Source organism: Bradyrhizobium sp. CCBAU 45394 (assembly GCF_028128655.1).
In the GTDB taxonomy this organism is placed as follows: domain Bacteria; phylum Pseudomonadota; class Alphaproteobacteria; order Rhizobiales; family Xanthobacteraceae; genus Bradyrhizobium; species Bradyrhizobium diazoefficiens.
The window spans coordinates 57672-114104 of sequence record NZ_LBIX01000162.1 but is presented as its reverse complement, the minus strand read 5'-3'; the positions used below and the strand labels follow the sequence as shown (position 1 = coordinate 114104).

Annotated in this window: 51 protein-coding genes (1 of these 51 cut by a window edge); 27 read left to right on the top strand and 24 right to left on the bottom strand. The window is 65.5% G+C overall.

The window, feature by feature from the left end; all coding sequences use genetic code 11:
- Positions 1-164: 164 nt before the first annotated feature.
- Entirely contained in the window at positions 165-707 is a 543-nt protein-coding gene (locus tag WN73_RS20580; protein WP_028174891.1) for a hypothetical protein, read from the top strand.
- Between the two features lie 128 nt (positions 708-835).
- Here WN73_RS20580 and WN73_RS20575 read toward each other — a convergent pair whose 3' ends face one another.
- The 5 genes from WN73_RS20575 to WN73_RS20555 form a co-directional block, all read right to left on the bottom strand.
- Entirely contained in the window at positions 836-1045 is a 210-nt protein-coding gene (locus WN73_RS20575; protein ID WP_028174890.1) for a hypothetical protein, read from the bottom strand.
- Between the two features lie 94 nt (positions 1046-1139).
- Complete coding sequence (leuC, locus tag WN73_RS20570) at positions 1140-2546, bottom strand: 3-isopropylmalate dehydratase large subunit (protein ID WP_011083319.1); 1407 nt, start codon at positions 2544-2546, stop codon at positions 1140-1142.
- A 327-nt stretch (positions 2547-2873) separates the two neighbouring features.
- Positions 2874-3254 carry a 50S ribosomal protein L19 gene (gene rplS / locus WN73_RS20565; RefSeq protein ID WP_011083318.1) on the bottom strand — a complete coding sequence of 127 codons (381 nt, stop codon included), beginning with the start codon at positions 3252-3254 and terminating at the stop codon, positions 2874-2876.
- Positions 3255-3364: 110 nt separating this feature from the next.
- On the bottom strand, positions 3365-4132 hold the full coding sequence (gene trmD, locus WN73_RS20560) for a tRNA (guanosine(37)-N1)-methyltransferase TrmD (protein WP_271554594.1): 768 nt from the start codon (positions 4130-4132) through the stop codon (positions 3365-3367).
- A gap of 48 nt (positions 4133-4180) precedes the next feature.
- Positions 4181-5404, bottom strand: a complete 1224-nt coding sequence (locus tag WN73_RS20555) for an MFS transporter (protein ID WP_271554593.1) — start codon at positions 5402-5404, stop codon at positions 4181-4183.
- A gap of 128 nt (positions 5405-5532) precedes the next feature.
- Between WN73_RS20555 and WN73_RS20550 the strand changes: the two genes are divergently transcribed.
- On the top strand, positions 5533-6444 hold the full coding sequence (locus WN73_RS20550) for a LysR substrate-binding domain-containing protein (protein ID WP_161536925.1): 912 nt from the start codon (positions 5533-5535) through the stop codon (positions 6442-6444).
- A 6-nt stretch (positions 6445-6450) separates the two neighbouring features.
- On the opposite strand, the gene rimM is transcribed toward WN73_RS20550, so the two are convergent.
- From rimM to ffh, 3 genes are all read right to left on the bottom strand, one after another.
- Positions 6451-6972, bottom strand: a complete 522-nt coding sequence (rimM, locus tag WN73_RS20545) for a ribosome maturation factor RimM (RefSeq protein ID WP_271554592.1) — start codon at positions 6970-6972, stop codon at positions 6451-6453.
- A gap of 9 nt (positions 6973-6981) precedes the next feature.
- Positions 6982-7314, bottom strand: coding sequence for a 30S ribosomal protein S16 (gene rpsP, locus WN73_RS20540; RefSeq protein WP_011083313.1), 333 nt, complete (start codon positions 7312-7314; stop codon positions 6982-6984).
- 85 nt (positions 7315-7399) lie between these two features.
- Positions 7400-8947 carry a signal recognition particle protein gene (gene ffh / locus WN73_RS20535; RefSeq protein ID WP_271554591.1) on the bottom strand — a complete coding sequence of 516 codons (1548 nt, stop codon included), beginning with the start codon at positions 8945-8947 and terminating at the stop codon, positions 7400-7402.
- 392 nt (positions 8948-9339) lie between these two features.
- Here ffh and WN73_RS20530 point away from each other — a divergent pair, with 392 nt between their 5' ends.
- Entirely contained in the window at positions 9340-10404 is a 1065-nt protein-coding gene (locus WN73_RS20530; protein ID WP_271554590.1) for an MBL fold metallo-hydrolase, read from the top strand.
- Positions 10405-10627: 223 nt separating this feature from the next.
- Here WN73_RS20530 and WN73_RS20525 read toward each other — a convergent pair whose 3' ends face one another.
- Together WN73_RS20525 and WN73_RS20520 are read right to left on the bottom strand one after the other, a co-directional pair.
- Positions 10628-11329: an SIMPL domain-containing protein gene (locus WN73_RS20525; protein ID WP_038965070.1), complete on the bottom strand. Its 702-nt coding sequence runs from the start codon at positions 11327-11329 to the stop codon at positions 10628-10630.
- Positions 11330-11334: 5 nt separating this feature from the next.
- Complete coding sequence (locus WN73_RS20520; protein ID WP_271554589.1) at positions 11335-12096, bottom strand: GyrI-like domain-containing protein; 762 nt, start codon at positions 12094-12096, stop codon at positions 11335-11337.
- A gap of 235 nt (positions 12097-12331) precedes the next feature.
- On the opposite strand from WN73_RS20520, the gene dapF reads away from it, so the two are divergent.
- Complete coding sequence (dapF, locus tag WN73_RS20515; protein ID WP_271554588.1) at positions 12332-13207, top strand: diaminopimelate epimerase; 876 nt, start codon at positions 12332-12334, stop codon at positions 13205-13207.
- Positions 13207-14460: a tRNA (N(6)-L-threonylcarbamoyladenosine(37)-C(2))-methylthiotransferase MtaB gene (gene mtaB, locus WN73_RS20510; protein WP_271554587.1), complete on the top strand. Its 1254-nt coding sequence runs from the start codon at positions 13207-13209 to the stop codon at positions 14458-14460. Before dapF ends, mtaB begins: the two co-directional genes overlap by 1 nt.
- A gap of 172 nt (positions 14461-14632) precedes the next feature.
- On the opposite strand, the gene WN73_RS20505 is transcribed toward mtaB, so the two are convergent.
- The gene (locus tag WN73_RS20505) at positions 14633-15742 is read right to left on the bottom strand and encodes a DUF2336 domain-containing protein (protein ID WP_271554586.1); all 1110 of its coding nucleotides are present in this window, start codon (positions 15740-15742) and stop codon (positions 14633-14635) included.
- A gap of 163 nt (positions 15743-15905) precedes the next feature.
- Positions 15906-16607, bottom strand: a complete 702-nt coding sequence (locus tag WN73_RS20500) for an RluA family pseudouridine synthase (RefSeq protein WP_028174878.1) — start codon at positions 16605-16607, stop codon at positions 15906-15908.
- Positions 16608-16829: 222 nt separating this feature from the next.
- Here WN73_RS20500 and ftsY point away from each other — a divergent pair, with 222 nt between their 5' ends.
- Both ftsY and WN73_RS20490 read left to right on the top strand, forming a co-directional pair.
- Complete coding sequence (ftsY, locus tag WN73_RS20495) at positions 16830-17777, top strand: signal recognition particle-docking protein FtsY (protein WP_271554585.1); 948 nt, start codon at positions 16830-16832, stop codon at positions 17775-17777.
- 127 nt (positions 17778-17904) lie between these two features.
- A complete protein-coding gene (locus tag WN73_RS20490) occupies positions 17905-18507 on the top strand; it encodes a septation protein A (protein ID WP_011083303.1) in 603 nt (200 codons plus the stop codon).
- A gap of 113 nt (positions 18508-18620) precedes the next feature.
- On the opposite strand, the gene WN73_RS20485 is transcribed toward WN73_RS20490, so the two are convergent.
- From WN73_RS20485 to ccmA, 5 genes are all read right to left on the bottom strand, one after another.
- The gene (locus WN73_RS20485; protein WP_271554584.1) at positions 18621-19205 is read right to left on the bottom strand and encodes a DsbE family thiol:disulfide interchange protein; all 585 of its coding nucleotides are present in this window, start codon (positions 19203-19205) and stop codon (positions 18621-18623) included.
- A complete protein-coding gene (ccmD, locus tag WN73_RS20480; RefSeq protein ID WP_028174876.1) occupies positions 19202-19387 on the bottom strand; it encodes a heme exporter protein CcmD in 186 nt (61 codons plus the stop codon). The genes WN73_RS20485 and ccmD overlap by 4 nt, the downstream gene beginning before the upstream one ends.
- Positions 19384-20175, bottom strand: a complete 792-nt coding sequence (locus WN73_RS20475) for a heme ABC transporter permease (protein ID WP_028174875.1) — start codon at positions 20173-20175, stop codon at positions 19384-19386. The genes ccmD and WN73_RS20475 overlap by 4 nt, the downstream gene beginning before the upstream one ends.
- Before the next feature lie 91 nt (positions 20176-20266).
- A complete protein-coding gene (ccmB, locus tag WN73_RS20470) occupies positions 20267-20935 on the bottom strand; it encodes a heme exporter protein CcmB (protein ID WP_011083299.1) in 669 nt (222 codons plus the stop codon).
- A gap of 310 nt (positions 20936-21245) precedes the next feature.
- Positions 21246-21848, bottom strand: a complete 603-nt coding sequence (gene ccmA, locus WN73_RS20465) for a heme ABC exporter ATP-binding protein CcmA (protein ID WP_028174874.1) — start codon at positions 21846-21848, stop codon at positions 21246-21248.
- 242 nt (positions 21849-22090) lie between these two features.
- Here ccmA and acnA point away from each other — a divergent pair, with 242 nt between their 5' ends.
- The 3 genes from acnA (at position 22091) to WN73_RS20450 (ending at position 26924) form a co-directional block, all read left to right on the top strand.
- Complete coding sequence (gene acnA / locus WN73_RS20460; RefSeq protein WP_028174873.1) at positions 22091-24811, top strand: aconitate hydratase AcnA; 2721 nt, start codon at positions 22091-22093, stop codon at positions 24809-24811.
- A 220-nt stretch (positions 24812-25031) separates the two neighbouring features.
- Positions 25032-25808, top strand: a complete 777-nt coding sequence (locus tag WN73_RS20455; protein WP_011083296.1) for a DUF1223 domain-containing protein — start codon at positions 25032-25034, stop codon at positions 25806-25808.
- Between the two features lie 744 nt (positions 25809-26552).
- Positions 26553-26924 (top strand): DUF2794 domain-containing protein, encoded by a 372-nt coding sequence (locus WN73_RS20450; RefSeq protein WP_011083295.1) that lies wholly within the window; start codon positions 26553-26555, stop codon positions 26922-26924.
- Positions 26925-27070: 146 nt separating this feature from the next.
- Here WN73_RS20450 and WN73_RS20445 read toward each other — a convergent pair whose 3' ends face one another.
- The 4 genes from WN73_RS20445 to WN73_RS20430 all read right to left on the bottom strand — a co-directional run bounded on the left by WN73_RS20445 (position 27071) and on the right by WN73_RS20430 (position 32179).
- Complete coding sequence (locus WN73_RS20445; RefSeq protein WP_028174872.1) at positions 27071-27601, bottom strand: GNAT family N-acetyltransferase; 531 nt, start codon at positions 27599-27601, stop codon at positions 27071-27073.
- A 227-nt stretch (positions 27602-27828) separates the two neighbouring features.
- The gene (locus tag WN73_RS20440) at positions 27829-28620 is read right to left on the bottom strand and encodes a Bax inhibitor-1/YccA family protein (RefSeq protein ID WP_028174871.1); all 792 of its coding nucleotides are present in this window, start codon (positions 28618-28620) and stop codon (positions 27829-27831) included.
- A 269-nt stretch (positions 28621-28889) separates the two neighbouring features.
- Positions 28890-31460 carry an ABC transporter permease gene (locus WN73_RS20435; RefSeq protein ID WP_028174870.1) on the bottom strand — a complete coding sequence of 857 codons (2571 nt, stop codon included), beginning with the start codon at positions 31458-31460 and terminating at the stop codon, positions 28890-28892.
- Positions 31457-32179 (bottom strand): ABC transporter ATP-binding protein, encoded by a 723-nt coding sequence (locus WN73_RS20430; RefSeq protein WP_028174869.1) that lies wholly within the window; start codon positions 32177-32179, stop codon positions 31457-31459. Before WN73_RS20430 ends, WN73_RS20435 begins: the two co-directional genes overlap by 4 nt.
- A 55-nt stretch (positions 32180-32234) precedes the next feature.
- Here WN73_RS20430 and WN73_RS20425 point away from each other — a divergent pair, with 55 nt between their 5' ends.
- The 12 genes from WN73_RS20425 (at position 32235) to WN73_RS20370 (ending at position 46268) form a co-directional block, all read left to right on the top strand.
- Positions 32235-32879, top strand: a complete 645-nt coding sequence (locus WN73_RS20425; RefSeq protein ID WP_028174868.1) for an arylesterase — start codon at positions 32235-32237, stop codon at positions 32877-32879.
- Positions 32880-33053: 174 nt separating this feature from the next.
- Positions 33054-33590: an RNA 2',3'-cyclic phosphodiesterase gene (gene thpR / locus WN73_RS20420; RefSeq protein ID WP_011083289.1), complete on the top strand. Its 537-nt coding sequence runs from the start codon at positions 33054-33056 to the stop codon at positions 33588-33590.
- A gap of 102 nt (positions 33591-33692) precedes the next feature.
- The gene (gene zapE / locus WN73_RS20415) at positions 33693-34877 is read left to right on the top strand and encodes a cell division protein ZapE (protein WP_028174867.1); all 1185 of its coding nucleotides are present in this window, start codon (positions 33693-33695) and stop codon (positions 34875-34877) included.
- A gap of 262 nt (positions 34878-35139) precedes the next feature.
- A complete protein-coding gene (gene mdh / locus WN73_RS20410; protein ID WP_008145224.1) occupies positions 35140-36108 on the top strand; it encodes a malate dehydrogenase in 969 nt (322 codons plus the stop codon).
- 224 nt (positions 36109-36332) lie between these two features.
- On the top strand, positions 36333-37529 hold the full coding sequence (gene sucC, locus WN73_RS20405; RefSeq protein WP_011083287.1) for an ADP-forming succinate--CoA ligase subunit beta: 1197 nt from the start codon (positions 36333-36335) through the stop codon (positions 37527-37529).
- A gap of 4 nt (positions 37530-37533) precedes the next feature.
- On the top strand, positions 37534-38013 hold the full coding sequence (locus WN73_RS20400) for a DUF1579 domain-containing protein (protein ID WP_011083286.1): 480 nt from the start codon (positions 37534-37536) through the stop codon (positions 38011-38013).
- A gap of 34 nt (positions 38014-38047) precedes the next feature.
- Complete coding sequence (gene sucD, locus WN73_RS20395; RefSeq protein WP_011083285.1) at positions 38048-38932, top strand: succinate--CoA ligase subunit alpha; 885 nt, start codon at positions 38048-38050, stop codon at positions 38930-38932.
- Positions 38933-39069: 137 nt separating this feature from the next.
- A complete protein-coding gene (locus WN73_RS20390; RefSeq protein ID WP_011083284.1) occupies positions 39070-42027 on the top strand; it encodes a 2-oxoglutarate dehydrogenase E1 component in 2958 nt (985 codons plus the stop codon).
- 159 nt (positions 42028-42186) lie between these two features.
- Positions 42187-43431 (top strand): 2-oxoglutarate dehydrogenase complex dihydrolipoyllysine-residue succinyltransferase, encoded by a 1245-nt coding sequence (gene odhB / locus WN73_RS20385; protein ID WP_060909716.1) that lies wholly within the window; start codon positions 42187-42189, stop codon positions 43429-43431.
- A 65-nt stretch (positions 43432-43496) separates the two neighbouring features.
- Entirely contained in the window at positions 43497-44246 is a 750-nt protein-coding gene (locus tag WN73_RS20380) for an SDR family oxidoreductase (protein WP_028174864.1), read from the top strand.
- Between the two features lie 56 nt (positions 44247-44302).
- Positions 44303-45703 carry a dihydrolipoyl dehydrogenase gene (lpdA, locus tag WN73_RS20375; RefSeq protein WP_028174863.1) on the top strand — a complete coding sequence of 467 codons (1401 nt, stop codon included), beginning with the start codon at positions 44303-44305 and terminating at the stop codon, positions 45701-45703.
- Positions 45704-45737: 34 nt separating this feature from the next.
- Positions 45738-46268, top strand: coding sequence for a hypothetical protein (locus WN73_RS20370; RefSeq protein WP_011083280.1), 531 nt, complete (start codon positions 45738-45740; stop codon positions 46266-46268).
- A 196-nt stretch (positions 46269-46464) separates the two neighbouring features.
- Here the strand turns inward: WN73_RS20370 and WN73_RS20365 are convergent, their stop codons facing one another.
- Positions 46465-47055 carry a DUF4337 domain-containing protein gene (locus WN73_RS20365; RefSeq protein WP_011083279.1) on the bottom strand — a complete coding sequence of 197 codons (591 nt, stop codon included), beginning with the start codon at positions 47053-47055 and terminating at the stop codon, positions 46465-46467.
- 100 nt (positions 47056-47155) lie between these two features.
- Positions 47156-48121 (bottom strand): tyrosine recombinase XerC, encoded by a 966-nt coding sequence (locus WN73_RS20360; RefSeq protein WP_011083278.1) that lies wholly within the window; start codon positions 48119-48121, stop codon positions 47156-47158.
- 112 nt (positions 48122-48233) lie between these two features.
- Here WN73_RS20360 and WN73_RS20355 point away from each other — a divergent pair, with 112 nt between their 5' ends.
- Positions 48234-50444, top strand: coding sequence for a primosomal protein N' (locus WN73_RS20355; RefSeq protein ID WP_271554581.1), 2211 nt, complete (start codon positions 48234-48236; stop codon positions 50442-50444).
- Between the two features lie 230 nt (positions 50445-50674).
- Here the strand turns inward: WN73_RS20355 and WN73_RS20350 are convergent, their stop codons facing one another.
- Positions 50675-51172 carry a septal ring lytic transglycosylase RlpA family protein gene (locus tag WN73_RS20350; protein WP_011083276.1) on the bottom strand — a complete coding sequence of 166 codons (498 nt, stop codon included), beginning with the start codon at positions 51170-51172 and terminating at the stop codon, positions 50675-50677.
- Between the two features lie 658 nt (positions 51173-51830).
- Between WN73_RS20350 and WN73_RS20345 the strand changes: the two genes are divergently transcribed.
- The 4 genes from WN73_RS20345 to atpD all read left to right on the top strand — a co-directional run.
- On the top strand, positions 51831-52391 hold the full coding sequence (locus WN73_RS20345) for a F0F1 ATP synthase subunit delta (RefSeq protein WP_011083275.1): 561 nt from the start codon (positions 51831-51833) through the stop codon (positions 52389-52391).
- On the top strand, positions 52391-53920 hold the full coding sequence (gene atpA / locus WN73_RS20340) for a F0F1 ATP synthase subunit alpha (RefSeq protein WP_011083274.1): 1530 nt from the start codon (positions 52391-52393) through the stop codon (positions 53918-53920). The genes WN73_RS20345 and atpA overlap by 1 nt, the downstream gene beginning before the upstream one ends.
- Positions 53921-54094: 174 nt before the next feature.
- Complete coding sequence (locus WN73_RS20335; RefSeq protein ID WP_011083273.1) at positions 54095-54967, top strand: F0F1 ATP synthase subunit gamma; 873 nt, start codon at positions 54095-54097, stop codon at positions 54965-54967.
- Positions 54968-55049: 82 nt separating this feature from the next.
- Positions 55050-56433 carry the 5' portion of a F0F1 ATP synthase subunit beta gene (atpD, locus tag WN73_RS20330; protein ID WP_011083272.1) on the top strand. 50 nt of this gene lie beyond the right edge of the window, so the window shows 1384 of its 1434 coding nt (coding positions 1-1384); it begins with the start codon at positions 55050-55052; the stop codon falls past the right edge of the window.

Sequence of the window (56433 nt, the reverse complement as noted above, 5' to 3'; positions counted from 1 at the left end):
GCACTGCGCCGCGGCGCGTTGCCCGCAACATCGTTCATTCATGACGCGTTCACGTCGCTGTCCCTAATTTAATCTTGGGAGCGACCGCGAATGAACAGCCAAATGAGCAGCGGTGGCGCGAGGCGCTGCGCCGCAATGCCGCTGTCCAGGTTCAGGAGAATTCGATGCTGAGGATTCTGGGTGTTGGGACAGGTCCGATACGCTTGCTCGGGCTGGCGGCCGTTGCCACGCTGATGCTGTCGGCCGGGACGGCGCGCCGCGCCGAGGCGATGACTCCAATCAATCCGACGGCGTTGCCGGCAGCGAAGGCCGCAAGCGACGACCTCGTTACGCAGGTTCGCCACGGCGGCGGGGGACATGGTGGTGGCGGACATTTTCACGGCGGCGGCGGCGGTGGCTTCCGCGGTGGCGGAGGACATTTTGGCGGCTTCCATGGCGGCGGCTTCCGCGCCGCGCCGGCCTTTCACGGCGGCGGCATTCGCTACGGCGGAGTTCACCACTATGGCGGCGGCGGATTCCATCGCTACGGAGCCTATCGCCCGCATTACGGCTATCGCCACTTCCACCGGCGCTATTATTACGGCGGCTACTATCCCTACTACCACTATCCGCGCCGCTGCCGGATCATCTGGACCTATTACGGCCCGCGCCGCATCTGCCGCTGGCACCATTGGCATCGCTGGCACTATCCGTACCGCTATTGGTGATGTGAGTTACGCCTGAAATCAGCGCAGTCATTCCGGGATGGCGGGTTAGCGCCAGACCCGGAATCTCGAGATTCCGGGTTCGCCCTATGGGCGCCCCGGAATGACTGCGGATAGTGGTGCTCTTTGATTCAGAGCCAATCCTTCAGCTTCCACGACGAAGCTTTCCACCGCATCAGGTTCTCGAGCTTCCACTGCTTGAACATCGCCGGCGGCCAGCGGCTGAGCTTTGAGGTCTCCTCGACCTCCGGCTTGGCGACGATGCGCAAGGGTGTCGCGCGCCGCCGGTGCTGGCGGGTCGCCTCGCTGATCAGATCGACATATTCAGGCTTGTTGGCCATCAGGCGTGTCCTCGCGAAGTCGTCGCGAAGACGCAGTGTCGGCGCTGGCGATTAACGGCGGTTTGCCGCTTTAGCTCAAATTGCGGGGAGCGGCTTAGCGCCACTCCCTGACGTCGACGAAGTGACCCGCGATCGCAGCTGCCGCCGCCATCGCCGGCGACACCAGATGCGTGCGGCCCTTGAAGCCCTGGCGGCCCTCGAAATTGCGGTTCGAGGTCGAGGCGCAGCGCTCTTCCGGCTTCAGCTTGTCCGGGTTCATGGCAAGGCACATCGAGCAGCCCGGCTCGCGCCATTCGAAGCCGGCCTTGATGAAGATCTTGTCCAGACCCTCGGCCTCGGCCTGCTCCTTCACGATGCCGGAGCCCGGCACCACCATGGCGTTGACGCTGGCGGAGACCTGCTTGCCTTCCGCGATCTTGGCGGCGGCGCGCAGATCCTCGATGCGGCCGTTGGTGCAGGAGCCGATGAAGACGCGATCGAGCTTGATGTCGGTGATCTTGGTCCCCGCCGTCAGGCCCATGTACTTCAAGGCGCGGTGCTTGGAGAGACGCTTGGCCTCGTCCGCGATCTTGTCGGGGTCCGGGACGATGCCGGTCACCGAGATGACGTCTTCGGGCGAGGTGCCCCAGGTCACGATCGGCGGCAGCTTGGCCGCGTCGAGCCGCAGCTCGTGATCGAAATGCGCGCCGTCGTCGGAGCGCAGTTTCTCCCAATAGCGCATCGCCGCGTCCCAGGCCGCGCCCTTCGGCGCCTTGGGGCGGTCGCGCAGGAAGTCGTAGGCTTTCTGGTCGGGCGCGACGAGGCCGGCGCGGGCGCCGCCTTCGATCGACATGTTGCAGACCGTCATGCGGCCTTCCATGCTGAGCGCGCGGATCGCCTCGCCGGCGTATTCCAGCACGTAGCCGGTGCCGCCCGCGGTGCCGATCTCGCCGATGATGGCGAGGATGATGTCCTTGCCGGTCACGCCGTCAGGCAATTTGCCGTCGACGGTGACGCGCATGTTCTTGGCCTTCTTCTGGATCAGCGTCTGCGTCGCCAGTACGTGCTCGACCTCGGAGGTGCCGATGCCGTGCGCGAGCGCGCCGAACGCGCCATGCGTCGAGGTGTGGCTGTCACCGCAGACGATGGTGGTGCCGGGCAGGGTGAAGCCCTGCTCGGGGCCGATGACGTGGACGATGCCCTGGCGCTTGTCGAACTCGTTGTAATATTCGATGCCGAATTCCCTGGCATTGTCGGCCAGCGCCTTGATCTGCTCGATGCTCTCCGGATCCGGATTCGGCTTGGTGCGGTCGGTGGTCGGCACGTTGTGGTCGACGACGGCGAGCGTCTTCTCGGGCGCGTGGACCTTGCGCCCGGTCGCGCGCAGACCTTCGAACGCCTGCGGCGAGGTCACCTCGTGCACCAGATGGCGGTCGATATAGAGCAGGCAGGTGCCATCGTCGGCTTCGTGCACCAGATGGTCGTTCCAGATCTTGTCGTACAGGGTGGTCGGCTTGGACATGAGCTTGAGCTCCGGGAATGTTGTGTCAGCGGATATGCGCGGATGGCGCGCGGGCAACAAAATCGTCGGCGCAGCTTTTAGGCTGCGCGCGTAAGCTCTGACGTTGCCGAGGTCGCGAAGCGTCCGAAGAACCGGCCAGGCAGCCGCGAGCGATCGTCTATGACGATGCGCTTGACGGGGGCGAGGCTGGTCAGATCTGGAAACATTCCAAGAATATATAGCAGGGAGATTTGGAAGCGCGAGGGCTTTGACGCGCACGGCTGACGCAACAAAAAAGCGCGGGGCGTTCGGCCCCGCGCTCTTCGAAACTTGCCTGGTGGGCGGAGCTTACTCGCCGACGGCAGCCTGGCGGTCCTGCTTCTCGACGATGCGGGCCGACTTGCCGCGAAGGTTGCGGAGGTAATAGAGCTTGGCACGACGCACCTTGCCGCGGCGCACGACCTTGATCGAGTCGATCATCGGCGACATCACCGGGAACACGCGCTCGACGCCCTCGCCGTACGAAATCTTGCGCACGGTGAAGCTCTCGTTGAGGCCACCGCCGGAACGGCCGATGCAGACGCCTTCATAGGCCTGCACGCGGGTGCGGTCGCCTTCGACGACCTTCACGTTGACGATCACGGTGTCGCCGGGACCGAATTCCGGAATGTCCTTGCCGGCGGACAGCTTGTCGAATTGCTCTTGTTCGAGCTGCTTGATCAGGTTCATGGGTAAATCTCCATCGGCGCGCCCAGCCTTTTCAAACGGGGGCTGCGCAAAATTCGTCTATCCAGCCATTGCGGATTTGGCCGCTGCTATAAGGCAAGCCGGAGCGTTTGTCACCCGTCTGTCTTGTTTTTTGGCGTTTTTTGGCGACCGGCCCGATTCGGAGCCTTGACCGGGATCTGGGCCCATAAATCGGGCCGCCGGGCCGCCGTCAGGGCCTCGGCCTCGGCCCGCCGCCAGGCCGCGACCTTGGCGTGGTCGCCGGAGGTCAGGATCTCGGGGATCGGAACCCCTTCGAACAGCTGCGGGCGGGTATATTGGGGGTATTCGAGCAGGCCGTCGGAGAAGCTTTCCTCGGTTCCCGAGGCTTCCTTGCCCATCACGCCCGGCAGCAGCCGGACGCAGGCGTCAATCAGCGCCAGGGCCGCGATTTCGCCCCCGGAGAGCACGTAATCGCCGATCGAGACCTCCTCCAGGCCCCGCCCGTCGATCACCCGCTGGTCGATCCCCTCGAACCGCCCGCAGACGATCAGGGGGCCGGGGCCCCGGGCGAGCTCCACGACGCGAGCCTGGGTCAATGGCCGACCCCGCGGGCTCATCAGCACGCGGGGGCGTTCCTTTGAAGAACCTTGGCCGATCTCCGCCGCGTCGATGGCGGCCGCCAGAACATCCGCCCGCAGCACCATGCCCGGACCGCCGCCGGCCGGGGTGTCGTCCACGCTGCGGTGGCGGTCGGTTGCCGAAGCGCGAATATCCCGCGCCTCGAGCTGCCAGAGCCCGGAGGCCAGCGCGCGGCCGGCCAGGCTCACGCCGAGCGGCCCCGGAAACATCTCCGGAAACAGCGTCAGCACCGTCGCGCGCCAGGGTGAGGAAGTCGTCATCGCCGCTGGTTAGGGCATTGCGGCCGACAGGTCGAGGCCTCGGATTCCTCAGGCTCGCCGGTCATTCGGCAGATGCGATGCCAGCACCAGCGCGAGCGGGCAGATCGCAAGCGCCGTGACGGCCGTCGCCGCGGTTGCCAGCGTCGGACCGACGGCGTCGCCGAGCAGGCCGTAGAGCACCGGCGCGATGGCGCCCGATCCGATCGTGCCGGTGTAGAACAGCGCGAAGGCGCGCTCGGTGCGATGGGGCGATGTGAGCTCGGGGACCGTGCCGTAGAGAACCGAGGACGTGCCGTTGAGCATCACGCCGAGCAGCGGCAGCACGATGATCGCCGGGATCAGCGGCAATGCGAGCACCGCGAGGATCAGCGCGGCGGTGCCGCCCTCGGTGAGAAGCACGGTGCGGATCGTGCCGACGCGTTCGCCGAGCCAGCCGCAGGTGAATTTGCCGGCGGCGCCGCCGATGAAGACCATCGCCAGCGCAAAGCCGCTCGTCGGCAGCGAGGCGCCCTTGTCGCGCAGCAGGAACGGCAGGAAGGTGAGGAAGCCCATCCGCACCGCACTGTCGAGAATCCCGATCGCGAGCAGCCAGGAGAAGCCGCCGCGGCCGGCATGCGTGCCTTGCGTCGTGACCGCTGATTTGTGCGCAAACCCCTTGCCGACAGCCGGCATCAGCAGCGCGAGGCAGAGCGCAACGACTAGGCCCATCAGTGCGACCAGAAGCAGCGCGTGCCGCCACGACATGATCACCAGCAGCACCGCGGTCAGGGCCGGGAGTGCCGCCTTGCCGAGATCGCCGCTGAAATTATAGATGCCGAGCGGTCCGCGCGCCGCCTTGCCATAGGCGCGCGACACTGCGGCCGAGGCGAGCGGATGCTGCGTGCTCGAACCCGCGCCGGATATGAGGAGCGCAAGGCCCAGTCCCATGACGCCGCCGGACAGTCCGGCCAGGACATAGCCGAGCGCGGCGAGCAGCGTGCCGAGCGCGAGCAGGATCTTGCCGTCGATCCGCTCGGCGAGGCGGCCGACCGGGATTTGCAGCCCGGCCATGGCGCCGGAATAGAGCCCGCGCATCACCGCCAGTAGCCCGTAGCTGAGCGCGAATTCGGCCTGCCAGACCGGCAGCAGCACATAGATCAGGTCGGTGTAGCCATCGTGCAGGGCGTGGTTGATGCCGGTCGCCGCCAGGGTGCGGCGCGGCTTGCTCAGCGTCTCCTCGCCGGGAGGGGCCGTTTGCGATTGCGATAGAAAACCTGAGGGGAGAATTGCCACGATCTCAAACCAAAAGCAGTCGAAAGACGAAGCTATGTAAGTGCTTTGGCCTCCACTATGCGGCCTTCAACAATCCGTCACAAACCAGTAATAATCGGATCATGCGCTAGAAATTCTATTGTATGGCCATGTTCGTTCCTCGCCGCAGCCTGCCGCCCCTGAACGCTGTCCGTGCCTTCGAGGCGGCGGCCCGGCTTGGCAGCTTCAAGGAGGCGGCCGGCGAGCTTGGCGTGACCCATGGCGCGGTCAGCCAGCAGATCCGCCTGCTCGAGACCTGGCTCGGGCCGCCGGCGCTGTTCCGGCGATCGGTGCGGCGGGTGGTGCTGACGCCGGCTGGCGCCGCGCTGCTCGCGGAGTTCGCGCCCGCGCTCGATCGGGTCTCGGCCGCCGTGCAGCAGCATCGCAAGCGTCGCGGCGAGGCGCCGGCCGCGGTGCTGCGCGTCAACGCGCTAGCGACATTCAGCCTGCGCTGGCTGTTGCCGCGCATGACAAGGTTTCGTGCCGAGCATCCCGATATCGAGGTGCGGCTGTCGACGTCGAACGATCCCGTGGATGCCTTGCCCGAGCTGTTCGACGTGGTGATCCGCGGCGGCCCCGACACCTTTCACGGCTTTGCGTCGCGCTTCCTGTTGTCGGAGCAGCGGCTGCCGGTGTGCAGTCCCGCTCTGCTCGCGAAGCTGCCGCTGACCGAGGTTGCGGATCTCAGCCGGCATACGCTGCTGCACGTCACCTCGATGCCGCGGCTGTGGCGCGACTGGCTGACCGATGCAGGCGAGTCCGCGCTGGAGGGCGCGGCGTCGCTGACCTTCGATCATTTCTATCTGACGCTTCAGGCGGCGCTCGACGGCCTCGGCGTCGCCATGGGACCGACGGCACTGATCGCCGACGATCTCGCCGCCGGGCGCCTGCTGACGCCGTTCCCGGACATCAGCCTGCCGGCCCGCAGCTATTTTGCTTACTTTCCCGAAGGGCGCGACGACGATCCGCATCGCGCGGTGTTCTGCGACTGGCTCGAGCAGCAGGGCCGCCAGACGGGCTGAGCGCGGTTAGCGCTCTTCGGCCTCCTCGCCCGCGATCTCCTGCGGCAGGGCGATCACGACGCGGCCGCCGGCTATATCGACCTCCGGCACCACCGCGTTGGAGAACGGCAGCAGCAGGGACGTGCCCTTCGGCGGCGCGATCTCGATGATGTCGCCGGCGCCGAAATTATGGATCGCGAGCACGCGGCCGAGCGGCTCGCCGTCCGTGGTGACGGCGGCGAGCCCGATCAGATCGGTGTGGTAATATTCGTCCTCGTCGGTCGCGGGCAGCTTTTCGCGCGCGACGTAGAGCTCGATGCCGTTGAGGCGCTCGGCCTCATCGCGGGTCGTGACGCCCTTGAACGTCGCGACCAGATGATCCTTCGCCTCGCGCGCTTGCGCGACCTCGAACTGGCGCTTGCCGTCCTTGGACAGAAGCGGACCGTAGCGCTTGATGGCGAAGGGATCTTCGGTGAAGGTCCACAATTTGACCGCACCGCGCACACCATGCGCGGCGCCGATCCGCGCGACGCAGACCAGCGCCGACATGGTCTGGCCTTAACCCTTCGCGGCAGCTTCGGCCTGCGCCTTGCGCTCCTTGCGCGGCACGGCCTTCTGCGGGTTGTTGCGCGCTTCGCGCTTCTTGACGCCGGCGGCGTCGAGGAAACGCGACACGCGGTCCGACGGCTGCGCGCCCTTGGCGACCCAGGCCTTCACCTTCTCCATGTCGAGCTTGAGGCGCGCCTCGTTGTCCTTCGGCAGCAGCGGGTTGAAGTAGCCGAGACGCTCGATGAAGCGGCCATCGCGCGGAAAGCGCGAGTCGGCGACGACGACGTGATAGACGGGACGCTTCTTGGTGCCTGCGCGGGCGAGGCGGATAACGACGGACATTCAGTTCTCCTTCAAAGTACAGTTTGTTCGGTTGATTGGTATTCCGCGTTGCGCGAGACCGATGCGATCCCGTGCGACGAATTCCTCATTTCTTCTTGCCCGGGAAACCGCCGAGGCCCGGCAGCGTCGGCTTGCCGCTCAGCCCGGTCAGTCCAGGAAGGTTCGGCAGGCCGGTGCGAAGACCGGGCGGCAAATCCTTCGGCAAATTCGGCAGGCCTTGTCCGCCGCCGCTTCGCATCTTCTCCTGCATCGCCTTCATCTCTTCGGGCGAAGGCATCTTCATGCCGCCGCCAAAGCCCATCGCCTGGGCGATGCCAGCGAGCGGGCCGCGCTTGCCCGAGCCCATGGCCTTCATCACGTCGGCCATGTTCCGGTGCATCTTGAGCAGCTTGTTGACGTGCTCGACGCTCTGGCCGCTGCCTGCGGCGATGCGCTTCTTGCGGCTGGCCTTGAGCAGGTCGGGATGACGGCGCTCGTCGCGCGTCATGGAATCGATGATCGCGACCTGGCGCTTCAAGATCTTGTCATCGATCCCCGCGGCAGCGATCTGGTTCTTCATCTTGGAGATGCCGGGCATCATGCCCATCAGGCCGCTGATGCCGCCCATATTGGCCATCTGCGACAGCTGCTCGCGCATGTCGTTGAGGTCGAACTGACCCTTGCGCATGCGCTCGGCGGTGCGCGCGGCCTTTTCGGCGTCGATGTTGGCGGCGGCACGTTCGACCAGCGACACCACGTCGCCCATGCCGAGGATGCGGCCGGCGATACGGTCGGGATGGAAGTCCTCCAGCGCGTCGGTCTTTTCACCGGTGCCGATCAGCTTGATCGGCTTGCCGGTGACGGCACGCATCGACAGCGCGGCGCCGCCGCGGCCGTCGCCGTCCACGCGGGTCAGCACGATGCCGGTGAGGCCGACGCGCTCGTCGAAGGCGCGGGCAAGATTGACGGCGTCCTGGCCGGTGAGCGAGTCCGCGACCAGCAGCACTTCATGCGGATTCGCGGCAGCCTTGATGGCTGCGGCTTCCGCCATCATGTCTTCGTCGAGCGTGGTGCGGCCGGCGGTGTCGAGCAGCACGACGTCGTAGCCGCCGAGCTTGCCGGCTTCCAGCGCGCGCTTTGCGATCTGCGCCGGCTGCTGTCCCGCCACGATCGGCAGGGTCGGAATGTCGAGATCGCGGCCGAGCACGGCCAGCTGCTCCATCGCCGCCGGGCGATAGACGTCGAGCGAGGCCATCAGCACCTTGCGCTTGTCGCGCTGGACCATGCGGCGGGCGAGCTTCGCGGTGGTGGTGGTCTTACCGGAGCCCTGCAGGCCGACCATCATGATCGGCACCGGCGGCACGGAATTGATGTCGATGGTCTGGCCTTCGGCGCCGAGCGTGTTGATCAGCTCGTCATGGACGATCTTGACCACCATCTGGCCGGGGGTCACCGACTTGACGACGGTGGCGCCGATCGCCTGCTCGCGGACGCGTTCGGTGAAGCTGCGCACGACTTCGAGCGCAACGTCGGCCTCCAGCAGCGCGCGGCGCACCTCGCGCATCGCGGCGTCGACGTCCTTTTCGGTCAGCGCCCCGCGCCCCGTCAGACGATCGAGGATGCCGCCAAGCCGTTCCGACAGATTGTCGAACAATGCCGTTGTCCCTTGTCCTGCTTGCGCAGGGTTGCCGCATTCACCTCTGTCATGCCCCGCCTTCGCGGGGGATGACCAGTTCTCGGTCCGTGGCCTGAAGCCAGGAAGCGATCTTCCAAACACCTTTGCGCCCGAGGGCGCATAGCGCTGTCGGGCGTTGACCTCTGGCCTCCAGGGCCAGTCGGCGGATCGAAAAGAAAGCCTTTCCGAGAAAGTGGCGGGGTTAAACGCCGCTCCCGCCCAAAAGTCAAGGAAAGTTAGGGCGCCGGAACGCCCCTGGCAGGGCAAGGCTCTGAAATTATGCCCCTTTTGGCGATGGGTTCCTTTTCTGGCGGCCCCGCCCATATAGGCGGTGATGTCTTGCCGTCCCGACCATCCCTAGAAACCCGCCCGTGCCGGTCACCCGCCGCCGCCTTTTCGGACTGCTTGCCGGAGCCGGTGCGCTGGTCGGTATCCCCTCCCTCTGGATATCTAGCATGAAGACCTATGACGGTCCCGCCTCCGACCATTTCAACGGCCTGCACTTCTTCGATCCCGACGGCGCGCCGCCGAAACCGCTTCGCGAGGTGCTGCGCTGGCAGTTCAGCGGCAAGCGGCAGCGGGCGACCTGGCCGGATTGGGCTCCGAGCCCCCATGCCGACACCCCGCCGGAGCGCGTCGACGGCGGCAAGGCACGGCTCTCCTTCGTCGGTCACGCCAGCTGGCTGATCCAGGCCGGTGGCCTCAACATCCTCGTTGATCCCGTCTGGTCCTCGCGGGTGTCGCCCGTCGGCTTTGCCGGCCCGAAGCGGCACAACGATCCCGGCATCGCCTTCGAGAAGCTGCCGAAGATCGACGTCGTGCTGGTCTCGCACGGGCACTACGATCATCTCGACATCGCGACGCTGTCGCGGCTCGCCAAGAATTTTGCTCCGCGGGTGGTCACGCCGCTCGGAAATGACGTGACGATGCGCAGCACCGACTCGTCGATCAAGGCCGAGGCGTTCGACTGGCACGACCGCGTCGAGCTCGGCGGCGGCATCGCCGTGCATCTGGTTCCGACCCGGCACTGGACAGCGCGCGGCCTGTTCGATCGCAACAAGGCGCTGTGGGCGAGTTTTGTGTTGGAGACGCCGGCCGGGAAAATCTACGTCGTCTGCGATTCCGGCTATGGCGATGGCAGACATTTTCGCCGCGTCGCGGAGAAGCACGGGCCGTTACGCCTGGCGATCCTCCCGATCGGCGCCTACGAGCCGCGCTGGTTCATGCGCGACCAGCACATGAATCCGGAAGATGCCGTGAAGGCGCTGCTCGATTGCGGCGCGCAGGACGCGCTCGGGCATCATCACGGCACTTTCCAGCTGACGGACGAGGCGATCGACGCACCTGCGAAAGCGCTGGTCGAGGCGCTGGATGCCGCGCAGATTCCGCAGCAGCGGTTCGTTGCGATGAAGCCGGGGCAGGTGGTGGAGATTTAGCTCCGCTGTCGCCACCCATACAGCTCGTCGTCCCGGGGCGCGACGAAGTCGCGAGCCCGGGACCCATACCCACAGCAAGATGTTTGACGAAGACTCGTCGTTTTCAGTCTTCCCGCGGAACGGCGACCTGCGCCTACCGAAAGATCACGCGGTATGGGTCCCGGCCTTCGCCGGGACGACAGTTGTATTTGTAGCGAGCAGTGTGCCTCTTACGGGGCTACGTCTACTGCCCCTGCTTGATCGCCCAGCTCACATTCACCGTCACCGACAGCGTCTCCTCGCCCGGTGCGACGGCGGCGGGTGCGGCCATCGGTGCCGTGGCCATTCGCGCCTTGAACAACGGCACCGGCGCGCCGCCTTCGGAGACGCTGAGCGGTGCACCCAGCGTGACGCCGGTGGCCTTGGCGTAGATCTCGGCCTTGCGGCGGGCATCCGCCACCGCCTGCTCGCGGGCGTCGTCGAGCAGTTTTGACGCCTGCGTCACCTCGAACGAGATGTTGCCGATATCGTTGGCGCCGGCGCTGACCAGCGTGTCGATGATGCCGGCGATCTTGGTCACATCGCGAATCTTGACGGTGACGCGATTGGAGGCGCGGAAGCCGACCACGGGCGAGGCGCCGGTGGATTTGTTCTGGCCGTATTGCGGCTGCAGCGACAGCCGTGAGGTCTGGTAATCCTTCTCGGCGATCCCGGCCCCCTTCAACGCCAGCAGCACCTTGCCCATCGCGGCGTTGTTGGCGTCGGAGGCTTCCTTCGCCGTCTTGGCGTCATTGGCGACGCCCGCGTCGATCTGCGCAAGATCGGGCGCCACTGAAACGGTGGCCTCGCCGCTCACCGAGATCGCGGAGGGAAAATCGTCGGCGAGCACGGGCGTTGCCAGCAGCGTGGCAGCGAAAACGGCGGCGAGTACGGCAGGCTTTTTCATCGGTCTCACTTCAGTGGCACGAAAACATTGATCACGAGCTTGTCCTCCGCCGTCTTCAGGGGATCGGTGAGGTACTCCTCGATAAAGGTGTCCTTGGCTTCCAGTCTCTTGTCGTCGAGGTGATTGGTGATCGCCTCGTAGGTGTTGTCCATGTTGTCGTAGGAGCCGCGATGGACGAATTTCAGCGCCTTGCCTTCAGGCGATTTGCCGACGCTCATGTCCTTGGGCAGGTTCTTGGGATCCTGCTCGACCGGAATCTCGGCGAGGAAGGTGAAGCCGGTGTCGTCGGTCGAGGTATAGACGATCATCGAATTGCCGGCGTGCTTGATGCCCTGCTTGTCCAAGAGCGTGTTCAGCGCCTTGAAGGCATCGACCAACGTGTCGAAGGCCGAGTCCCAATTGGCGGTGCCCTTGACCATCACGACCTTCTTGGACTCGAGCGTGGTCTCGAGGCCAAAGGGATCGGCGGTCTGGACCGGGGCGGGGGTGGCGGCGACAGCCGGGGCCGTCGGGCTGGGCGAGGTGCTGGCTGCGGGCGCGGGCGATGCTGCGGGAGCCGGCGAGGCGCTCGCAGCAGGCGAGGGCGTTGCCACGGGGGCGGGCGAGGCACTTGCAGCCGGGGCGGGCGAGGCCGACGGGGCCGGCGAGGGGCTCGCCGAGGCAGCGGGCGCCGGGCTCGGGCTCTGCGCCAGAGCGGCGGATAGCCCAAGCGACAAGGCCGCTGCCGGGATCAGCGCGGCCAGAGCGAGACGACGAAAAGTGTTCATTTTATTCTCCCCAAGGCCTTGGTCCAGCAAGGCCCTAATTCATCAAGACCTTACTCACCAAGGCCTTAACCCGGCCGCGCGTCCCGGTTCGCGCGAACCGCGCCGTTCTAACACGCGAGCGCCGAATTCGTCCCATGACAGATGCGTCATGGCGAACGTCCTGGCGCCCGGCGGCAAATCACTGGCCAAGCGGCCAAGGATCGCCATATAAGGCAGGCGAAATTCAGGAAATTTCATGGGCGCGCTGGCCAACCACGCATTTGCCAAGATGAACGGCATCGGCAACGAGATCGTCGTTGTCGACATGCGCGATTCCACGGCAAAGGTGACGCCGGACGATGCCCGCGCGGTGGCGTCCGCGCAGGGCGGCGTGCCCTACGATCAGCTCATGGTGCTTCAGAAGCCGCGGCTCGACGGCACCGAAGCCTTCATCAGCATCTACAACAATGACGGCTCCGAAGCCGGCGCCTGCGGCAACGGCATGCGCTGCGTGGTGCGGCGCATCTTCGAGAAGACCGGGCAGGCAACGGCGACGTTCGAGACGGCCGCCGGCCTGCTCAATGCCTGGCAGGGCCCGGCGCCCGATCTCTATACCGTCGACATGGGCGTGCCCAAGTTCGGCTGGCAGGACATTCCGCTGGCGGAAGAGTTTCGCGACACCCGCTACATCGAATTGCAGATCGGGCCGATCGACAATCCGATCCTGCATTCGCCCTCAGTGGTGAGCATGGGCAACCCGCACGCGATCTTCTGGGTCGACGACGTCAACGCCTATGACCTCGCGCGCTTTGGTCCGCTGCTGGAAAACCATCCGATCTTCCCCGAGCGCGCCAACATCACGCTCGCTCATATCGTCGACCGCGACCACATCACGATCCGCACCTGGGAGCGTGGCGCCGGCCTCACCAGGGCATGCGGGTCGGCGGCCTGCGCGACGGCCGTCGCCGCAGCACGCCTGAAGCGCGCCAATCGCAACGTCGAGATCACGCTGCCCGGCGGCAAGCTCGGCATCGAATGGCGCGAGCGCGACGACCACGTGCTGATGACGGGCACCGCGACCTTCGAATATGAGGGCAATTTCGATCCGGCGCTGTTCGCGCCGGTCGGATAATGTCCGTCGATATCGTCACCTTCGGCTGCCGCCTCAACGCCTTCGAGGCCGAGGTGATCCGCAGCAAAGCCGAAGGCGCAGGTCTCGTAGACACCATCGTCATCAACAGCTGCGCCGTCACCAACGAGGCGGTGGCGCAGGCGCGGCAGTCGATCCGCAAGCTGAAGCGCGAGCGGCCGGGGGCGCGCATCGTCGTCACCGGCTGCGCCGCACAGACGCAAAGCCGGATGTTCGCCGATATGGCCGAGGTCGATCGCGTCGTCGGCAATGACGACAAGATGCGCAGCGATGCCTGGCGCGAGGCGCGCGATGCCTTCGACATCGGCGCCAGGGAGAAGATTGCCGTCAGCGACATCATGGCGGTGAAGGAGATGGCGCCGCATCTCATCGACGGCTTCGCAAGCGGTCTGCCGCGCGTGTTCGTGCAGGTGCAGAACGGCTGCGACCATCGCTGCACCTTCTGCATCATCCCGTTCGGCCGCGGCAATTCGCGCTCGGTGCCGATGGGCGCCGTGGTCGAGCAGGTGCGGGCGCTGGCGGAGCGCGGCCATGCCGAGATCGTGCTGACCGGCGTCGACCTCACCAGCTATGGCGCCGACCTGCCGGGTGCGCCGAAGCTCGGCATGCTGACGAAGCAGATCCTGCGGCATGTGCCGGAGCTGAAGCGCCTGCGCATCTCCTCGATCGATTCGATCGAGGCGGACAACGATCTGCTCGACGCGATCGCCGACGATGCGCGGCTGATGCCGCATCTGCATCTGTCGCTGCAGTCGGGCGACGACATGATCTTGAAGCGCATGAAGCGGCGGCATTTGCGGGGCGATGCGATCGCCTTCTGCGACCAGGTGCGGCGCCTGCGCCCGGACGTCGCCTTCGGCGCCGACATCATCGCGGGCTTTCCGACCGAGACCGAGGCGATGTTTTCCCGCTCGCTCGATCTGGTCGAGGAATGCGGCCTGACCTTCCTGCACGTCTTCCCCTATTCCCCGCGCCCCGGCACGCCCGCCGCACGGATGCCGCAGGTTGCGGGGCCTGAGATCAAGGAACGCGCGCGGCGGCTGCGTGCGGCTGGAGAGGCAGCATTGCGTCAGAGGCTGCAAGCCGAAATTGGCGCAACGCGCGATGTGCTGATCGAAAGTGAGAGCCAGGGCCGCACGGAGCACTATCTGCCGGTGGCGATCGCGGGCGCGCGCGTGGGGAGCGTGGTGCCGCGGATGATCGTCGGCAGCGATGGTGAGCGGTTGACCACGTAATTTGCCGTCGTCGTCCTGGCGAAAGCCAGGACCCATTACCCCAGGGAGAAGTTGTTGCACGGGATTGCCAACCACCAGTCTTCGCCAAATTGAATTCGGTGGTTATGGGTCCTGGCTTTCGCCAGGACGACAGCGGAGGGCGTGGCCCGCAGCGCGCCTCAAACCCGCTCCGCTACGACGCCCGCACCTGCCAGAACCGCAGCGTGCGCCGCGCGTTCTCCGGCGTCATTCGTGCGTAATGCCCCTGCGCTCTCGCAAGATCCGCCGGCTTCATCGCGCCGGTGGCGAAGCGGCTTTCGAGCACGGCGGCGGTGGTCTCCCAGCTGAGCTGCGCCGCCTTGCACGGCACCAGCAGGCCGTCCTCGCGCAGGCTCTGCATCAGCGGGCGAATCACCTCGACGGTGGATTGCGACAACACCGCCAGCGCCGCGACGGTTTCTTCATAGCGCCGCTGCTTGGCAAAGCCGAACAGCGTCGCCTCGTTGAGCTGGCCGGATGCCTTGAGACCTGCGATGGCGCGCTTGGCGCCCTCGAAATCGCGGACACCGGACATCTCGCGCGTGACGCCCGCGGTGACGGCGGCGATCGCGCCCTGGATTTCCTCGAACAGATGCGGCGGCGCGCGCGACAGCAGGCGGGTGCGAACCGCGTCGGTCGCCGAACGCAGCAATTGGCGGCGCAGCTCCGATGGCAGATCGACGCGGACGCCGACGCTGACGGCGAGCTCCGGATCACTCTCCGCCTGTCCGACGATGACGGCAAATCCGTTTCCGGAGACGCGTGCGCCCGGATTGGCGGCAAGCCGCCGGCTGACACTGGGATAGCGGCGCGCCAGCAGCGCGTCGGTGACGATCTCCTTCAGCCACCAGCGCCCGGCGACTGCGAGCAGATGCGGTTCGCCCTTGGATGATGCGATCTTCACCAGCTCGCCGTCGTCGAGGCGCGCGGATTCCTGGAGCACGGGTCCGGCGATGCGGATCTCGTCATTGTTGGCGAGGCGGCGGATGACGGAGGGCGGCGCCTGTGCGATCGGCGCAAGCTGCGCGCTGATCTCGGCCAGCGCCACGCGTGCGCCCATGTCGGCCATGGCGCGGAGCTCGATGGTGCCGATCAGGCGCTCGAGCACCTCGTCGAACAGCGCGATCTGCTCGTCGTCAAAACTGCCGGCGGAGGACAGGAACAGGTCGGTGACGCGGCGGGCCGTCTCCAGGCCCTTTTCCGCCGAGCCAATCCGAAGTGCGGATTCGACCTCGTCGATGATCGATAGCTCGGCCTTGGACATGACGCGCGGCTCGTCCTGAGCGGATTGACGGAAGCTTGTTCTAAGCGACCGCTATCATTAGAGGCGAGCCCTGAACGTTTCGTAAACCATGGCCGAGGAGAACGAAGTGCTGCCGCGGCGGCGCTGCGCTCCCTCTCCCGCAAGCGGGAGAGGTGAACGGCACCTATTCCCCATTCCACCCGCAGGCGCGCAGTTTTTCGTGCATGTGCGGCGGGGCCGGGGCCACCACGCGGACCGGCTCCTTGTTCCGGGAGATCGGCACTACGATCTCGCGGGAGTGCAGGTGCAGCTTCGGCTCGCCGAAGCGCGGGCCGTTGCCGTAAATGTTATCGCCGAAGATCGGCCAGCCGGTCGCGGCCGAATGCACCCGCAATTGATGGGTCCGCCCCGTCACCGGTTCCATGGCGAGCCAGGTGAAACCGTCACCCCGGCCCATCACCTTCCAGTTGGTGATCGCCTTCTGGCCTTCGGGATCGGGCTTCTGCCACCAGCCGCGCTCGGCATTGAGCCGGCCGAGCGGCATATCGATGGTGCCTTCGTCCTCGGCGGGCCCGCCTTCGACCACGGTCCAGTAGGTCTTGCCGATCTTGCCGTGCTTGAACAGCAGGCCGAGCGAGGCGGTCGCCTTGCGATGGCGGCCGAGGATGAGGCAACCGGAGGTGTCCTTGTCCAGCCGGTGGGCCAGCACCGGCGGCCGCGGCAGGCCGAAACGGAGCGCGTCGAAGGATGCCTCCAGATTGGCGCCGCCCTTGGGGCCGCGATGCACCGGCAGACCGGCCGGCTTGTCGATGACCAGCATCAATCCGTCGCGATGGAGCACGCGGCCCAGGATTTCGTCGGCGGTCAGTTCGGGAACATCGAGCAATGGCAGGACTTTCGGTCAAGACTTTCGTTTGGGAGCCGGAACGGCTAACACACCAGTGCGGTGGATTTGGCATTCGCTCAGCGGCTGCCGCGAAATGTGAAGCGAATGCCAAATCCAGGGCCGCACTGGCAACAATATTTTCTCGTGCCGCTCTTCGATTTGAAGTTCCTAACCGGACTTGCGGCAAGAGAGTAGGAACTTCAAATCGTCGGCACGAGCATCATGAACGATACCACGTCAGATCCCCCCAAGCTGAGCTGGTGGCGCCGCCTGTCCAACGGGCTGAAGCGCACCTCGTCCTCGCTCGGGACCGCGGTCGCCGACCTCGTCACCAAGCGCAAGCTCGACCGCGCCATGCTCGACGACATCGAGGACGTGCTGCTGCGCGCCGATCTCGGCACATCCGTCGCGGTGCGCATCGCCGACGCCGTCGGCACCGGGCGCTACGACAAGGCGATCTCGGCGGACGAGGTCAAGGACGTCGTTGCGACCGAGGTCGAGAAGGTGCTGGCGCCGGTGGCCAAGCCGCTCGAGATTGATACGGCCAGGAAGCCGTTCGTCATCCTCGTCGTTGGCGTCAACGGCTCCGGCAAGACCACCACTATCGGCAAGCTCTCGCAAAAATTCGCCTCCGAAGGCCGCAAGGTGATGCTGGCCGCCGGCGACACGTTTCGCGCAGCGGCGATTGAGCAGCTCAAGGTCTGGGGTGAGCGTACGAAAACACCGGTCATCGCGGGCACGCAAGGCTCCGACTCGGCGAGCCTCGCCTTCAACGCGCTGACGGCGGCGAAGGAGCAGAAAACCGACGTGCTCCTGATCGACACCGCCGGGCGGCTTCAGAACAAGGCCGAGCTGATGAACGAGCTCGAAAAGGTCGTGCGCGTCATCCGCAAGGTGGACGACACTGCGCCGCATGCGGTGCTGCTTGTGCTCGACGCCACCGTCGGCCAGAACGCGCTGTCGCAGGTCGAGGCCTTCCATCGCACCGCCGGCGTCACCGGCCTCGTGATGACCAAGCTCGACGGCACGGCGCGCGGCGGCATCCTGGTGGCGCTCGCGGAGAAATTCAAACTGCCGGTGCATTTCATCGGCGTCGGCGAAGGCGTCGACGATCTCGCGCCGTTCACCGCGCGCGATTTCGCCCGTGCGATCGCCGGAATCGAGTCATAGGTTTCTTTCGTCATGCCCCGCGCAGGCGGGGCATCCAGTACGCCGCGCCGCCGGTTGTCGATCACAGGTGCCACGGAATACTGGATCCCCCGCATTCGCGGGGGATGACATCAACGAAAGTCAGGGAATGGACAAGACCCAGCCGCATCCGCTGTTCAAGCTTGCGACCGAACTCGGTCCGCTGCTCGTCTTCTTCTTCGTGAATGCGAAGTTCAATCTGTTCGCCGCGACCGGCGCCTTCATGGTCGCGATCGTCGCGGCGATGATCGCCTCCTATGTGGTGACGCGCCATATCCCGATCATGGCGATCGTGACGGGCGTGATCGTGCTGGTGTTCGGCACGCTGACGCTGGTGCTGCACGACGAGACCTTCATCAAGGTCAAGCCGACCATCATCTACGGCCTGTTCGCCGCCATCCTCGGCGGCGGGCTGCTGTTCGGCCGCTCCTTCATCGCCGTGATGTTCGACCAGATGTTCAACCTGACGCCGCAGGGCTGGCGCATCCTGACGCTGCGCTGGGCGCTGTTCTTCGCCGGCATGGCCGTGCTGAACGAGATCGTCTGGCGCACCCAGAGCACGGACTTCTGGGTGAACTTCAAGGTGTTCGGCGTGACGCCGATCACGATGATCTTCGCCATCGCCCAGATGCCGCTGACCAAGCGCTATCACCTCGAGCCGGTCTCGCTGGAAGCGAGCGAGGCGGATGCGGGGGATGTGAGGAAGGGGTGACTGTTTGATGTCATTCCGGGGCACGCGAAGCGTGAACCCGGAATCTCGAGATTCTCAGGTGCGCAAGTGCACACCATAGTTCGGCTCTGCGAGCCGCCCCGGAATGACAGTAACTACTTCAGCGCCTTCTCCATCTGCGGCAGCAGCACGCTCCGCAGATTGTCCGGCGTAATCGGACCGACCAGCTTGTAGACGATGGTGCCCTCACGTCCGACGACGAAGGTCTCCGGCACGCCATAGACGCCCCATTCGATCGAGGCGCGGCCGTTGGCATCCACGCCGACGCGGCCGAACGGGTTGCCGTAGCGGCCAAGGAAGCGGCGGGCGTTGTCGGCCGCGTCCTTGTAGTTGATGCCGACGAGCTGGAAGCGCTTGTCTTTCCCCAGCTCGGTCAGAAGCGGCGCCTCGTCATGGCAGGGTACGCACCAGGACGCCCAGACGTTGACGAGGCTGACCTTGCCCTTGAACGCGGCGGGATCGAGCCCCGGCACCTGGACGTTGTCGGCCTGCAATCCCTCGAGCGGCGGCAGCGCGGTCTGCGGAGCCGGCCGTCCGATCAGCGCGGAGGGAATCCGCGAAGGATCGCCGCTGCCGAGCCGCAACCAGAACAGCAGCGCCAGGCCGATGAAGGCGATCAGCGGCAGCACCATCAGGAAGGTGCGGCGCTGCGGGCTCGCGGAAGTCGACTGCTCGCTCATGGCCGATCCATCGCGCTGCGCCCCGAGCGGCGGGTGATGCCGCTGCGGTCGAGGTCGCGCAGGCGCCGGGTCTGGCTGCGATAGTCCAGCACGATCCAGCCGATCAGGATCGCGACCACGAGCGCGGCTGCGGCATAGGACGTCACGATGAAGGAGGCATAGGGACCGAGCGACATGATCATGCGGCCCCGACTTCGTTTGACGCGTTGTTTTGACGCAAACCGTCGCCCATCTCGCTCGAAAACGCCATGCGGCTCGCCTGCATCATCTGCAGCGAGCGGACACGGCGGCGCAGGATCTCGTTGCGCATCGCCGCCAGGTGCAACGTGACGAACAGCAGCGTGAACGCGATCGCCATCACCAGCAGCGGAATCAGGAACGATTTGTCGAGCGACGAACCGCCCATGCGCATCACCGAAGCCGGCTGGTGCAGCGTGTTCCACCAGTCGACGGAGAACTTGATGATGGGCAGGTTGATCGCGCCGACCAGCGTCAGCACCGCGGCGGCGCGCGCCGCGCGCGAGGGATCGTCGACCGCGCGCCACAGCGCCATCAGGCCGAGATACATCAGGAACAGAATCAGCACCGAGGTCAGGCGAGCGTCCCATTCCCAATAGGTGCCCCACATCGGCCGGCCCCACAGCGAACCCGTCAGCAGCGCGAGGAAGGTGAAGGCGGCGCCGATGGGAGCTGCCGCCTTCGCGGCGACGTCGGCGAGCGGATGCCGCCACACCAGCGTGCCCAATGAGGCGACGCTCATCACGCCCCACACGAACATCGACAGCCAGGCGTTGGGCACGTGGATGAACATGATCTTCACGGTCGCGCCCTGCTGGTAGTCGTCGGGCGCTAGCGCGGATTGGTAGAGGCCGATCGCGAGCAGGATGACGGTCGCGGCCGCAAGCCACGGCAACACCCGCGCCGTCAGCGCGAGGAACCGTGTCGGGTTGGCGAGGTCGATCAGCGTCATGGTATTCTGATAATCACAGGTCAGCACTCACGCAATCAGCATAAAAGCGCGCAGCGAAAGTTGATCGGGGTCAAGGTCGGTCGAGCTCATCTCAGTCGAGGCCATGCCGCAGGCTCGCCGCCGCCGCGAAGGGGCCGATCACGAGGCTGACCAGCGACAGCGCGCACAGGATCGAGAACGGCGCGCCGAACGACATGGGACCGACGATCACCGCCTGGGAGGCCGCGACCCCGAAGATCAGCACCGGGATCGACAGCGGCAGCACCAGAACCGCCATCAAAAGCCCGCCGCGATGCAGCGTCACCGCCAGCGCGGCGCCGATCATGCCGGTAAAGGTCAGGGCCGGCGTGCCCGCGAGCAGCGTCAGGGCCACCGCGCCGGTCGCGACCATGTCGAGGTTGAGCAAGAGCCCGAGCACGGGGGTTGCGACAATCAGCGGCAGGCCCGCCGCCAGCCAATGCGCCAGCGCTTTCGCCGCGCAGGCGAGTTCCAGCGGCGTCCGGCTCATCGTGATCAGGTCGAGCGAGCCGTCCTCATGGTCGGCCATGAACAGCCGGTCCAGCGTCAGCAGGCTCGCCAGCAGGGCGCCGAGCCAGAGAATGGCCGGCCCCAGCCGCGACAGCAACGCGAGGTCCGGCCCCACCGCGAACGGCATCAGCACCACCACGGTCAGGAAGAACAGCACGCCGATCAGCGCCCCGCCGCCAACGCGGAGCGCGATCCTGATATCCCGGCGGATGAGGGCGGACAGGGCGGTCATGGGGCTGCCTTTTCGGCTTCGAGACGATCGTAAGAGCCCGACTCGCGCCACAGGCAATCTGCGCTCCCTCCCCCCTTGCGGGGGAGGCGTAGGCCGCCTCCGGCGGCCGTCCTCTTAAGAGACGCCGAAGCGAAGCTTCGGCTATGGGAGAGGGGTGGCCCCGGAAAAGGTGTGCTTGGGTTCAGGGAAGGACTTCGGTAGATCGAGAGGGTCCCTGTGTGGCACCCCCCTCCCTGCCCCTCCCCCACAGGGGGGGAGGGAACGGGTAGAGCGGAGCTTTGCCGCTCGAAAAGCTGAGGGTCGGTCGGAATCATGCCACACCCCCGATCCGCAGCTCGCGTGATTCGATCCCCAGCGCCATGTGGGTCGCCGCGATGATCAGGCCGCCGCGGGCGAGATGGTCGCGCATCAGGCCGCCGAACATGTCCTGGCCGGCGACGTCCAGCGCCGTGGTCGGCTCGTCCAGGAGCCAGATCGGGCGGCGCACCGTCAGCAGCCGGGCCAGCGAGAGCCGGCGGCGCTGGCCGGCCGACAGAAAAGCTGCCGGCAGGTGGGTGGCGTGGTCGAGCCCGACCGTGGCGAGGCTCTCATGGGCATCAAGTCGCTCGCCGCCCAGAAAATCGGCCCAGAATGACAGATTTTCCGCCACGCTCAGCGCCGGCTTCAGGGCGTCGCGATGGCCGAGATAGTGGCATTGCTCAGGCAATGTCAGCTCGGCATCGCCGCCATCGAGCGCGATCGTCCCGCCAGCCGGAATGAGCAGCCCCGCGATCAGCCGCAGCAGCGAGGTCTTGCCCGACCCGTTGCGGCCGACGACCGCCACGGCCTCGCCGGAGACGGCCTCGAAATCGAGCCCGGCAAACACCTCGCGGCCGCCCCGCACACAGATCACCCCACGTCCGGAAAGCTGCATCTTGCCTCGTATCAACCCGTTCAAACCAGGCATCAGGAAAACTTGGGGTAGCGCATGGGAATTTTTGGCTCGCGGATTGCTGCGGCACGTTTGTGGCTGTGGCGGCGCGGTTAGAAAGCTTCTATAAGCCCGGAACTACTTGATGCAGCAACTCAACCTGCCCCTGCAAGCGACCCAGCCGGATTCGCTGACGGTGTTAAAATACCCCTTGCCGGGTATAACTAACAATTGGGATTTCCTACATGACCTCGCTCGACAGCTTCAAATGCAAAAAGACCCTCAAGGTCGGCGCCAAGACCTATGTCTATTACAGCCTGCCCACGGCCGAGAAGAATGGTCTGAAGGGAATTTCGAAACTCCCCTATTCGATGAAGGTCCTGCTCGAGAACCTCCTGCGCAATGAGGACGGCCGCTCGGTCAAGAAGGCGGACATCGTCGCGGTGTCCAAATGGCTGCGCAAGAAGTCGCTGGAGCACGAGATCGCGTTCCGCCCGGCGCGCGTGCTGATGCAGGACTTCACCGGCGTGCCCGCGGTGGTCGATCTCGCCGCGATGCGCAACGCGATGCAGAAGCTCGGCGGCGACGCCGAGAAGATCAACCCGCTGGTGCCGGTCGATCTCGTCATCGACCATTCCGTGATCGTGAACTTCTTCGGCGACAACAAGGCCTTCGCCAAGAACGTCACCGAGGAATACAAGCAGAACCAGGAGCGCTACGAGTTCCTGAAGTGGGGCCAGGCGGCGTTCTCGAACTTCTCCGTCGTGCCGCCCGGCACCGGCATCTGCCACCAGGTCAATCTCGAATATCTCTCCCAGACGGTCTGGACCAAGAAGGAGAAGATGACGGTCGGCAAGAAGACCGGCACCTTCGAGGTCGCCTATCCCGACTCGCTGGTCGGCACCGATTCCCACACCACGATGGTCAACGGTCTCGCCGTGCTCGGCTGGGGCGTCGGCGGCATCGAGGCGGAAGCCTGCATGCTCGGCCAGCCGCTGTCGATGCTGCTGCCTAACGTCGTCGGCTTCAAGCTGAAGGGCGCGATGAAGGAAGGCGTCACCGCGACCGACCTCGTGCTGACCGTGACACAGATGCTGCGCAAGCTCGGCGTCGTCGGCAAGTTCGTCGAGTTCTTCGGCCCCGGCCTCGACAATCTCTCCGTCGCCGACAAGGCGACCATCGCCAACATGGCGCCCGAATATGGCGCGACCTGCGGCTTCTTCCCGGTCGACGCTGCCGCGATCGACTACCTCAAGACCTCCGGCCGCGCCGCACCGCGCGTTGCGCTGGTGCAGGCCTATGCCAAGGCGCAGGGGCTGTTCCGCACCGCCAAGTCGGCCGATCCGGTGTTCACGGAAACGCTGACGCTCGACCTCGCCGACGTCGTGCCGTCGATGGCCGGTCCGAAGCGTCCCGAAGGCCGCATCGCGCTGCCGTCGGTCGCCGAAGGCTTCTCGCTCGCACTCGCCAATGAGTACAAGAAGACCGAAGAGCCGGCGAAGCGCTTTGCCGTCGAAGGCAAGAAGTACGAGATCGGCCATGGCGACGTCGTGATCGCCGCGATCACCTCCTGCACCAACACCTCGAACCCGAGCGTGCTGATCGGCGCCGGGCTCCTGGCCCGCAATGCCGCGGCGAAGGGCCTCAAGGCCAAGCCGTGGGTGAAGACCTCGCTTGCCCCGGGCAGCCAGGTGGTCGCGGCCTATCTCGCCGATTCCGGCCTTCAGGCCGATCTCGACAAGGTCGGCTTCAACCTGGTCGGCTTCGGCTGCACCACCTGCATTGGCAATTCCGGTCCGCTGCCGGAGGAGATCTCGAAGTCGATCAACGACAACGGCATCGTTGCCGCCGCCGTGCTCTCCGGTAACCGCAACTTCGAAGGCCGCGTCTCGCCGGACGTGCAGGCGAACTATCTGGCCTCGCCGCCGCTGGTCGTCGCTCACGCGCTCGCGGGTAGCGTGACCAAGAACCTCGCCGTCGAGCCGCTCGGTGAAGGCAAGGACGGCAAGCCGGTGTACCTCAAGGACATCTGGCCGACGTCGAAGGAGATCAACGCCTTCATGAAGAAGTTCGTGACCGCGTCGATCTTCAAGAAGAAGTATGCCGACGTGTTCAAGGGCGACACCAACTGGCGCAAGATCAAGACCGTCGAGAGCGAGACCTATCGCTGGAACATGAGCTCGACCTACGTGCAGAACCCGCCCTACTTCGAAGGCATGAAGAAGGAGCCGGAGCCGGTCACCGACATCGTCGAGGCGCGCATCCTCGCCATGTTCGGCGACAAGATCACCACCGACCACATCTCGCCGGCCGGTTCGATCAAGCTCACCTCGCCCGCGGGCAAGTATCTCAGCGAGCACCAGGTGCGTCCCGCCGACTTCAACCAGTACGGCACGCGGCGCGGCAACCATGAAGTGATGATGCGCGGCACCTTCGCCAACATCCGCATCAAGAACTTCATGCTCAAGGGCGCCGACGGCAACATCCCGGAAGGCGGCCTCACCAAGCACTGGCCCGACGGCGAGCAGATGTCGATCTACGACGCCGCGATGAAGTACCAGCAGGAGCAGGTGCCGCTGGTGGTGTTCGCCGGCGCCGAATACGGCAACGGCTCCTCGCGCGACTGGGCTGCGAAGGGCACGCGCCTGCTCGGCGTGCGCGCGGTGATCTGCCAGAGCTTCGAGCGCATCCATCGCTCCAATCTTGTCGGTATGGGCGTGCTGCCGCTGACCTTCGAGGAAGGCACCTCCTGGTCGTCGCTCGGCCTGAAGGGCGACGAGAAGGTCACGCTGCGTGGTCTCGTCGGCGATCTGAAGCCGCGCCAGAAGCTGACCGCGGAGATCGTCTCCGGCGACGGTTCGTTGCAGCGCGTTTCGCTGCTTTGCCGCATCGATACGCTGGACGAGCTCGACTACTACCGGAACGGCGGCATCCTGCACTACGTGCTGCGCAAGCTCGCGGCTTAAGCGCGGATTTGTGAACGGTGGCTCACTGCGAAGTGAGTAGAAGGTTAAACGAAGGCGGCCTATCACAAGGCCGCCTTCGCGCGTTTGCGGCATGCTTCGGATGGGCCCGCCCGGCGGAAACTCCGCCCTGGACGGTCGAATGTGCCGTGCCCGTAAGACTACGGTGACCATCAGGCGATAAGATTTCCCTTCCCACGAGCAACGGTGTGCGGCGTTCGACATGACAGCAATGACGGCTTCTCATCTGATTTCACGTTGGTCCGGTGCCTTCTGGTCGGGAGCACTCGGCATCTGTGCGATCGTCGCCGTCATCCGTCCCGCTGAGGCTGATCCCCGCGCCGTGGTTGAGCTCTTCACCTCGCAGGGCTGCTCCTCCTGCCCGCCCGCCGACAAGATCATCGGCGATCTCTCCAGCGATCCCTCGATCATCGCGCTGAGCATGCCGATCGATTATTGGGATTATCTCGGCTGGAAGGACACGCTGGCGGATTCGCGCTTCTCGGCGCGGCAGCGCGCTTATTCGCGCATGCGCGGCGACCGCGAGGTCTACACCCCGCAGGTCGTGGTGAACGGCTCGACGCATGTCGTCGGCAGTGATCGTGCCGGCATCGAGAGTGCGATCGGCAAGACCGACAAAGGCATGGGCGTGATGAGCGTGCCGGTGACGATGTCGCTCTCGGGCAAGCAGATCAACGTGTCGGTGGCCGCGAGCAAGGAGCCGGCGATCTCGCACGGCGAAGTCTGGATCTGCTCGATTGCGAAGTCAGTGCCGATCGCGATCGCCAAAGGCGAAAATCGCGGACAGCAGATCACCTATCACAACGTGGTGCGCAACCTGCTCAAGGTCGGCGACTGGAACGGTCGTCCGGAAAGCTGGACGGTGCCGATCGAGAACCTCACGCGCGACGGCGTCGATGGCGCGGTGGTCTATGTCCAGGACGGCAGCCGCGAGAAACCCGGCCCGATGCTGGGCGCGGCATACACGTCGCTGCACTGAAGCGCACGCTTCGCATTCTTCCTGATGCGCGGTCTGGCTCTATCTCCTCATGGTGAGGAGCGCGCCCCTTGCGCGCGCGGCGGACGATGCTGCGCATCGCCGCGAGAACCATGAAAGGCCCCGCTGATGCCGCTCGGGCCTCGATCCTTCGGGACGCCGCGCGAAGGATGAGGGGAGAGAGCGTACGCAAGATCGTGTCGGAAAAATCTTGTCCCTCGTCATTCCGGGGCGCGCCTCTTTGGCGCGAGCCCGGAATCCATTTCTCAACTGGGAACGATTGATGGATTCCGGGCCCGCGCTTCGCGCGTCCCGGAATGACAGCGGGGGAAGAAACATCCCGACACAAACAAAAAAGGACCAACTCGCGTTGGCCCTCCTTGTCGCGCGTACAGACCCGATCCCGTCGACCCCGGGGGGCTGGGGGCTGAGGAATCCGGAACCGAAAGGACCGGGTCAACGCACACAGCTCTTTTCGCAGTGCAGGGCGGCAGGCGCTGGGCGGAAAAGCGGCGATACTATGATTCCTGCTAACGATCCCGTGACGGTTCGTCGCGACAGAGTTCCACCGTTGCGTGTGTTCCGATTCGCCCCCGGTTCAATGGGTTGCACCGAGAGCTCTTCAAACAGCCCTCGAGAGCCCCTTGCGGTGGGGAACGGTTGGCGCAATCATGCGATTGTCATGATCCGCGGTTCCGGGGACGGTTTTCGCGGACGCGATCATGCCGTGCGATCAGGAGGCGCTCCATGAGTCTGACGTCGGAGGATGCCGATCCGAGCGAGCAGCGCGCGGCGGCGCGTCCCCCCGCTGCGAATGCGCAGCCGAACCAGGTGACCTTCAACCGGCTCGAGCTGCGCCGAATTCTCAATCTCTACGGCCGCATGGTCGCCGACGGCGAGTGGCGCGACTATGCCATCGACTTCCTGAAGGACCGTGCGGTGTTCTCGGTCTATCGCCGCGCCTCGGAAGTGCCGATCTATCGCATCGAGAAGGACCCGCGCCTCGCGCGCAAGCAGGGCATGTACAGCGTGATCTCGGCGACCGGCCTGATCCTGCGCCGCGGCCACGAGCTCGAGCGCGTGCTGCTGGTGATCGATCGCAAGCTGGCCGTGGTGTGACGACCTTCGGTCGTCATTCCGGGGCGCGACGAAGTCGCGAACTCCGGCGCGCGGTTGCGCGCCTGAGAATCTCGATCCGCATCGCTCGCTTGAAACTTCTGGATTCCGGGTTCGCGCTATGCGCGCCCCGGAATGACGTGAGGCGCTTACTTCCCCGGCACCGTGCTGGCGCCCTCGCCGAGCTCGCGCTGCATCATCACCGTGTCGAGCCAGCGGCCGAATTTCAGCCCGACATTGGGATGCGTGCCGATCATCCTGAAGCCGCCCTTGGTGTGCACGCCGATCGAGCCGGCATTGGCGGAATCGCCGATCACCGCGATCATCTGGCGGAAGCCGCGCGCCTCGCACTCGGCGATCAGCCGCTCCAGCAGCAACGAGCCGACGCCGCGGCGGTGGAAGGAGGGGTCGAGATAGATCGAATTCTCGACCGTGAAGCGATAGGCTGGCCGCGGCCGGTAGGCGCCGGCATAGGCGTAGCCGGCAACGCGGCCGTCGAGGATGGCGACGAAATAGGGATAGCCGCCGTCGACCAGCGCGCGGTAGCGCCGCGTCATCTCGGCAAGATCCGGCGGCTCCAGCTCGAACGTCGCCGTGCCCTCGCGGACGGCCTGCTGGTAGATGGCGGTGATGGCGGGGAGGTCGGCCTCAAGGGTGGGCCTGATTTCAGGTGCGGACATGGGTAAAGATTAGAGCCTTCCCGCGGCGGCCGGAAGAGGCAACATCGTTTCCATATACTCCGTCATTGCGAGGAGCCCTTGCGGCGAAGCAATCCAGAAATGCATCCGCGGAGGCGCTCTGGATTGCTTCGCTGCGCTCGCAATGACGGTGTTCGTGGTGGCACCCGGCCCAAACAAAAACCCCGGCCTTGCGGCCGGGGCTCATGTCGTTCTCTCTGGTCGATCGCTTAATCGCGCTGGCCGAGGAGCTGCAGGAGCAGCGTGAACAGGTTGATGAAGTTCAGGTACAGCGACAGCGCGCCGGTGATGGCCGCACGCTCTGCGATGTCACCGCCGGCCGCAGCGTAGCCGTAGATGTAGTCGTTCTTCAGCCGCTGGGTATCCCAGGCGGTGAGGCCCGCGAACACCAGCACGCCGACCACCGACACGATGAACTGCAGCATCGAGCTGGCCAGGAACAGGTTCACCAGGCTCGCGATGATGATGCCGATCAGGCCCATGAACAGGAACGAGCCCATCCCGGTCAGATCACGCTTGGTGGTGTAGCCGTAGAGGCTGAGCGCACCGAAGGTCGCCGCGGTGATGAAGAACACCCGCACAATCGAGGTGTGCGTGAACACCAGGAAGATCGACGACAGCGAGATGCCCATCAGCGCCGAGAACACCCAGAACAGGATCTGGGCGGTCGAAGGCGCCAGACGGTTGATGCCTGCCGAGATCACGAACACCATGGCGAGCGGCGCGAGCATGAACAGCCACTTCAGGGGGCTGACGAACATCGCATAGCCGAACGGCGTCAGGAACAGCTTGCCGACGCGGACGGCTTCCGGGGTCGGAACGTCGGTCACGGCGGCCATGTAGACGCCGAGTGCGGCAAGGCCCGTGATGGCGAGGCCAATGCTCATGTAGTTGTAGATGCGCAGCATGTAGGCGCGCAGGCCGGCATCGACCGTCGCGGCGTCAACACGCCCGGCGGCCCTGCCGAAAGGAGAAGCGTAGTTACGGTCTAGGTCCGACATGGTCGAATTCCCGTTGGTTGGCCGGTCCGGCATGAGGGTCGCCATGCCGCCGGTTCGTCAAACTCTATCTCGGATACCGATGTCTGCCGACTAAATTTTGGCTAACAATCGGGGGTCCGAACCCATTGGATATGTGGGAAACTAACACATTCGCTGCAACCGTCCACGCGCGGCCGAATGTCGCCCTCGCCGGCAATCCTGGCGAGCGGACGTGGTTAATCGCAAGAATCGTGCGTTTCCGCACCCGCGCGGCGGCCCGCTACCTTTTGTCACAAATTCCGCAACACCGTGGCGGGCTTTTTGTTCAACGCCAGGAGCGTGCCGGCGAGCCCGAGCCCGACAGTGACGACCAGGGCGGCCACGACCACGCCGGCCGCGCTGCCGGCCTGCCAGACGAAGCTGAGCGTCATCAGCCGCGTCACGATCATCCAGGCGGCGATGCTGCCGGCGATCACGCCGAAGACCGCGGTTGCAAGCCCGATCAGGAGGTATTCGAGCGCATAGGCGCCGAGCAGCCGCAGCCGCGTCGCGCCCAGCGTCTTCAGGATCACCGCATCGTAGACCCGGTGGCGATGGCCGGCCGCGAGCGCCCCGCCAAGCACCAGGATCGCCGAGATCAGGGTCACGGCGCTCGCGCCGCGGATCGCCAGCGCAAGATTGGTCACGACCGAGCCGACCGTCTCCATCACCTCGCGCACGCGCACGCTCGTCACCATCGGGTAGGTGTCGGCCACCTGCTTGATGATCCTGCCGTCGCCTTCGGCATTGCTGCCGGCTTCCGTCAGCGTCGCGATATGGGTATGCGGCGCGCCCTTGAAGGCGTTCGGCGAGAACACCAGGACGAAATTGATGCCGAGGCCTTGCCAGTCGATGTTGCGCAGATTGCTGATCTTCGCCGGGATGTCGCGGCCGAGCACGTTGACCACGACCTCGTCGCCGAGCTTGAGGCCGAGCCCGTCGGCGATCTTCTTCTCCATCGAGACCAGCGGCGGGCCGGAATAGTCGGCGCTCCACCACTCGCCCTCGACCACCTTGGAGCCCTTCGGCAGCTCGCCGGTATAGGTGAGGCCGCGGTCGCTTTGCAGCACCCACTCGGAATCGGTCGTCGGCTTGAGCTCTTCGGCGCGGACGCCGCGTGCGGCGACGATGCGCCCGCGCAGCATCGGCACGTCCTCGACCTTGGCGCCGGGCGCGATCTGGCGCAGATAGCCGTCGAACTGCGCGGCCTGCGTGCTCGGAATGTCGATGAAGAAGAACGACGGCGCCTGGTCCGGCAGGGCCGCGAGGAACTGCCGGCGCAGATTGCCGTCGATCTGGGTGATGGTGACGAGCACGGCGAGCCCGAGGCCGAGCGACAGCACGACCGAGGGCGTCAGCGCGCCCGGCCGGTGGATGTTGGCGATCGCGAGCCGCAGCATCGGCAGCCGCGTCCGCGGCATCCGCCGCGCGATCGTCATCAGCAGGGCGGCGATGCCGCGCAGCAGCGCGAACACGACGACCGAGGAGGCCACGAACACCGCCGCGATGCGCTTGTCGAAGGACAGGCCGATCACGACCGCGACGAGCAGGGCGATCACGACGCCCATGAACACGAGATAGCTCCAGCGCGGCCGGTGCCATTCGGAGCTGATGGTGTCGCGGAACAGTGCGGCGACCGGCACGTCGTGCACCCGTCCGAGCGGCCACAGGCCGAAGGCGAGCGCGGTCAAGAGGCCGTAGACGAAGGACAGCGCGAGCTCGTCGGCATGCACGGCCGGCACCACCGGCAGCGGCAGCAGCTTGCCGAACAGCCCGACGATGGCGAAGGGCATGGCGGCGCCGAGCGCGAGCCCGATCACGGACCCGATCGCGGCCAGCAGGATGACCTGGGCGAGATAGATGCCGAACACGTCGCGGCCCGTGGCGCCGACGGCCTTGAAGGCCGCGATCACCTCGAGCTTCCGGTCGATATGGCTCTTCACCGCGTTGGCGACGCCGACGCCGCCGACCAGCAGCGCGGCGAGGCCGACCAGCGTCAGGAACTGCGTGAAGCGGCTGATGTTGCGCTCGAGCTGCGGCGAGGCGTTGGAGCGGCTGCGGACTTCCCAGCCGGCCTGCGGCGCGGCGTTGCGCGCATCGGCGATGAAGGCGTCGGTGGCGCGCTCGTTGTTGGCGGTATCGGGCAGCTTCACCCGGTAGACCCAGCGCACCAGGCTGCCGGGCTGGATCAGGCCGGTGGCCCGCAGGCCCGCCTCGCTGATCAGGAAGCGCGGGCCGAAGCCGATGCCGCCGGCGAGCTTGTCGGGCTCGGCTTCGACCGTGCTGCGGATCTGGAAGGTGGCCGAGCCGATGGTGACGCGGTCGCCGGTCTTGAGCGAGAGCCGCGCCAGCAGCGTCGGATCGGCAGCCGCGCCGAACGCGCCGTCACGCTCCGCAAGGATGTCGGACATCGGCAGCTGTGGCGCCAGCGTCAATTGGCCGAGCATCGGATAGGTGTCGTCGACCGCCTTCATCTCGACCAGCGCGAGCTGGCCGTCGGCCGAGCGCGCCATGCCGCGCAGGGTCGCGGCGGTCGAGACGGTGCCGCGCGAACGCAGGAAGGCGACTTCCTCGGACTTGGCCTCGCGCTGGAACAGCACGAAGGAGACGTCGCCGCCGAGCAGCGTGCGGCCTTCGCGGGCGAGACCGTCGGAGAGGCTCGCCGACACCGAGCCGACGCCGGCAATCGCCATCACGCCGAGCGCGATGCAGGCGATGAAGACGTAGAAGCCGCGCAGGCCCCCGCGCAATTCGCGTAAGGCGTAGCGGAGCGACAACGCGGCGGCGTTGGGGCGCACGAACGGTTGGGCCGCGGCGCTCATGCCGGCGCAGACTGCGTGTCGATGCGCCCGGAGCGCAGGCGGATGACGCGATCGCAGCGATGCGCGAGCGAGGAATCGTGCGTGACCAGCACCAGGGTCATGCCGCGCTCGGCATGCTTGGTGAAGAGCAGGTCGACGATTTGTTTGCCGGTTGCCTCGTCAAGATTGCCGGTCGGCTCGTCGGCGACGAGGATCGCGGGATCGGGCGCCAGCGCGCGCGCGAGCGCGACGCGCTGCTGCTCGCCGCCGGAAAGCTGCGTCGGATAATGATGCAGGCGGTCGCCGAGCCCGACCGATTGCAGCTCCTGCGCCGCGCGTTTCGAGGCGTCGGGATTGCCGGCAAGCTCGAGCGGCACGGCGACGTTCTCCAGCGCCGTCATGGTCGGGATCAGATGGAAGGACTGGAAGACGATGCCGACCTGGCGGCCGCGGAAGCGGGCGAGCGCGTCCTCGTCGAGGGCATTGAAAGGCGTGCCGTTCACCACCACCTCTCCGCTATCAGGACGCTCCAGCCCCGCCATCACCATCAGCAGCGTGGATTTGCCCGAGCCTGACGGGCCGATCAGGCCAATCGTCTCGCCCGAGGCGACCCGCAAGCTGATATCCTTGAGGATGTGAACGCGTGCCGCGCCCGTACCCAATGAGAGATTGACGTTGGAGATAGCGATGGTGTCCGGCGTGGTGCCGGCGAGCGAAGAGGATTCGATGCGAGTGTCCATGGTCCGGTCATATGGCAACTCCGATAGCGCGGTCGAGAGGCGTTACGGATTGTTCATGCACATAGCCGTGTTGGTGCTCGCCGTGATGACAATTGCGACAAATGCGTCGGCACAGGCCCAGCCGGCCGCCAAACCGATCAAGCTGGTGGTCCTCGGCGATTCCCTAAGCGCGGGCCTCGGCCTCCCGGCCCAGGAGGCATTCCCCACGAAACTTCAAAAATCCTTGCAGGCCAAAGGCATAGAGGTTGACATGACCAATGCCGGGGTGTCCGGCGACACCGCCTCCGGCGGCCGCGACCGGCTCGACTGGTCGGTCCCTGAGGGAACCGAGGGGGTGATCGTCGAGCTCGGCGCCAACGACGCGCTGCGCGGCATCGATCCCGGCCTGACGCGCACCGCGCTGACCGACATCGTCCAGCGGCTGAAGGCGCGCAGGATTCCGGTGATGCTGTGCGGCATGCTGGCGCCGCCGAATTACGGCGCCGACTACGCCGCCCGATTCAATTCGATTTATCCGGATCTTGCGAAACAATTCGACGTGCCGCTCTATCCGTTCTTTCTCGACGGCGTTGCGGCCGACGCCAAGCTCAACCAGGCCGACGGCATCCATCCGACCGCGGCGGGCGTCGACATCATCGTCGGCAACATGATGCCCACGGTGGAGGCATTCCTGCGCAACATAAGCGAGCAACGCCGTTGAAAAGCAGGCAACGCTAACCCTAATTCCCAGGGTTTTCCCGGGGTGGCCCGCGCGATGCTTCGCAGAGTCACACAACTGCGATAGGAATCAGGGTACCGGTGATTCGTCGCCGGCTCTAATTTGGATAAGGTCCTGCTTCAAGGGACCGTACCCAAGCATCGGGAGTGCGAAACGATGCCGCGTTTGTTCACTGGTCTGGAAATCCCGGCCGAGATCGGCCAGACGCTTTCCAACTTGAGGGGCGGCCTTCCCGGCGCCCGCTGGATCGATCCCGAAAATTATCACGTCACCTTGCGCTTCATCGGCGATATCGACGGCGTCTCCGCCAACGAGATCGCCTCGATGCTGTTTCGCGTCAACCGCAAACCGTTCGAGGTGAAGGTGCAGGGGCTGACGAGCTTCGGCGGCCGCAAGCCGCGCGCGGTGGTCGCCACCATCGCGCCGAGCAAGCCGCTGATCGAATTGCAGGCCGAGCTCGAGCGGATGATGCAGCGGATCGGCCTTAATCCGGAGGGACGCAAGTTCATCCCGCACGTCACGCTGGCGCGACTGCACGACGCCACCGACCGTGACGTCGCCGACTATCTGTCGCTGCGCGGCTACTTCCCGAGCAAGGCGTTCATGGCCGAACGTTTTGTCTTGTTCTCGTCCCGTGCATCGACCGGCGGCGGACCGTATGTGGTCGAGGACGCCTACGAGCTGTGTGAGTAGGTCTTCACCTCTCCCCGCCTGCGGGGAGAGTGAGGAAATTCGCATACCCCTGACACCAATTCACGGCTTGCAATTTCCGTCCGTCTCTGGCGGTAAAGAGCCATGCTCTCGACCCCCAGTTCCCCATTCCGCGAGGCCTATCAGGCCCAGATCGCCGACGGCGCGATCGAGCCCGATGCCGCGCAGGCCGAAGTCGCCGAAGCCTATGCGGCGCTCGACCAGCGGCTCGGCAGCTACAAGCCGCAGCGCAAGCAGGGCCTGCTCAGCCGTCTGTTCAGCAGTGACAAGGACGAGGCGCCGCACGGGCTCTACATCCATGGCGAGGTCGGCCGCGGCAAGACCATGCTGATGGACCTGTTCTTCCAGCACTCCTCGGTCGAGCACAAGCACCGCGCGCATTTCCACGAATTCATGGCCGATGTGCACGAGCGCATCTACGACTATCGCCAGAGCATCGCGCGCGGCGAGATCGCCGACGGCGACGTCATCGCGCTGACCGCGAACGCGATCTTCGAGGAGAGCTGGCTGCTCTGCTTCGACGAATTCCACGTCACCGACATCGCGGACGCGATGATCCTCGGCCGCCTGTTCGCAAAGCTGTTCGAGCTCGGCACCGTGGTGGTCGCAACCTCCAACGTCGCGCCCGAGGATCTCTACAAGGGCGGCTTGAATCGATCGCTGTTCCTGCCCTTCATCAAGCAGATCACCGACCACATGGACGTGGCGCGGCTCGATGCGCGCACCGACTTCCGGCTGGAGAAGCTTCAGGGCGTGCCGATGTGGCTGACGCCGGCGGATGGCGATGCGGACGCAGCCCTCGACCGCGCCTGGTCGCGGATGAGCGGCAGCGCCAAATGCAAGTCGCGCGATATTTTGATCAAGGGCCGCATCCTGCACGTGCCGTGCTCGGCCCATGGCGTGGCGCGGTTCTCGTTCGCCGATCTCTGCGAGAAGCCGCTCGGCGCATCGGATTACCTCAGGCTCGCGCACGACTATCACACCATCCTGGTCGACCATATTCCAGTGATGGACTTCTCCCAGCGCAACGCCGCCAAGCGCTTCATCACGCTGATCGATACGCTCTATGACAATGCCGTGAAGCTGATGGCCTCGGCCGACGCCAACCCGATCTCGCTGTACCTCGCCGATGAGGGCAACGAGGCCAACGAGTTCAAGCGGACCGCCTCGCGGCTGATCGAAATGAGCTCGGAATCCTATCTGGCGCTGCCTCACGGCCGCAAGGATTCCACCGCCAGCGGCTCCACCAAGGGCCTGGTGGAGACTTAAGTCCTATTTCACCATTTTCTCCGCCGTCATTCCGGGGCGCGACAAAGTCGCGAGCCCGGAATCCATCGCGCCACCAACTCTGCAGCCCGATGGATTCCGGGCCTGCGCCTGTCGGCGCATCCCGGAATGACGGACGGGGGTATGCTGGCTGCGATCTCGGCAAGCCCGACAATTGGGCATCCACCGACTTGAACGGGCGAAGCGAAAGGGATAACCACCCTGTCAGTTTTCCCCTCCTTACGTGTCTAAAGGACAGGTTCACATGGCGCGCGACAAGATTGCTTTGATTGGCTCCGGTCAGATCGGCGGAACGCTGGCTCACCTCATCGGCCTGAAAGAACTGGGCGACGTCGTGATGTTCGACATCGCCGAGGGCGTGCCGCAGGGCAAGGCGCTCGACATTGCGCAGTCCTCCCCGGTCGACGGCTTCGACGCCCACTACACCGGCGCGAACTCCTACGAGGCGCTCGACAACGCCAAGGTCTGCATCGTCACCGCCGGCGTCCCGCGCAAGCCCGGCATGAGCCGCGACGATCTCCTCTCCATCAACCTCAAGGTCATGGAGCAGGTCGGCGCCGGCATCAAGAAGTATGCCCCCGACGCCTTCGTCATCTGCATCACCAACCCGCTCGACGCCATGGTGTGGGCGCTCCAGAAGGCCTCGGGCCTGCCGCACAAGAAGGTCGTTGGCATGGCCGGCGTGCTGGACTCGGCGCGCTTCCGCTACTTCCTGGCCGACGAATTCAACGTCTCCGTTGAAGACGTCACCGCCTTCGTGCTCGGCGGCCACGGCGACACCATGGTGCCGCTGGTGAAGTACTCCACCGTCGCCGGCATCCCGCTGCCTGACCTCGTCAAGATGGGCTGGACCTCGCAGGCGCGCCTCGACGAGATCGTCGACCGCACCCGCAACGGCGGCGCCGAGATCGTCAATTTGCTCAAGACCGGCTCGGCCTTCTACGCCCCGGCCGCTTCCGCGATCGCGATGGCCGAGAGCTATCTGCGTGACAAGAAGCGCGTGCTGCCCAGCGCCGCCTACCTCAACGGCGAATACGGCGTGAAGGACATGTATGTCGGCGTGCCCGTCGTGATCGGCTCCAAGGGTGTCGAGCGCGTCGTCGAGATCGAGCTCGCCGGCAAGGACCGCGAGGCCTTCGACAAGTCGGTCGGCGCGGTGCAGGGCCTGGTCGACGCCTGCAAGAAGATCGCCCCCGATCTTCTCGGCCGCTAAGGCGCAAACAAATCCCGCCGAAGATCGGAAAACCGGTCTTCGGCGGTTTCACTTCTGGGGCCCGGCAGCAACTCTTGTTGAAGGCCTGGCGGGTTCCGGCTCAGCAGTCCAAAGATCTCGATGTCAAAGAATCCGGGTTGCAGTTCCTGTGGTATATGGTATGCCAGCCACAAGACTGAGGTGGGCCTACGAGGTCACCGCCCGCGGATTCAGGGAGCGACCATATGAATATCCATGAATATCAGGCCAAAGCGCTGCTGGGCGAGTTCGGCGTTCCAATCTCCAAGGGCGTGCCGGTCCTTAAAGCCGCAGACGCGGAGGCCGCCGCCAAGGCGCTACCTGGTCCGGTCTATGTGGTGAAGAGCCAGATCCATGCCGGTGGCCGCGGCAAGGGCAAGTTCAAGGAAGCCTCCGCCGGCGACAAGGGCGGTGTCCGCATCGCCAAGTCGGCCGCCGAGGTCTCCGAATTCGCCAAGCAGATGCTCGGCGCGACGCTCGTGACGATCCAGACCGGCCCTGCCGGCAAGCAGGTCAACCGCCTCTACATCGAGGACGGCTCCGACATCGACAAGGAGTTCTATCTCTCGCTGCTGGTCGACCGCGAGACTTCGCGCGTCTCGTTCGTCGTATCGACCGAAGGCGGCGTCAACATCGAGGACGTCGCGCACAACACGCCCGAAAAGATCGTCACCTTCTCGGTCGATCCCGCGACCGGCATCATGGGCCATCACGGCCGCACCGTCGCCAACGCGCTGAAGCTCTCGGGCGATCTCGCCAAGCAGGCCGAGAAGCTCACCGCGCAGCTCTACGCGGCATTCGTCGCCAAGGACATGTCGATGCTGGAGATCAACCCGCTGGTCGTGACCAAGCAGGGTCAGCTCCGCGTGCTCGACGCCAAGGTGTCGTTCGACGACAACGCGCTGTTCCGTCATCCCGAGGTGCTCGCGCTGCGCGACGAGACCGAGGAAGACGCCAAGGAAATCGAGGCGTCCAAGTACGACCTCAACTACGTCACCCTCGACGGCAACATCGGCTGCATGGTCAACGGCGCCGGTCTCGCGATGGCGACGATGGACATCATCAAGCTCTACGGCATGGCGCCGGCGAACTTCCTCGACGTCGGCGGCAGCGCCAGCAAGGAGAAGGTCGCGGCCGCGTTCAAGATCATCACCGCCGATCCCAACGTGAAAGGCATCCTGGTCAACATCTTCGGCGGCATCATGAAGTGCGACGTGATCGCCGAGGGCGTCACGGCCGCCGTGCGCGAGGTCGGCCTCAGCGTGCCGCTGGTGGTTCGCCTCGAAGGCACCAATGTCGAGCTCGGCAAGAAGATCATCCTTGAATCCGGTCTGAACGTGGTGCCGGCCGACAATCTCGACGACGCCGCGCAGAAGATCGTGAAGGCCGTCAAGGGAGGCTAACGCCATGGCCCAGGACCATCTCGCCGCATCATCTCCGCTTGCAGAGCACGCGCGTCTCGCCGCGTTCGCCGGCGAATGGGATGGCGAAGAGGTGGTCTTCCCGTCGCGCTGGACGGCGGGCGGGCCGGCCACCTCGCACACCGTCGCGCGCATGGATCTCAACGGGTTCTACCTGATCCAGGACTCGGTCCAGATGCGCGACGGCAAGCAGATCTTCGCCACCCACGGCATCTTCACCTTCGACCGCGAGGACCGGACCTACAAATTGTTCTGGTACGACTCGCTCGGCTACACGCCGCCTTCGCCCGCCTCCGGCGGGTGGGTCGGCAAGACCCTGACGCTGGTGCGCGGCTCGCTCCGCGGCAATGCGCGCCACGTCTACGAGATCATCGACGACAATTCCTACTCGTTGAAGATCCAGTTCTCGCCGGACGCGGAAGGCTGGGCTGACGTGCTCACCGGCGTCTACCGCCGCATCCACTGACCTCTCACTCGTTAGTTTCGCGAAAGCAGACCTCATGTCCATCCTGATCGACAAGAACACCAAGGTCATCTGCCAGGGCTTCACCGGCAAGAACGGCACCTTCCATTCGGAGGCCGCGATTGCCTACGGCACCAAGATGGTCGGCGGCACTTCGCCGGGCAAAGGCGGCTCGACGCATCTGGGCCTGCCGGTGTTCGACACCGTGCGCGACGCGCGTGAGAAGACCGGCGCGGACGCGTCGGTGATCTACGTGCCGCCGCCGGGCGCGGCCGATGCGATCTGCGAAGCCATCGACGCCGAGATCCCGCTGATCGTCTGCATCACGGAAGGCATTCCGGTCATCGACATGGTCCGCGTGAAGCGCTCGCTGGCCGGTTCCAAGTCCCGCCTGATCGGGCCGAACTGCCCGGGCGTCATGACCGCCGGCGAATGCAAGATCGGCATCATGCCGGCCAACATCTTCAAGACCGGCAGCGTCGGCATCGTCTCCCGCTCCGGCACGCTGACCTATGAAGCCGTGTTCCAGACCTCGCAGGAAGGCCTCGGCCAGACCACCGCGGTCGGCATCGGCGGCGACCCGGTCAAGGGAACCGAGTTCATCGACGTGCTGGAAATGCTGCTCGCCGACCCCAAGACGGAATCGATCATCATGATCGGCGAGATCGGCGGTTCCGCCGAGGAGGACGCCGCCCAGTTCCTCAAGGACGAGGCCAAGCGCGGCCGCAAGAAGCCGATGGTCGGCTTCATCGCCGGCGTCACCGCCCCTCCCGGCCGCCGCATGGGTCATGCCGGCGCGATCATTTCGGGCGGCAAGGGCGACGCCGGTTCCAAGACCGACGCGATGAAATCGGCTGGGATTACAGTGTCGCCGTCTCCCGCTCGCCTCGGGCACACGCTTGCCGAAAAGTTGAAAGGCTAATTCACTTCTTCGTACTTTTCCGGGCGAAGTTTCGCAGCAAATAGGGTAAATGGTGCCAATCGCGCTGGGCCTCTGCCGGGGAGCCCAGCGCCAGCGCCGTTTGTTATGCGCGAACCGAAATCGCCAGGAACTCAAGTATGTCTCGCCAAGACGCGAACGCAGCCTTTGCCCTCTCATCTTTTTTGCAGGGCACCAACGCCACCTACATCGACGAAATCTACGCCCGCTACGAGAAGGACCCGTCCTCGGTCGACGCCGAGTGGCAGGAGTTCTTTAAGAGCCTGAAGGACCAGCCGGACGACGTCCGCAGGAACGCCGAGGGCCCGTCCTGGGAGCGCGCCAACTGGCCGCTGACGCCGCAGGACGACCTGACCTCCGCCCTCGACGGCAACTGGGCCGAGGTCGAGAAGGCGGTCGGCGGCAAGATCGCCGCCAAGGCGCAGGCCAAGGGCGCCGATATCTCCTCCGCCGATCTGCTCCAGGCGACGCGCGACTCGGTCCGCGCCTTGATGCTGATCCGCTCCTACCGCATGCGCGGCCACTTCCACGCCAAGCTCGATCCGCTCGGCATCGAGGCGCCGCGCAACCGCGAAGAGCTCGACCCGCGCACCTACGGCTTCAGCGAGGCCGATTTTGACCGCAAGATCTTCCTCGATCACGTGCTCGGTCTCGAATACGGCACGCTGCGCGAGATCACCGCGATCTGCGAGCGCACCTACTGCCAGACGCTCGGCGTCGAGTTCATGCATATCAGCAATGCCGCGCAGAAGGCCTGGATCCAGGAGCGCATCGAGGGACCGGATAAGGAAATCTCCTTTACCCGCGAAGGCCGCAGAGCCATCCTGACCAAGCTGGTCGAAGCCGAGGGCTTTGAAAAATTCTGCGACACCAAGTTCACCGGCACCAAGCGTTTTGGTCTCGACGGTGCTGAATCCCTGATCCCCGCGCTCGAGCAGATCATCAAGCGCGGCGGCAATCTCGGCGTGAAGGAAATCGTGCTGGGCATGCCGCATCGCGGCCGCCTCAACGTGCTGACCCAGGTGATGGGCAAGGCCCACCGCGCGCTGTTCCACGAGTTCAAGGGCGGCTCGGCCAACCCTGACGCGGTCGAAGGCTCCGGCGACGTCAAGTATCACCTCGGCGCCTCCTCGGACCGCGAGTTCGACGGCAACCGCATCCATCTGTCGCTGACCGCCAATCCCTCGCATCTCGAGATCGTCGATCCCGTCGTGCTCGGCAAGGTCCGCGCCAAGCAGGACCAGCACGGCGATCCGCCGGATATGCGCATCTCCGTCATGCCGCTGCTGATGCACGGCGACGCCGCGTTCGCCGGCCAGGGCGTGGTCGCGGAATGCTTCGGTCTGTCGGACCTGAAGGGCTACCGCACCGGCGGCTCCGTGCACTTCATCGTCAACAACCAGATCGGCTTCACCACCTATCCGCGTTACTCGCGTTCCTCGCCCTATCCGTCGGATGTGGCGAAGATGATCGACGCGCCGATCTTCCACGTGAACGGCGACGATCCGGAAGCCGTGGTGTTCGCGGCCAAGGTCGCGACCGAATTCCGGCAGAAGTTCCACAAGCCCGTCGTCATCGACATGTTCTGCTACCGCAGGCATGGCCATAACGAGGGCGACGAGCCGGCGTTCACCCAGCCGGTGATGTACAAGAAGATCGCGGCGCATCCGTCCACGCTCGAGCTCTACGCCCGCCGCCTCATCAGCGAAGGCGTGATGACCGAGGGCGAGGTCGACAAGGCCAAGGCCGACTGGCGCGCGCGGCTCGATGCCGAGTTCGAGGCCGGCACCTCCTACAAGCCGAACAAGGCCGACTGGCTCGACGGCAAGTGGGCGGGCTTCAAGATCGCCGACCAGGAAGAGGACGCCCGCCGCGGCGTCACCGGCGTCGACATCACCGCGCTGAAGGATATCGGCCGCAAGATCACCAAGGTGCCGGATGGTTTCCGCGTCCACCGCACCATCCAGCGCTTCCTGGAGAACCGCTCCAAGGCGATCGACAGCGGCGCCGGCATCGACTGGGCGACCGGCGAAGCGCTGGCGTTCTGCTCGCTGCTCAACGAGAACCATCACGTCCGGCTGTCCGGCCAGGATTCCGAGCGCGGCACGTTCTCGCAGCGCCACTCGGTCCTGATCGACCAGGAAGACGAGAGCCGCTACACGCCGTTCAACCATCTCGGCCACGAGCAGGGCCATTACGAGGTCATCAACTCGCTGCTGTCGGAAGAAGCCGTGCTCGGCTTCGAATATGGCTATTCGCTCGCCGAGCCGAACACGCTGACCCTGTGGGAAGCGCAGTTCGGCGACTTCGCCAACGGCGCGCAGGTCGTGTTCGACCAGTTCATCTCCTCGGGCGAGCGCAAATGGCTGCGCATGTCCGGCCTCGTCTGCCTCTTGCCGCACGGCTATGAAGGGCAGGGACCGGAGCACTCCTCGGCGCGCCTCGAGCGTTACTTGCAGATGTGCGCGGAAGACAACATGCAGGTGGTCTACCCGACCACGCCGGCGAACTACTTCCACGTGCTGCGCCGGCAGCTGCATCGCGAGATCCGTAAACCCCTGATCCTGATGACGCCGAAGTCGCTGCTGCGTCACAAGCGGGCGGTGTCGCGTCTCGAGGAGCTTGCGAAGGGAACGACCTTCCACCGCATCCTGTACGACGACGCCCAGATGCTGCCGACCGATGCCATCAAGCTCGTTCCGGACGAGAAGATCCGCCGCATCGTGCTCTGCTCCGGCAAGGTCTATTACGACCTCTACGAGGAGCGCGAGAAGCGCGGCATCGACGACATCTACCTGATGCGCGTCGAGCAGCTCTATCCGGTGCCGCTGAAGGCGCTGGTGGCCGAGCTGTCGCGCTTCAAGAAGGCCGAAGTGGTGTGGTGCCAGGAAGAGCCCCGCAACATGGGCGCCTGGCACTTCATCGAGCCCTATCTGGAGTGGGTGCTGAACCAGGTGAACGGTGTGAGCCGGCGTCCGCGTTATGTCGGCCGCGCCGCTTCCGCCGCGACCGCCACGGGTCTGATGTCCAAGCATCAGGCTCAGCTGAAGGCGTTCCTGGACGAAGCACTGAGCTGAACTTTTTGAACTGCGTCATGCCCCGCCAAAAGCGGGGCATCCGGCATGCCATGGCGTCCTCGTGAATGCGAACGTCCCGGCTTGCTGGATGGCCTGCTTTTCGCTGGCCGTGACAATTGGAATTCATGACCGCATTGGCGATCCCTTAAGGAAAAGACCATGACTGAAATTCGTGTGCCGACGCTCGGCGAATCCGTCACCGAGGCCACCATCGGCCGCTGGTTCAAGAAGGCCGGCGACCCCGTCGCCGTTGACGAGCCCTTGGTGGAGCTCGAGACCGACAAGGTCACCATCGAAGTCCCGGCGCCCTCCGCCGGCACGCTGAGCGAGATCATCGCCGCTGACGGCGCGACCGTTGCCGTGGGCGCGCTGCTCGGCCAGATCACCGAAGGCGCCGCCGGCGCGGCCAAGCCGGCCGCTGCTCCCGCCAAGCCCGCTGCTGCTCCGGCCGCCGCGGCGGCTGCTGCCGCACCGGCTCCGGCCGCGAAGGCGCCGCCGGCCGATGCCCCGCTCGCCCCCTCCGTGCGCAAGCTCTCGGCCGAGACCGGCATCGACGCTTCGACCGTTCCGGGCTCCGGCAAGGACGGCCGCGTCACCAAGGGCGACATGCTCGCCGCGATCGAGCGTGCGGCCTCCGCGCCGACCCCGGTCAACCAGCCCGCCGCCGCCGTTCAGGTCCGCGCGCTGTCGCCGGCCGATGACGCCGCCCGCGAAGAGCGCGTCAAGATGACCCGGCTGCGCCAGACCATCGCGCGCCGCCTCAAGGACGTGCAGAACACCGCGGCCATGCTCACGACCTTCAACGAGGTCGACATGACCAACGTCATGGCGCTGCGCGCGCACTACAAGGACGCGTTCGAGAAGAAGCACGGCAGCAAGCTCGGCTTCATGGGCTTCTTCACCAAGGCCGTCGTGCAGGCGCTGAAGGACATCCCGGCCGTCAACGCCGAGATCGACGGCACCGACCTGATCTACAAGAACTACTATCACATCGGCGTCGCCGTCGGCACCGACAAGGGCCTCGTCGTGCCCGTGGTGCGTGACTGCGACCACAAGTCGATCGCCGACATCGAGAAGGGCATCGCCGATTTCGGCCGCCGCGCCCGTGACGGCCAGCTCAAGATCGACGAGATGCAGGGCGGTACCTTCACCATCACCAATGGCGGCATCTACGGCTCGCTGATGTCGACCCCAATCCTCAACGCGCCGCAGTCCGGCATTCTCGGCATGCACAAGATCCAGGAGCGGCCGATGGTCGTCGGCGGCAAGATCGAGGTCCGCCCGATGATGTACCTGGCGCTGTCCTACGATCACCGCGTCATCGACGGCAAGGAAGCCGTCACCTTCCTCGTCCGCGTCAAGGAGAGCCTGGAAGATCCGGCGCGCCTGGTGCTCGATCTCTGATCGCTGATGCTCTGCGAGCGCCGTCGCCCTCACGCGACGGCGCGTGTCGAACCATGGAGGCGCGCATGACCGATAAAGTCGTTGTCATCACCGGCGGGAGCCGCGGCATCGGGCGGGCGACCGCGATCGCGGCGGCCGCACGCGGCTTCCGTGTCGTGGTCGGCTACGCCAGCAACAAGCAGGCTGCGGATGAAGTCGTCGCGCAGATCGCGGCCAGCAACGGCAAGGCCATCGCGGTGAAATGCGATGTCGCCGAGGAAAGCGACATCCTCGAGCTGTTCAAGCAGGCGGACAAGTTCGGCACGCTCGGCGCACTCGTCAACAACGGCGGCATCGTCGGCAAGAGCGGCGTGCGCGTCGACGAGATGTCGGCCGAGCGCATCCAGCGCGTGATGGCGGTCAACGTCACCGGCTCCATCCTCTGCGCGCGCGAGGCGGTGAAGCGGATGTCGACCAGGCACGGCGGCAAGGGCGGCGTCATCGTGAACCTGTCGTCGGTCGCAGCCCGGCTCGGCGCACCCAACACCTATGTCGATTATGCCGCGTCCAAGGGCGCGGTCGATTCCTTCACCGTCGGGCTCGGCTACGAGGTCGCGGGCGAAGGCATCCGCGTCGCGGCGATCCGGCCCGGCCTGATCGACACCGAAATCCACGCCGCCGGCGGCGAGCCCGACCGCGCCCATCGTCTGGCCCATTTGGTGCCGATGAAGCGCGTCGGCACCGCCGAGGAAATCGCCAACGCCATCGTCTGGCTGATGTCGGACGATGCCTCCTACGTCACCTCAGCCATTCTCGATGTGTCCGGCGGACGCTGACGCGCCGCGCGGACGCTGACGCATCTTTCCACGCTAAACTCACGGGACTTTCTCTCATGGCTACCTACGATCTCGTCGTCATCGGCACCGGACCGGGCGGTTATGTCTGCGCGGTGCGCGCAGCCCAGCTCGGCATGAAAGTCGCCGTGGTCGAAAAGAACGCAACGCTCGGCGGCACCTGCCTCAATGTCGGCTGCATGCCCTCGAAGGCGCTGCTGCACGCTTCCGAAATGTTCGAGGAGGCCGCGCACTCCTTCGCCAAGATGGGCGTGTCGGTCTCCGCGCCGAAGCTCGAGCTTCCGGCGATGATGAACTTCAAGCAGCAGGGCATCGACGGCAACGTCAAGGGCGTCGAGTTCCTGATGAAGAAGAACAAGATCGACGTGCTCAAGGGCACCGGCAAGATTCTTGGCACCGGCAAGGTCGAAGTCTCCGCCGACGGCAAGTCGCAGGTCGTCGAGACCAAGAGCATCGTGATCGCCACCGGCTCGGACATCGCGCGTCTCAAGGGCATCGAGATCGACGAGAAGCGCATCGTTTCGTCCACCGGCGCGCTGTCGCTGGACAAGGTCCCCGGCAAGCTGCTCGTCGTCGGCGCCGGCGTGATCGGCCTTGAGCTCGGCTCGGTGTGGAAGCGGCTCGGCGCCGAAGTCGTCGTCGTCGAATTCCTGGATCGCATCATGCCCGGCATGGACGGCGAGATCGCCAAGCAATTCCAGCGCATCCTCGAGAAGCAGGGCTTTGCATTCAAGCTCGGCGCCAAGGTCACCGCCGTTGATACCTCCGGCAAGACGCTGAAGGCGACGATCGAGCCCGCCGCCGGCGGCGCTGCGGAGACGCTGGAAGCCGACGTCGTGCTCGTCTGCATCGGCCGCGTGCCCTACACCGATGGGCTTGGCCTGAAGGAAGCCGGCGTTGCGCTCGACAATCGCGGCCGCGTGCAGATCGATCCGCATTTCGCCACCAGCCTGAAGGGCGTCTATGCCATCGGCGACGTCGTCGCGGGCCCGATGCTCGCGCACAAGGCCGAGGACGAAGGCGTTGCGGTTGCCGAGATCATCGCAGGCCAGGCCGGCCACGTGAATTACGACGTTATCCCAGGCGTCGTGTATACCACGCCGGAAGTCTCCTCCGTCGGCAAGACCGAGGAGGAACTGAAGCAGGCGGGCGTGGCTTATACCGTCGGGAAGTTTCCCTTTACCGCCAACGGCCGCTCCAAGGTCAACCAGACCACCGATGGCTTTGTGAAGATTCTCGCAGATGCGAAGACCGATCGCGTGCTCGGCGTGCACATTATCGGCCGCGAAGCCGGCGAAATGATCCATGAAGCGTGCGTTCTCATGGAGTTTGGCGGCAGTGCGGAGGATCTCGCGCGCACCTGCCACGCGCATCCGACCCGCTCGGAGGCCATCAAGGAAGCCGCGCTTGCAGTCGGCAAGCGGGCCATCCATATGTAGGCGACGCCCCGAGCCGAATCGGGCGGGACAACACATGCTGCGCCGCCTTCTCCAACCGGTCTGGGTCCTGCTTGCGATCATTTTCCTGATCGAAGCCTGGCTGTGGGACCATCTCGAACCGATCGTCGCGCGGGTTGTCGCAGCTATCCCGCTCGCGCGCTTCAAGCAATGGCTGACGGAGCGTGTCGACGCGCTGTCGCCGGCCATGACGCTGATCGTGTTCGCGGTCCCCATCATCCCGCTGTTTCCGCTCAAGCTCGTCGGCCTGTGGCTGCTCACGCATGAATACTGGACCAGCGCCGTCTTCACGATCCTGTTCGCAAAGCTCGTCGGCGTCGGCGTCACCGCCTTCGTGTTCGACGTCACGCGCGACAAGCTTTTGGAGATGCACTGGTTCGAGCGGATCTACGATCTCGTGATGAAGGTGCGTGCCAAGGCGCACCTGCTGGTCGACCCGATCAAGCAGCGCATCCGCGAGCTGATCACCGGCAACGGCGAAGGCTGGTCCGCCCGCACGCTCCGCCTGATCCAGCGCTTCCGCAAGAGCGTGCATCAGGCGCGGTGATTGCGCTTTCAGTTGTCGAGCCAGGGCTCGCGCCAATTCTCAGGTGTCGTCCCGGCGAAGGCCGGGACCCATAACCCCAGGGAGTAGTTTGGCGAAGATTCGTCGTTCGGTACTCCCACCGCGAGTAATCGATAGATCACGCGGTATGGGTCCCGGCGTTCGCCGGGACGACGGCGGAGTAAGCCGCCTCACCCCCTCAATGCAAATGCAGCAGATGCGGCCACCACAGGCCGAGCGCGGTCATGAGCAGGCCGGCGAGCGTCAGGAGGCCGCCGACATAGGCGAGCGCGAAGATGCCGGTGATGATGGTGGCCGAGGCCAGCACGATGCCGATCTGGAAGGCGGCCGACGCCAGCTCGAAGTGATGGTATTTAGCGGTCGCCTCGTCGCGCTCGTGCTCGGCATGCTTGGCCTTCTCGGCGAGCTGCTCGGTGCCTTCGCCGGTCTCGGGCTCGGAGCGATAGCGCTGCGCGGTCTTGGTCCAGTCGTCGACCTGCTTCTGCACCGCTGCCTTCATGGCGTCGTCGGTCGCGCCGACGACCGTGAGCTTGCCCTGCTCGGCCGCGGTCAGCACCACGGTGCGGCGGATGCTCTTGGCCTGGAAGAACGCCCAGAGATTGGCGGCCTCGACGTTCTTGCTGATCGATTCGGTCTGGGCGCCCTTGCCGAGCGTCTCCGAGATCGCCAGGAACAGGGCCAGCACGGCGATCAGAAGGGCGATCTTCTTGTTCGAGCCGGACGCGTGTTCGGCGTGCTCGGCATGCTCCATGCTTTCATGTGCGCTCATAAATCCCTCCTGCCTGGATGCCCCACGATTGACCGAACCGCGGGCGCCGCGCAAGAGGCATGCGCGCCAAGAGCTTGCTATGACAGCTTGATGTCAGAATTCACCGCCGCGGATGCGCGCTGGCATAGACTTCCAGCAGCCGCTCGGAATCGATGCCGGTGTAGATCTGCGTGGTCGAGAGCGAGGAATGGCCGAGCAGTTCCTGGATCGCGCGCAGGTCGCCGCCGCGCGACAGAAGATGCGTGGCGAAGGAATGGCGCAGCGCGTGCGGCGTCGCGCTGTCGGGCAGGCCGAGCGCGCCGCGCAGCCGCTCCATCGCGAGCTGGATGATGCGCGGGCTCAAGGGACCGCCGCGCGCGCCGACGAAGATCGGCCCTTCCGCCGGCAGCGGATAGGGGCACATCGAAACATATTCCTGCACCAGCGCCAGCACGTTCTGGAGCACCGGCACCATGCGGGTCTTGTTGCCTTTGCCTGTGACGACGAGCACGTCGCCTTCGCCCGGCTTCGGCACCTCGCGGCGCTTCAGGCCGAGCGCTTCGGAGATGCGCAGGCCGGAGCCATACAGCAGCGCCATCACCGCCGCATCGCGCGCCAGAATCCAGGTCTCGCGTTCCTCGCCGGCGCGCTCGTCGGCGTCCGCAAGACGTTTGGCCGACGCCATCGGCAGCGGCTTCGGCAGGCTCTTTGCGACTTTCGGCGCGCGGATCGCGGAGAGCGCGCCGACCTTGCCCTTGCCCTCGCGTTCGAGGAAGCGGCCGAACGAGCGCAGGCCCGCCAGCGCGCGCATCAGCGAGCGGCCGGCAATGTCGTCGGCCCGGCGCATCGCCATGAAGGCGCGCACGTCGGTGGCCTCCAGCGCGGCGAAGCGCTTGAGCGTGACGCGTTCGCCCCAATGATTGCAGAGGAAATCCAGGCACTGCCGCAAGTCGCGGCCATAGGCCTCCAGCGTCTTCGGCGACAGCCGCCGCTCGGCGCCGAGATGCGACAGCCAGCGCGTCATCTCCTGCGCGATCGAGGGATCGGCGCTGGCGAGCTCGATTTGTGGGGCGGCCGCTTTGCTCATGCGCTCTGGACGTGGTGATTCCGCACAGTATATCGCATCACACTCGTTTATCGTTCGCTAAGGCCGCCTCACGGCGCTAGCCTTGAGGCCCCCGGGTTCCGATTCTCAGTTCATGGACCACACCTCCCGCAGCAGCACCGCCTCCGCCAACGCGACCCGCATGGTCGACGTGCTGGTGCCGGTCGCGCTCGACCAGACCTATTCCTACAAGGTGCCGCGCGGGATGGAGCTGAAGGCGGGCGATCTCGTCGGCGTGCCGCTTGGGCCCCGCGAGGTGCTCGCCGTAGTCTGGGCCGAAAACGCCAATCCCGATCCGCGCCTGCACAACCGCCTCAAGGAGGTCAGCGAGAAGCTCGACCTCCAGCCGCTGAAGCCCGAGTTGCGTTCGGTCGTCGACTGGGTCGCCAATTACACGCTGAGCCCGCGCGGCATGGTGCTGCGCATGTGCCTGCGGATGGGCGAGAATCTCGGCCCCGAGCGGGTGCGCCCCGGCGTGCGCCTGGTCGGCGATCCCCCCAGGCGGCTGACGCCGGCGCGGCAACGCGTGATCGAGGTGCTGTCGGACCGGCTGCTGCACGGCAAGTCCGAAGCGGCCAAGGAGGCGGGCGTCTCGGCCGGCGTGATCGACGGCCTGGTGGACGAAGGCACGCTCACGGTCGAGCCGATGCCGCCGCCGCCGCCGCCGCCGGCCCCCGATCCGGATTTCGGCCGGCCGGATTTCACACCGCTCCAGCGCACCGCGGTCGATACGATGCGCGCGCTCGCGGCCAACGGCACCTTCCACGTCGCGCTGCTCGACGGCGTCACCGGCTCGGGCAAGACCGAGGTCTATTTCGAGGCGGTCGCGGAGGCGATCCGCCGCGGCAGGCAGTCGCTGATCCTGATGCCGGAGATCGCGCTCACCGGCCAGTTCCTCGACCGCTTCGCGCAGCGTTTTGGCGTGCGGCCGATCGAATGGCACTCCGAGCTCACCCCGCGCACCCGCGCGCGCAACTGGGCGGCGATCTCCGAAGGCAGCGCGCCGGTCGTGGTCGGCGCGCGCTCGGCGCTGTTTCTGCCCTACGCCAATCTCGGCCTCATCGTCGTCGACGAAGAGCACGACCAGGCCTACAAGCAGGACGAGGGCGTGCATTACCATGCCCGCGACATGGCGGTGGTGCGCGCGCATATCGCAAAAATTCCGATCGTGCTGGCCTCCGCGACGCCGTCGGTCGAATCCGAGGTCAATGCGCGCAAGAATCGCTATCAGCGCATCGCGCTGCCCTCGCGCTTCGGCGGCCAGCACATGCCGCATATCGAGGCGATCGACATGCGCCGCGAGCCGCCGGCGCGCGGCCGCTTCATCTCGCCGCGCCTGGCGGGCGAGATCAGGACCGCGATCGAGCGGCGCGAGCAGGCGCTATTGTTCCTCAATCGCCGCGGCTATGCGCCGCTGACGCTGTGCCGCGCCTGCGGCCACCGCTTCGCCTGCACCATCTGCGATGCCTGGCTGGTCGATCATCGCTTCCGCCAGCGCCTCGTCTGTCACCATTGCGGCTTCTCGATGCCGCGCCCGCATGTCTGTCCGAACTGTTCGGCGGAGGAATCGCTGGTCGCGGTCGGCCCCGGCGTCGAGCGCCTGCAGGAAGAAGCGGCCGCGCTGTTCCCGGAGGCGCGCACCATGGTGCTGTCGAGCGATCTCATCACCTCGATCGAGACCATGCGCTCCGAGCTTGCCGAGATCGCGGAGGGCCGCGTCGACATCATCATCGGCACGCAGCTCGTCGCCAAGGGCCACAATTTCCCGCGGCTCAATCTGGTCGGCGTCGTGGATGCGGATCTCGGCCTTTCCAATGGCGATCCGCGCGCGGCGGAACGCACCTGGCAGTTGCTCAACCAGGTGATCGGCCGCGCCGGACGCGAGCAGGGCCGCGGCGTCGGCTATCTCCAGACCCACCAGCCCGATCATCCCGTGATGAAGGCGCTGATCGCCTGCGACCGCGAAGCCTTCTACGACAGCGAGATCGATCTTCGCGAGCGCACGCTGTATCCGCCGTTCGGCCGGCTCGCCAGCCTGATCATCTCGGCCGGCGACCGCCCGAGCGCGGAAGGCTTTGGCCGCCGCCTCGTTGCGCTCGCGCCGCGCGACGAGCGCGTGGTGGTGCTGGGCCCGGCGGAAGCGCCGCTCGCCGTCATCAAGGGCCGCTACCGCTTCCGCATCCTGGTGAAATCGGCGCGCGGTTTCGACCTGTCGGACTATTTGCGCAACTGGCTCGCGGTCTGTCCGAAGCCGAAGGGCAATCAGAAGCTGGAGGTGGACGTCGATCCGCAGAGCTTTTTGTAAGGCTGCGGTCGCCGCCACATTCTCCGCTGTCATTCCGGGGCACGCGAAGCGTGAGCCCGGAATCCATTTCACCGCGGGCCCTGCCGCCCGATGGATTCCGGGCTCGATGCTGCGCATCGCCCCGGAATGACGACAACAAAAAGCCCGCCGTCCCCCAAGACGGCGGGCTTGTTTCATGCGCGCATCAAACTGATGGAAAGTGCGCGGGCAATGTGAGGCGCCGTGGCGCCTTAGGAGATGACTTCCGCGGTGACGCGGCCGACGCCGGCGCCGGTGAGGCCGATGGCGCGGGCAGCGCCCGTGGAGAGGTCGAGCACACGGCCGCGAATGAACGGGCCACGGTCATTGATGGTGACGATCACGCTCGAGCCGCCGTGGGTGACGCGCAGCTTGGTGCCGAACGGCAGCGAACGGTGTGCCGCGGTCATGGCGTTCTGGTTGAAGCGCTGGCCCGAGGCGGTCCTGCTGCCGGACTCGTTGCCGTAATAGGAGGCCATGCCGGAGAAGCTGTGCCCGGTGCCCGAGGACGGCGTCATCGCCGCATTGGCATTGCGCCAATCAGAGCCTGCATTGGCGTCGGTCTGGGCGTGGTGGCGATGATGGTGCCGGTGATGCCTGGATTTGGCGGAAGCTTCGGTGGCGGTTCCACCGATGAAGAGGGTTGCGGCTATGAAAGCGATCGCCGTGCGCGGCCGGGTCACAGTGCCCAGCGTCTTGAAAGACAGCATTTAATGGTCCCTAAGCTAGTATTGCCACATATGTGGCCAGTGGAGCCCTCATCAGTTTGTGAGCGGTTTGGCGTTTCGTTGCGCAATGCGGCATGAATTGGGCAGTAATTCCATTCTGTTTCGTCGTGAAATATCTTGTGACCTGCCGGTATATTCATCCGACATTCCGTAATCTTTAACTTTAACGATTCATTAACTTAACTATTACTTATGAATACTGTAGAGTGAAGTCATCGCTCTCAGCATTTAGAATTGGGTAAGTATTCGGCGGGCGGCGCGACCGGGGCCGAAGTCACGCCTCAGCGATCCGTGTTCATGGCCGCTATGCGCTGAGAGCAGGAACCAACGGCGCCGCACCGCCGCAAGGCTCGCGGCAATTCCGTGGCGTGGCAGGTCATCGTCGAGGTCGCCGACCCCTCGTCATTGAAGCGCCGTCGCGTGCGACGAACTGGCGACAGAACCTCGTGCCTTTAATTTGGCGTCATGTTGCACGTGCGCGCCTGCTATGTTAGCAAAGCCGCGATTTTAACGAGCCCGGCACTTCCCGTGCTGGTCGAAAATCGAAGTCCCGCTTGAATTCCAAGGGCTTGGATCGCTAGGCGCCTCTTCGTGGCGACGGTTTTTCCCTTGCGAATTTGACAGCAAAAAGAGCGCGTCTGTGGCTGCAGAAGATACGTCCGTTTCCGGTGTGTCCGGCCGTTATGCAACGGCCTTGTTTGAACTGGCCCGCGACCAGAAAGCGGTCGACGAGGTCAAGGCCGACCTCGACAGGTTCGAGGCCTTGCTCGGCGAGAGCGCCGATCTGAAGCGCCTCGTCCGCAGCCCGGTGTTCGCGGCCGATGCCCAGTCCAGGGCCCTCACGGCCGTGCTGGACAAGGTCGGCATCGCCGGCATCTCTGCCAATTTCCTGAAAGTGCTGACCGCCAACCGCCGCCTGTTCGTGGTGGCTGACGTCATCCGCGCCTACCGCGCCCTCGTCGCCAAGTTCAAGGGCGAGGCGACCGCTGATGTCACCGTGGCGGAGGCGCTCTCGGACAAGAATCTCGACGCCCTCAAGGTTGCCCTGAAGTCGGTGACCGGCAAGGACGTCGCGCTGAACGTGAAAGTCGATCCCTCGATCATCGGTGGCCTCGTCGTCAAGCTGGGCAGCCGCATGGTGGATGGTTCGCTTCGCACCAAACTCAATTCGATCAAGCACGCGATGAAAGAGGCAGGCTGATGGACATCCGCGCCGCGGAAATTTCCGCGATCCTCAAGGACCAGATCAAGAATTTCGGCCAGGAAGCTGAAGTCTCCGAAGTCGGACAGGTGCTGTCCGTCGGCGACGGTATCGCTCGCGTCTACGGTCTGGACAACGTCCAGGCCGGTGAGATGGTCGAGTTCGAGAACGGCACCCGCGGCATGGCGCTGAACCTCGAAACCGACAACGTCGGCGTCGTTATTTTCGGTGCCGACCGCGAGATCAAGGAAGGCCAGACCGTCAAGCGCACCCGCGCCATCGTGGACGCGCCGGTCGGCAAGGGCCTGCTCGGCCGCGTCGTCGACGCGCTCGGCAACCCGATCGACGGCAAGGGCCCGATCCAGGCCGACAAGCGTATGCGCGTCGACGTCAAGGCGCCCGGCATCATTCCGCGCAAGTCGGTGAGCGAGCCGATGGCGACCGGCCTCAAGGCGATCGACGCCCTGATCCCGATCGGCCGCGGCCAGCGCGAGCTGATCATCGGCGACCGCCAGACCGGCAAGACCGCGATCGCGCTCGACACCATCCTGAACCAGAAGCCGCTCAACGCGCAGCCCGACGAGAACATCAAGCTGTACTGCGTCTACGTCGCAGTCGGTCAGAAGCGTTCGACCGTCGCCCAGTTCGTGAAGGTGCTGGAAGAGCAGGGCGCGCTCGAATACTCGATCATCGTCGCCGCCACCGCCTCGGATCCGGCGCCGATGCAGTACATTGCCCCCTTTACTGCCTGCACCATGGGCGAATTCTTCCGCGATAACGGCATGCACGCCGTCATCATCTATGACGATCTGTCCAAGCAGGCCGTCGCTTACCGCCAGATGTCGCTGCTGCTGCGCCGTCCGCCGGGCCGCGAAGCCTATCCGGGCGACGTGTTCTATCTGCACTCCCGCCTGCTCGAGCGCGCGGCGAAGCTCAGCAAGGATCATGGCTCGGGCTCGCTGACCGCGCTGCCTATTATCGAAACCCAGGCCAACGACGTGTCGGCCTACATCCCGACCAACGTCATCTCGATCACCGACGGCCAGATCTTCCTGGAAACCGACCTGTTCTTCCAGGGCATCCGTCCCGCGGTGAACGTCGGTCTGTCGGTGTCGCGCGTCGGTTCGTCCGCGCAGACCAAGGCCACCAAGAAGGTCGCCGGCAAGATCAAGGGCGAGCTCGCGCAGTATCGCGAAATGGCGGCGTTCGCGCAGTTCGGCTCCGACCTCGACGCCTCGACCCAGCGCCTGCTCAACCGCGGTTCGCGCCTGACCGAGCTCCTGAAGCAGCCGCAGTTCTCGCCGCTGAAGATGGAAGAGCAGGTCTGCGTGATCTGGGCTGGCACCAACGGCTATCTCGATCCGCTCCCCGTTAACAAGGTGCGCGCGTTCGAGGACGGTCTGCTCTCGCTGCTGCGCGGCAAGAACGTCGAGATCCTCAATTCGATCCGCGACAGCCGCGACCTCTCCGACGACACCGCTGCCAAGCTGAAGTCGGTGGTCGAAGGTTTTGCGAAGAGCTTCGCGTAAGAACCGTCACGGCCGGGCCAAAAGCGCGAAGCGCGTCTTCGCATTTGATGTCCCGGCCATCCACGCCTTACCGCGTGGGAGACGAAGACGTGGATGCCCGGGACAGGCCCGGGCATGACGACAGAGACAGGCTAGCGGTTTGGCCGCAAGGGCTCGAACCGTCGGGGACGAAGAATGGCGTCACTTAAAGACATGCGCGTCCGCATCGCCTCCACCAAGGCGACGCAAAAGATCACCAAGGCCATGCAGATGGTCGCGGCCTCGAAGCTGCGCCGCGCGCAGACCGCGGCCGAGGCTGCGCGTCCCTATGCCGACAAGATGAGCGCGGTGATTTCCAACATCGCCGGCGCCGCGGCGGGCTCGCCCGGCGCGCCGGCGCTGCTGGCCGGCACCGGCAGGGACCAGGTCCACCTGCTGCTGGTCTGCACCGGCGAGCGCGGCCTGTCCGGCGCCTTCAACTCCTCGATCGTGCGTCTCGCCCGTGAGCGCGCGCTGGCGCTGATGGCGCAGGGCAAGGAAGTGAAATTCTTCTGCGTCGGCCGCAAGGGTTACGAGCAGCTGCGCCGCCAGTTCGACAAGCAGATCGTCGAGCATCTCGACCTGCGCAGCGTTCGCCAGCTCGGCTTCGTCAACGCCGAGGACATCGCCAAGAAGGTTCTGGCGCGCTTCGAGGCCGGTGAATTCGACGTCTGCACGCTGTTCTATTCGCGCTTCCGCTCGGTGATCGCCCAGATCCCGACCGCCCAGCAGATCATCCCGCTGGTCGTCGAGGAGGGCACTGCCGCCAGCACGACGTCTTACGAATACGAGCCGGAAGAGGACGAGATCCTCACGCGCCTGCTGCCGCGCAACCTCGCGGTCCAGATTTTCCGCGCGCTGCTCGAGAACAACGCCTCGTTCTACGGCGCGCAGATGAGCGCGATGGACAACGCGACGCGCAACGCCGGTGAGATGATCCGCAAGCAGACGCTGGTCTACAACCGCACGCGTCAGGCGCAGATCACCAAGGAACTGATCGAAATCATCTCGGGTGCCGAGGCCGTCTGATCAAGGCGCTTCATTGCCCGTTAAACCCAACATCCCGGTCAGTTGACCGTGGTCTAGAAGTTCGGATCGAAGGAGACATTCAATGGCAGCCCAGTCCGGTCGCGTCACCCAGGTCATCGGCGCCGTCGTCGACGTGCAGTTCGAAGGCCACCTCCCGGCCATTCTCAATTCGCTCGAGACCAAGAACGGCGGCAACCGCCTGGTGCTCGAAGTCGCCCAGCATCTCGGCGAATCCACCGTGCGCACGATCGCGATGGACACCACCGAGGGTCTGGTCCGCGGCCAGGAAGTGACCGACACCGGTTCGCCGATCCGCGTTCCCGTCGGCGAAGGCACGCTCGGCCGCATCATCAACGTCATCGGCGAGCCGATCGACGAAGCCGGCCCGGTCAAGTCGGAAGGCCTGCGCGCCATCCACCAGGAAGCGCCGACCTACACCGACCAGTCCACCGAAGCTGAAATTCTCGTCACCGGCATCAAGGTCGTCGATCTCCTGGCTCCCTATGCGAAGGGCGGCAAGATCGGCCTGTTCGGCGGCGCCGGCGTCGGCAAGACCGTGCTGATTCAGGAGCTGATCAACAACGTCGCGAAGGCGCACGGTGGTTACTCCGTGTTCGCCGGCGTCGGCGAGCGTACCCGCGAGGGCAACGACCTCTATCACGAGTTCATCGAGTCCAAGGTCAACGCCGATCCGCACAATCCGGATCCGAGCGTGAAGTCGAAGTGCGCGCTGGTGTTCGGCCAGATGAACGAGCCGCCGGGCGCCCGCGCCCGCGTCGCGCTCACCGGTCTGACCATCGCGGAAGACTTCCGCGACAAGGGCCAGGACGTGCTGTTCTTCGTCGACAACATCTTCCGCTTCACCCAGGCCGGCTCGGAAGTGTCGGCGCTGCTCGGCCGTATTCCTTCGGCGGTGGGTTATCAGCCGACGCTCGCGACCGACATGGGCGCGCTGCAGGAGCGCATCACCACCACGCAGAAGGGCTCGATCACCTCGGTGCAGGCCATCTACGTTCCGGCCGACGACTTGACCGACCCGGCGCCCGCGACCTCGTTCGCGCACTTGGACGCGACCACCACGCTGTCGCGCTCGATCGCCGAAAAGGGCATCTACCCGGCGGTGGACCCGCTCGACTCGACCTCGCGCATGCTCTCCCCGCTGGTCGTCGGCGAGGAGCACTACGCGGTCGCCCGTCAGGTCCAGCAGGTGCTGCAGCGCTACAAGGCGCTCCAGGACATCATCGCCATTCTCGGCATGGACGAGCTTTCGGAAGAGGACAAGCTGACGGTGGCCCGCGCCCGCAAGGTCGAGCGCTTCATGTCGCAGCCGTTCCACGTCGCCGAAATCTTCACCGGCTCGCCCGGCAAGTTCGTCGACCTCGCCGACACCATCAAGGGCTTCAAGGGCCTGGTGGAAGGCAAGTACGACCACCTGCCGGAAGCCGCCTTCTACATGGTCGGCACCA

What these genes read in the sequence shown, in the direction of transcription:
- WN73_RS20475 (WP_028174875.1), bottom strand. Translation starts at nt 20,175, where the DNA reads ATGACGCTGATCGACCTCGCCAACCCGACACGGTTCCTCGCGCTGACG.
- sucD (WP_011083285.1), top strand. Translation starts at nt 38,048, where the DNA reads ATGTCCATCCTGATCGACAAGAACACCAAGGTCATCTGCCAGGGCTTC.
- sucC (WP_011083287.1), top strand. Translation starts at nt 36,333, where the DNA reads ATGAATATCCATGAATATCAGGCCAAAGCGCTGCTGGGCGAGTTCGGC.
- ccmB (WP_011083299.1), bottom strand. Translation starts at nt 20,935, where the DNA reads ATGACCGCCCTGTCCGCCCTCATCCGCCGGGATATCAGGATCGCGCTC.
- WN73_RS20525 (WP_038965070.1), bottom strand. Translation starts at nt 11,329, where the DNA reads ATGAAAAAGCCTGCCGTACTCGCCGCCGTTTTCGCTGCCACGCTGCTG.
- WN73_RS20435 (WP_028174870.1), bottom strand. Translation starts at nt 31,460, where the DNA reads ATGAGCGCCGCGGCCCAACCGTTCGTGCGCCCCAACGCCGCCGCGTTG.
- ccmD (WP_028174876.1), bottom strand. Translation starts at nt 19,387, where the DNA reads ATGATCATGTCGCTCGGTCCCTATGCCTCCTTCATCGTGACGTCCTAT.
- mtaB (WP_271554587.1), top strand. Translation starts at nt 13,207, where the DNA reads ATGTCCGTCGATATCGTCACCTTCGGCTGCCGCCTCAACGCCTTCGAG.
- acnA (WP_028174873.1), top strand. Translation starts at nt 22,091, where the DNA reads ATGACCTCGCTCGACAGCTTCAAATGCAAAAAGACCCTCAAGGTCGGC.
- atpA (WP_011083274.1), top strand. Translation starts at nt 52,391, where the DNA reads ATGGACATCCGCGCCGCGGAAATTTCCGCGATCCTCAAGGACCAGATC.
- WN73_RS20505 (WP_271554586.1), bottom strand. Translation starts at nt 15,742, where the DNA reads ATGTCCAAGGCCGAGCTATCGATCATCGACGAGGTCGAATCCGCACTT.
- WN73_RS20400 (WP_011083286.1), top strand. Translation starts at nt 37,534, where the DNA reads ATGGCCCAGGACCATCTCGCCGCATCATCTCCGCTTGCAGAGCACGCG.
- thpR (WP_011083289.1), top strand. Translation starts at nt 33,054, where the DNA reads ATGCCGCGTTTGTTCACTGGTCTGGAAATCCCGGCCGAGATCGGCCAG.
- WN73_RS20520 (WP_271554589.1), bottom strand. Translation starts at nt 12,096, where the DNA reads ATGAACACTTTTCGTCGTCTCGCTCTGGCCGCGCTGATCCCGGCAGCG.
- WN73_RS20440 (WP_028174871.1), bottom strand. Translation starts at nt 28,620, where the DNA reads ATGTCGGACCTAGACCGTAACTACGCTTCTCCTTTCGGCAGGGCCGCC.
- WN73_RS20450 (WP_011083295.1), top strand. Translation starts at nt 26,553, where the DNA reads ATGAGTCTGACGTCGGAGGATGCCGATCCGAGCGAGCAGCGCGCGGCG.
- WN73_RS20490 (WP_011083303.1), top strand. Translation starts at nt 17,905, where the DNA reads ATGGACAAGACCCAGCCGCATCCGCTGTTCAAGCTTGCGACCGAACTC.
- WN73_RS20430 (WP_028174869.1), bottom strand. Translation starts at nt 32,179, where the DNA reads ATGGACACTCGCATCGAATCCTCTTCGCTCGCCGGCACCACGCCGGAC.
- WN73_RS20365 (WP_011083279.1), bottom strand. Translation starts at nt 47,055, where the DNA reads ATGAGCGCACATGAAAGCATGGAGCATGCCGAGCACGCCGAACACGCG.
- WN73_RS20455 (WP_011083296.1), top strand. Translation starts at nt 25,032, where the DNA reads ATGACAGCAATGACGGCTTCTCATCTGATTTCACGTTGGTCCGGTGCC.
- dapF (WP_271554588.1), top strand. Translation starts at nt 12,332, where the DNA reads ATGGGCGCGCTGGCCAACCACGCATTTGCCAAGATGAACGGCATCGGC.
- leuC (WP_011083319.1), bottom strand. Translation starts at nt 2,546, where the DNA reads ATGTCCAAGCCGACCACCCTGTACGACAAGATCTGGAACGACCATCTG.
- WN73_RS20390 (WP_011083284.1), top strand. Translation starts at nt 39,070, where the DNA reads ATGTCTCGCCAAGACGCGAACGCAGCCTTTGCCCTCTCATCTTTTTTG.
- WN73_RS20355 (WP_271554581.1), top strand. Translation starts at nt 48,234, where the DNA reads ATGGACCACACCTCCCGCAGCAGCACCGCCTCCGCCAACGCGACCCGC.
- WN73_RS20485 (WP_271554584.1), bottom strand. Translation starts at nt 19,205, where the DNA reads ATGAGCGAGCAGTCGACTTCCGCGAGCCCGCAGCGCCGCACCTTCCTG.
- odhB (WP_060909716.1), top strand. Translation starts at nt 42,187, where the DNA reads ATGACTGAAATTCGTGTGCCGACGCTCGGCGAATCCGTCACCGAGGCC.
- WN73_RS20550 (WP_161536925.1), top strand. Translation starts at nt 5,533, where the DNA reads ATGTTCGTTCCTCGCCGCAGCCTGCCGCCCCTGAACGCTGTCCGTGCC.
- WN73_RS20580 (WP_028174891.1), top strand. Translation starts at nt 165, where the DNA reads ATGCTGAGGATTCTGGGTGTTGGGACAGGTCCGATACGCTTGCTCGGG.
- lpdA (WP_028174863.1), top strand. Translation starts at nt 44,303, where the DNA reads ATGGCTACCTACGATCTCGTCGTCATCGGCACCGGACCGGGCGGTTAT.
- WN73_RS20350 (WP_011083276.1), bottom strand. Translation starts at nt 51,172, where the DNA reads ATGCTGTCTTTCAAGACGCTGGGCACTGTGACCCGGCCGCGCACGGCG.
- trmD (WP_271554594.1), bottom strand. Translation starts at nt 4,132, where the DNA reads ATGACGACTTCCTCACCCTGGCGCGCGACGGTGCTGACGCTGTTTCCG.
- WN73_RS20380 (WP_028174864.1), top strand. Translation starts at nt 43,497, where the DNA reads ATGACCGATAAAGTCGTTGTCATCACCGGCGGGAGCCGCGGCATCGGG.
- rpsP (WP_011083313.1), bottom strand. Translation starts at nt 7,314, where the DNA reads ATGTCCGTCGTTATCCGCCTCGCCCGCGCAGGCACCAAGAAGCGTCCC.
- WN73_RS20425 (WP_028174868.1), top strand. Translation starts at nt 32,235, where the DNA reads ATGCACATAGCCGTGTTGGTGCTCGCCGTGATGACAATTGCGACAAAT.
- WN73_RS20360 (WP_011083278.1), bottom strand. Translation starts at nt 48,121, where the DNA reads ATGAGCAAAGCGGCCGCCCCACAAATCGAGCTCGCCAGCGCCGATCCC.
- rplS (WP_011083318.1), bottom strand. Translation starts at nt 3,254, where the DNA reads ATGAACCTGATCAAGCAGCTCGAACAAGAGCAATTCGACAAGCTGTCC.
- WN73_RS20575 (WP_028174890.1), bottom strand. Translation starts at nt 1,045, where the DNA reads ATGGCCAACAAGCCTGAATATGTCGATCTGATCAGCGAGGCGACCCGC.
- WN73_RS20370 (WP_011083280.1), top strand. Translation starts at nt 45,738, where the DNA reads ATGCTGCGCCGCCTTCTCCAACCGGTCTGGGTCCTGCTTGCGATCATT.
- ccmA (WP_028174874.1), bottom strand. Translation starts at nt 21,848, where the DNA reads ATGCAGCTTTCCGGACGTGGGGTGATCTGTGTGCGGGGCGGCCGCGAG.
- WN73_RS20445 (WP_028174872.1), bottom strand. Translation starts at nt 27,601, where the DNA reads ATGTCCGCACCTGAAATCAGGCCCACCCTTGAGGCCGACCTCCCCGCC.
- ftsY (WP_271554585.1), top strand. Translation starts at nt 16,830, where the DNA reads ATGAACGATACCACGTCAGATCCCCCCAAGCTGAGCTGGTGGCGCCGC.
- mdh (WP_008145224.1), top strand. Translation starts at nt 35,140, where the DNA reads ATGGCGCGCGACAAGATTGCTTTGATTGGCTCCGGTCAGATCGGCGGA.
- zapE (WP_028174867.1), top strand. Translation starts at nt 33,693, where the DNA reads ATGCTCTCGACCCCCAGTTCCCCATTCCGCGAGGCCTATCAGGCCCAG.
- WN73_RS20335 (WP_011083273.1), top strand. Translation starts at nt 54,095, where the DNA reads ATGGCGTCACTTAAAGACATGCGCGTCCGCATCGCCTCCACCAAGGCG.
- rimM (WP_271554592.1), bottom strand. Translation starts at nt 6,972, where the DNA reads ATGTCGGCGCTGGTCTGCGTCGCGCGGATCGGCGCCGCGCATGGTGTG.